Source organism: Streptomyces sp. NPDC048291 (assembly GCF_043201715.1).
Classification (GTDB): Bacteria; Actinomycetota; Actinomycetes; order Streptomycetales; family Streptomycetaceae; genus Streptomyces.
Genome location: NZ_JBICZC010000017.1, coordinates 1 through 56,082, shown reverse-complemented (window position 1 = coordinate 56,082; position 56,082 = coordinate 1). Strand labels below are relative to the sequence as shown.

The following is a 56,082-nucleotide window of genomic DNA, read 5'->3' as shown; positions in this document are numbered from 1 at the left end:
TGGCGCGTGACGCGGTCGGCGTCGCGGTCAAGGGCTCGGCCCTGGACACGCTGACCGCGGACCAGCTGCACGACATCTACTCGGGCACGCTCACCACGGTGAACGGCCAGACCGTGCACCCGAGGATCCCGCAGGCCGGCTCCGGCACGCGCAAGTTCTTCCTCGCGGCGATCGGCCTGACCGACGCCACGCTCTCCCCGAACGTCACCACCGTCCAGGAGAACCAGGCCAACGCGGCCCTGACCGAGGACGGCGCGCTCGTCCCGTTCTCCGTCGGCTCCTGGATCGCCCAGATCAACGGCGTCTCCCCCGACTACAGCAAGACGGCGGCCGCGGCCGGCGGCCACCTGGCCTCCATCCAGCTGCCCGGCGACACCGGTGGCGCCACCAGCCCGGTCACGACCGTCAACGGCAAGCTGTCCCCGGTCAGCGCCTACTACGAGAACTCGACCTTCGGCCGTGACGTCTACAACGTCGTCCCCAGCCGCGCGATCGACACCAACAGCATCTTCTTCGACAAGGACCTGTACGACGTCTTCGTCACCAGCGGCAGCCACACCGCCGAGCTGGCGTCGGACGCCGCCGAGTCGGTCATCGCCAAGTTCGGCTTCGTCAACGAGTCCTACAACGGCTCGATCTCCCAGGCCAAGCACGCCAAGGTCGGCGGCCTGGAGGAGTCCGGCGTCGACGCCTCGGTGCCCGGCGCCCCCACGGTGAAGGCCACCGTCGGCGACGCGAGCCTGAAGCTGTCCTGGACCGCCCCGGCCGCCACCGCGCTGCCGGTCACCGACTACCGGATCACGCTGACCGGCGCGGACGGCGGCGTCGTCGCCATCAAGGACGTCGCGGCCTCCACCACGTCGGCCTCCTTCACCGGCCTGACCAACGGCACCTACACCGCCACGGTCACCGCCAACAACCTCAACGGCACCGGCGCGGCCGCCACCTGGACCGGCGCGGTCAAGTACGCGAGCAAGACCACGGCCACCGCCGCCACCACCGCCTACGGCAAGACCCCGAAGGTCGTCGTCACCGTCACCGGCTCGCACAGCGTGAAGCCGACCGGCAAGGTCACCGTCAAGGACGGCACCACGGTCGTCGGCACCGGCACCCTGGACTCGTCCGGCAAGGTCACCATCGGCCTGTCGAACCACCTCAAGGTCGCCACGCACTCGCTGTCGGTGTCGTACCCGGGCACCTCCAAGCTGAACGCGTCCTCCACGACCGTCTCCCTGAAGATCACCAAGGCCACGGCGTCGGTCTCCACCTCCGCCCCGACCTCGGTGAGCCACACCGCCAAGGGCAAGGTCACCGTCAAGGTCACCGCGACCGGCACCACCCCGACCGGCACCGTCCGCATCTACCAGGGCTCCAAGGTCATCGCGACCGGCACCCTGAGCAGCGGCAAGGTCACCGTCACCCTGCCGAAGCTGGCCAAGGGCAAGCACACCCTGCACGCCTTCTACGTCGGTTCCACGACCGTGAACTCGAAGACCGGCGCCAACTTCACCATCACCAGCAAGTGACCGCCTGACGGGCCCGCCGGGAGCCTCCCACGGCTCCCGGCGGCCCCTCACTCATTCCCCGATAGGAGGCGGGCCGCCATGACCGTCGCCGTACCGACACCGAGAACCCTGGCTCCGGCCGTGCCCCGCAGGCCCGTCCGCAGCGTCACCTTCGTCCGCCACCTCTCGCGCGGCGGACTGCTCAGCCTCGCCGCCCTGCTGCTCGGCATCACCGCCCAGCTGCTCGTGTTCAGCAGCGCCCAGCAACACTCCGCCCAGCACGCCGACTTCGACCAGCTGCGCGAGCAACTCGCCCTCGGCACCGCCCCCGTGGCGCAGACCGACCAGGACGGCAAGCTGCTGGCGCCCGGCACGCCGGTCGCGCTCGTCGACATACCGAAGCTGGGCCTGAGCCAGGTCGTCCTGGAGGGCACCGACTCCTCCGTCATGACCGACGGCCCCGGCCACCGCCGGGACACCCCGATGCCGGGCCAGGCCGGCACCAGCGTGCTGATGGGCCGGGCGGCGGCGTACGGCGGCCCGTTCGGCAGGCTCTCCCGGCTCGCCACGGGCGACACGTTCACCGTCACCACCGGCCAGGGCAAGGCGAAGTTCCAGGTCATCGACGTACGGCGGGCCGGCGACCCGGCGCCGACGGCGCTGGCCTCGGGCAAGAGCCGGATCGTCCTCATCACCGCCACGGGCCCGAAGTTCATGCCCTCGGGCGTGCTGCGCGTCGACGCCGACCTGGTCTCCGCGCCGTTCCAGACCCCGTCGGCCGTGATCCGGGCCGGCACCCTCCCCGGCTCCGAGGAGCCGCTGGCCCGCCCCTCCGGGGTGCCGTGGCCGCTGGTGATGTGGCTGCAGGCGCTGCTCCTGACCGCCGTGGCCGCCGTCTGGACCTGGCACCGCTGGGGCCGCCACCAGACGTGGATCGTCTTCGCCCCGGTCGTCGCGGTGCTCGGCCTCCAGGTCGCGACGCGAACCACCGAACTGCTGCCGAACCTGCTGTGACCGAGGTGAGTGAAGTGTCCGAAACAACCCAGGCAACCGAAGTGACCGAAGTACCCGAGCCATCTGAAACGACCGAGACCGCCGAGACTGCCGAGATCGCCGTGACTGCTGTGACCACCGAGATGACCGACACCGCCGTGCTCCCCACCGCGACCGCCACCGCCGTGGTGGACGGACCCGCGCCCGCCACGCTGGAAGCCCGGGCCGTCTCCGCCTGGTTCGGCTCCCACCAGGTGCTCAGCCAGGTGTCGCTGACCATGCCCGCGGGCGAGGTGACCGCGCTGATCGGCCCGTCCGGCTGCGGCAAGTCGACGTTCCTGCGCACCCTGAACCGGATGCACGAGCTGATCCCGTCGGCGCAGTTCGGCGGCGAGGTGCTCTTCGAGGGCGAGGACATCTACGACCCGTCCTGGCGGCTGACCGACGCCCGCCGCAGGATCGGCATGGTCTTCCAGAAGCCGAACCCGTTCCCGGCGATGTCGATCTACGACAACGTGGTGGCCGGCCTGAAGCTGACCGGCGCGAAGGCGAACCGCCGGGAGAAGGACGTGCTGGTCGAGGAGTCCCTGACCCGCGCCGGCCTGTGGAAGGAGGTCCGCGACCGGCTCCGCCAGCCCGGCGGCGCCCTCTCCGGCGGCCAGCAGCAGCGCCTGTGCATCGCGCGGGCCCTGGCGGTCCGGCCCCGGGTCCTCCTCATGGACGAGCCCTGCTCGGCCCTTGACCCCACCTCCACGCGCCGCGTCGAGGAGACCATCCAGGACCTGGCCGGGCAGGTGACGATCGTGATCGTCACCCACAACATGCAGCAGGCGGCGCGCGTCTCCCAGCAGTGCGCGTTCTTCCTGGCGGAGCAGGGCACCCCGGGCGGCATCGTCGAGCACGGCGACACCGGGGCGGTCTTCAACTCCCCGCAGGACCAGCGCACGGCCGACTACGTGGCCGGCCGGTTCGGCTGAGCCCGCCGCGCGGGGTCAGCAGTACGGGGGCTGGTTGGTGAGCGAGGAGGCGACCCGCATCCAGACGCCGAACTGTCGGTAGAGGGCGGGCAGCGGACCACGGGCCTGGACGGTACGGCTGTCCACGGCCGTCACCCCGGGGATGCCGAGGAGGACGGCGGGCACGGAGGCGGACTGCCAGCGCACGGCGAGGACCGACTCGCCCCCGGGCGCGGCGGGCCGCTTCGGCACGGGCGTCAGGGCCGCGACGACCCCCTCCTCGATCGCCCGGCGGGCCTCCTCCGCCGGGCGCAGCTCGGCGGCGAACCGGTCCCGGGCGTACTTCACGGGCACGGTGAGCACCGTTTCGTCCCAGGCCGTCATCTCGGCGCACGCCGCGTCGTCACCCGTGAGGGCCACGACCGGAACGCCGACGGCCGCGGCGGTGGCGTGCGCGAGCCCGATCTCCCCGGCGGGCCTCCCGTCCAGCCAGATGTCCTCGATCTCGTGACCCATGAAGCTGTGACTGAGGACACCCAGGGCACCGGCCCGGGAGTGGTAACCGACACATATCGCCGCGTCGTACTCCGCCGTGAGCCCCTCCAGCATCATCATCTTCTTCGGCTTGCCGCGCACCAGGCGGGCGGCGGGGTGCAGGTGTTCCGGGAGCAGGTTCCGCATCGGCCCGTGCGCGTCGTTGACCAGCACCTCCGTGGCGCCGGCGGCCACCGCCCCGCGTACCGCCGCGTTCACGTCCTCGGCCATCATCGACCGGCCGCGCTCGTAGTCCCGGCCGCCGGGCTGCACATCGTCCCGGTCGACGAGCCCGGTGATGCCTTCCATGTCCACGCTGATGAAAATACGCACGTCCTGAGGCTATCCGGACCCTACGTATTGTAGGTTCCCCATCGGCCACGGCGGCTCGTCAGCTCACGGGGGTACTCATGCAGGGCACGGACACACAGGAGGCGCGGCGCAGCCTCGCCCCCACGGTGGCGGTGCTGGTGGCGAGCCTGCTGGTCGCGGCGGTGGGCGTGTACGAGCTGTCCGGCTTCGGCCTGCAGGCCCTCGACCGGCGCCCGCACCTGTTCAGCGACGGGCTGGCGACCGGCGGGGTGATCGTGGCCGCGGTGGCTGCCGGGGCGGCGGTCGGCAACCTGGCGTGGATGCTGGCGGCCCGGCGTCGGGCGGAGCGGGAACGGGCACAGACCCTCGCGCGTCCGTAAGAGGTGGGACGGCCTTTCACACCGTTTTCCCTACCGCTTCCGTACCGCGGCGGACACCTCCCCCGCCCCCCACAGTTACCCTACAGACTGTAGGGTCAGCCCTCCGTCAATCCGCTCCCCGTCCCCAAGGTGACCGGTCCCCATGCCCGCACAGCTGTCGACCCTGATCCCGCCCCGCGTCTCCGCCGCCTTCCGCGCCCCAAACGGCGCCTCCGGCGGGGCACTGCGCAGGCGGGCCGCCGACTTCACCGTCTGGTACCTGCGCGCGATCGCCGTACTGAACATAGTGGCGGTACTGTCGCTCCCCTTCCGCCAGGAGGTCGACGAGCACAACAACGGCCGCATCACCCTGCACCTCCACCGGCAGCACGCGCACCACACCGGCCAGTTCTTCACCCCGTACCTGGCCACGGCGGGCCTGGTCTCGGCCGCCCTCGCCATCTTCTTCGTGCTGGTGATGCGCCGCCGCAAGCGCGCGGCCTGGGTGGTCAACCTGGTCCTGTCCGCCCCGCTCTTCGCCCTCTACGTCCTCGCCCTCACCCAGCACGAGTACCGAGTCCACGCCTTCAACTGGGTCTCGGCGGCCCTCACCGGCCTCTTCGTGGCCGCGCTGCTGGTCAGCCGCCGGGAGTTCAACGCGGTGGGCGACCCGTCCAACCCGAAGACCGCGCTGGCCGTGGGCGCCGGCGGCCTCCTGGTGACCGGCGGCCTGGGCACGCTCCTCGTCCACGCCACGAACAAGCTGCCCGGCGCCACCCTGCCCGACGAGATCGCCTACACCCTCCTGCGGGGCGTCAGCGTCGGCCCGCTCGCCGACCACGTCACCGCGGTCCACGCCCCCCGCTGGACCGACATCGTCGTCAACGTCCTCCTCGCCGCCGCCTTCTGCCTGGTCCTCTACGCCGGCTTCCGCTCCCCGCGCGGCCGCCGCCTGCTCAGCCCCGAGGACGAGTCCCGGCTGCGCGGCCTGCTGGACAAGCACGGCGCCCGCGACTCCCTCGGCTACTTCGCGCTGCGCCGCGACAAGATGGCGATCTTCTCCCCCACCGGCAAGTCCGCGGTCACCTACCGCGTCGTCGGCGGTGTCAGCCTCGCCTCCGGTGACCCGATCGGCGACCCGGAGGCCTGGCCCGGCGCGATCGACGCCTGGCTGACCGAGGCACGGCAGCACGCCTGGACCCCGGCCGTCATGGGCGCGAGCGAGGAGGCGGGCACCGTCTACGCCCGGCACGGCCTGGACGCCCTGGAACTGGGCGACGAGGCGCTCGTCGACATCGCCGACTTCACCCTGGAGGGCCGTGCGATGCGCGTGGTGCGCCAGGCCCACAACCGGGTCCGCCGCGCCGGTTACACGGTCCGCATCCGCCGCCACGAGGACATCCCGCCGGACGAGATGGCGACCTTGATCGAACGGGCCGACAGCTGGCGCGACGGCGCCACGGAACGCGGCTTCTCCATGGCCCTGGGCCGCCTCGGCGACCCGGCCGACGGCCGCTGCGTGATGCTGGAGTGCCGGGACGCGGACGACACCCCCCGCGCCCTGCTCAGCTTCGTCCCCTGGGGCGAGCAGGGCCTCTCCCTGGACCTGATGCGCCGCGACCGCGACTCCGAGAACGGCCTGATGGAGTTCATGGTCGTCGAACTCCTCCTCCGCGCCGCCGAGTTGAAGGTCGACCGCGTCTCCCTCAACTTCGCGATGTTCCGCTCGGTCTTCGAACGCGGCTCCCGCCTCGGCGCGGGCCCGGTCCTGCGCCTCTGGCACACCACCCTGACCTTCTTCTCCCGCTGGTGGCAGATCGAGTCCCTGTACCGGGCGAACGCGAAGTACCGCCCGGTGTGGGAGCCCCGCTACATCCTCTTCACCAAGAGCAGCGACCTCCCCCGCATCGGCCTGGCCAGTGCCCGGGCGGAGGGGTTCCTGACGGTGCCCTGGGGGACCTGACCTGACCTGACCGGGCCGGGAGCCGGTGCAGACACGGACACGGGCACACGAGGGGCAGCGCGTCCGGTGGCTCGCCCGCCACGGCGATCCGGTCCCGCCTCCAGCCCGGACAGGACGGGGGCGGCCACGGCGGGCCACGGTGCCGTACCGGAAGACGCGGGCAGCCGGGGCGCGGGCCCAGGCCGGGCGGTTCACCCGCGCCGTACCTCGCCCGCGAACACCCCGCCCACCGTGAACCCGATCACCGCGCCGCCGCCCTCCCTGCGGAAGGCGAAGGGGGCGCCGCCGTGGGCCATGGCGACCTCGCGGACGATGGAGAGGCCGAGGCCGGAGCCGGGGAGGGAGCGGGCGTCGGCGGCGCGGTAGAAGCGGTCGAAGATGCGGATCAGGTCCCCCTCGGCGATACCGGGGCCGCGGTCGAGGACCTCGACGCGGACCGTGCCCGGCCGGGCGGGGCCGGTGACGCTGATCTCGATGGGGGCCTTGCCGTCCCGGTCGAACTTGGCGGCGTTCTCGACGAGGTTGGAGACGGCCCGCTGGAGCATGCCGGGCCGCCCGTCGGTCATCGTGTCACCGGCCGCGCGCAGCACGATCTCGCGTCCGGTACGGCGCCGGGCCAGCCCCGCCACGTCCTCCGCGATGTCGGCCAGGTCGACGTGCTGCGGCGGCTCGCTGTCGGACTGCCCGGCCGCCAGGTCGACCAGCTCGTTGACCAGGTCGGTCAGCTCGCGCGCCTCCTGGCCGAGGTCGGCGACGAGCTCGTCGCGGCTCGCGGGCGGGAGTTCGTCGATCCGGCGGAGCAGGGAGATGTTCGTACGGAGCGAGGTCAGCGGGGTGCGCAGCTCGTGGCCCGCGTCCTGGACCAGGCGCCGCTGGTCCTCCTCCGACTGGGCGAGCCGGCCCAGCATCCGGTCGAAGGCGCGGCCCAGCCGGCCCACCTCGTCCAGTCCCGTCACCGGCACCTGGATGCCGAGCTGCCGGGTGCGGGCCACGTTCTCCGCGGCCGAGGTCAGGATCACCAGCCGCCGGGTGATCCGCCTCGCCAGCCACCAGCCGAACAGCCCGGCGGCCACCACCACGGCCGACATCAGCAGCAGGGTCCGCTGCTGGAGCGCCTGCAGCAGGTCCTCGGTGTCGCTGAACTCCTGCGCCACCTGCACCGCGCCCCGCCCACCGCCGAGCGAGACCGTGGCGATCCGGAACAGGTCCTCGCCGGCCTGGACGTCCTTGTGCTGGACCGTCTTCCCGGCCTCCGCGGCTCCGGCGGCCGCCCGGTCCGCGGCGGTGACGGGCAGCACCGGGCTGCCGCGGTCGATGATCTCGCCCTGCGCGCCGAGCACCTGCACGTCGGTGCGCGCGGGCCGGACCAGGTCGTGGCCGGGCTGGGAGGAGGAGAAGTCCGTCGGCACCATCCGGTGCTGCTTGACCTCGTCCTGGACGTCGGAGACGACCTGCGTGAACACCGACTGCTGGTCGACGCGGACCAGCCGGGCGGCCGCGTTGTACGACAGGATGCCGACGACGATCGTGACGGCGGCCGTGACCGCCGCGAAGGAGACGACGAAGGTGGTCCGCAGGGAGACGAGCTTGGGCCGGCGCCGGGCCAGCATCCGCCTGAGCCGCGCGGGCAGCCCGGGACGGCGGGCCACTCAGTCCTCCCGCAGCACGTAACCCACGCCCCGGACGGTGTGGATCAGCTGCGGGGCACCCGGCTCGTCGAGCTTGCGGCGCAGGTAGCCGACGTAGACGGCGAGGTTCTTGGAGCCGGGGCCGAAGTCGTAGCCCCAGATGCGGTCGTAGATCGTGGAGTGGTCGAGGACGATCCCCGCGTTCCTGGCCAGCAGCTCAAGCAGCTCGAACTCGGTGCGGGTCAGCTCCAGCTCGCGCCGGCCGCGCCAGGCCCGGCGGGCCTGGAGGTCCATCCGCAGGCCGGCCGCCTCGACCTGCCGGTCGGAGATCTGCGGCTCCCGGCCGGACTCGGCGACGACACCGCCGCCACCGCTGCCGCTGCCGCCACCGCCGGTGGTCACGGGCAGGGTCCGGCGCAGCAGCGCCCGCAGCCGGGCGAAGACCTCTTCCACGTCGAAGGGCTTGACGACGTAGTCGTCGGCTCCGGCGTCCAGTCCCGCGATCCGGTCGGCGGTCTCCACCAGCGCGGTCAGCATGAGGATCGGGGTGCGGTCCCCTTCCGCCCGCAGGACGCGGCAGACCTGGAGGCCGTCGATGCCGGGCATCATCACATCGAGGACGAGGACGTCCGGGGCGATGCGGTGGGCGTGCGCCAAAGCCTCCACGCCGTCCGCGACCGCCGTCACCTCATAACCCTCCAGGGTGAGGGCCCGCTCCAGGGCGTGGCGGATGGCGCGGTCGTCTTCGGCGAGCAGCACAGTCTGGGGCACCTCACCAGTCTGCCAAGGCCTCCGGCGGTTCTGCCGTGGTGAGCGGGCCTACGATCACCCTTTTTACCTGCCTCTCACCGTCACAGCGGAACCCACGCCGAATCCCGGCCGCGGGTGGGTGGGGGTTGCTCGCGCAGTTCCCCGCGCCCCTCACAGGGCGCTGCCCAGCCGCGTACTGCATACATAGCTGCGGGCAGGCGTGCCGCAGGGCGGCACGGGTGGGCGCGGCGGCACCCGGCAAGCGCCGGGAAGCGTCCCCGCCTCCCGGCCCCAGCCCCCGGCCCCGGCCCCCTCAGCTCGCCGCCAGCCTCGCCAGCTGCTCCGCGAACGGCACGACCGGCAGCGCCTCCGGCTCCACGGGCCTGGTGGCGGCCAGGCCGGTCATCAGCCCCGCCAGCTCACCGGCCGCCCGCTCGACCCGGCCCTCCAGCCCCTCCGCTCCCCAGTCCTCCGACGCCGCGTACACGCCCGTCGGCACGACCACCGCCCGCAGGTACGTGAACATCGGCCGCAGCGCGTGGTCCAGCACCAGCGAGTGCCGTGCCGTACCGCCGGTCGCCGCGATCAGCACCGCCTTGCCCGCCAGCGCGTCCTTGTCGAGCACGTCGAAGAACGACTTGAACAGCCCGCTGTAGGACGCCGTGAACACCGGCGTGACCGCGATCAGGCCGTCCGCCTCGGCCACCGCCTCCTGCGCGGCGGCCAGCTTCCGCCCCGGGAACCCGTTGGTGAAGTTGTGTGCGATCTCGACCGCGAGGTCGCGCAGCTCCACCACCTCGACCTCCACCCCGGCCGCGGCCTGCCGGCCCACGGCCGCCGCCAGCCGGTCGGCCAGCAGCCGCGTGGACGACGGCACGCTCAGCCCCGCCGAGACGACGACGAGCTTCATGCCCCGACCTCCTTCTTCTCCGAAGCCTTCTCCGAGACCTTCTCAGCGGCCTTCTCCGAGGTCTTCTCCGAGGTCTTCTCCTCCGCGGCGGCGGCCAGCAGCGACGCGTGCGTCGGCGCCTCCGGGACGTCCGCCGGACGGCCCTTCGCGAACTCCTTGCGCAGCACCGGCACGACCTCCTCGCCGAGCATGTCGAGCTGCTCCAGGACCGTCTTCAGCGGCAGCCCCGCGTGGTCCATCAGGAACAGCTGGCGCTGGTAGTCGCCCGCGTACTCGCGGAAGCCCAGCGTCTTCTCGATCACCTGCTGCGGCGAGCCCACCGTCAGCGGGGTCTGCTCGGTGAAGTCCTCCAGGGACGGCCCGTGCCCGTAGACCGGCGCGTTGTCGAAGTACGGCCGGAACTCGCGCACCGCGTCCTGCGAGTTCTTCCGCATGAACACCTGGCCGCCGAGCCCGACGATCGCCTGCTCGGGCGTGCCGTGCCCGTAGTGGGCGTACCGCTTCCGGTAGAACTCGACCATCCGCTTGGTGTGGTCGGCGGGCCAGAAGATGTTGTTGTGGAAGAAGCCGTCACCGTAGTAGGCGGCCTGCTCGGCTATCTCGGGCGAGCGGATCGAGCCGTGCCAGACGAACGGCGGTACGTCGTCCATCGGCCGCGGGGTGGAGGTGAAGCCCTGTAGCGGCGTGCGGAACTTGCCCTCCCAGTCGACGACGTCCTCGCGCCACAGCCGGCGCAGCAGGGCGTAGTTCTCGATGGCGAGGTTGATGCCCTCGCGGATGTCCTGCCCGAACCAGGGGTAGACCGGCCCGGTGTTGCCGCGGCCCATCATCAGGTCCACCCGGCCGTCGGCCAGGTGCTGGAGCATCGCGAAGTCCTCGGCGATCTTGACCGGGTCGTTGGTGGTGATGAGGGTGGTGGAGGTGGAGAGGATCAGCTTCTCCGTCTGCGCGGCGACGTAACCGAGCATGGTGGTCGGCGACGACGGCACGAACGGCGGGTTGTGGTGCTCACCCGTCGCGAAGACGTCCAGGCCGACCTCCTCGGCCTTCAGCGCGATCGCGACCATCGCCTTGATGCGCTCCCGCTCGCTCGGCGTCCGCCCCGTGGTGGGGTCCGGCGTGACGTCGCCGACCGTGAAGATCCCGAACTGCATGCTCGCTCACCCTCCAAGTTGTTTACGATTCAACTATACCCACAGAACGAGACCCCACCGCCACCTATTCCCCACGCCCCGGCAGGCGCCCCCGAAGGGGCGCGGGGAACTGCGCGAGCAACCCCCACCGGCCCGCAGCCAAGGCACCAACACCACGCACCCCGTTTCCCACCCGGGGCGTGAGCCCCTCCGCTCAGCGCGCCGCCTGGAAGGCCCGGCCCGCCGCCGTGGCCGCCGTACCGCTCGTGAAGAGCCCGCTGCTCGGTTTCGCCGGGTCCGCGCCGAGCCCGAACCACGCGTACCGCTGCACGTACGGCAGCGCGTCGAGCGCCTTCGTGGACGCGGTGACGAAGTCCGCCTGCTGCTGCGCCGACGGGAACCGGGTCCCCTGCGAGAAGTCGATCAGCGCGTACTCGGTGAGCCAGATCGGCTTGTGGTAGCGCGCGTACACCGCCGCCAGGTACGAGGTCAGCTGCTGCACGGCCTGCGGGGTGCGGAAGTCACCGCCGTACCAGTGCAGCGTGATGAAGTCGACCCGGTACCCCTTCGCCTTCGCGCCGGACATGAACCGGTCCAGCCAGCCGCCGGCCGTGTCCCCGCCGTACGCGACCGCCGGGCTGCCCAGCACCTTGCCCGCCGCCATCAGCTCGGGCCACAGCCCCAGCGCCTGGTCGACGGTCATGTTCGACTGCTGCGCCATGTCGGGCTCGTTGAAGCCCAGCAGGTACGGCCCCTCCGTGCGCGCCTGCGCCAGCGCCGCGTCGGTGACGGACGCGGCGCCCCAGATCATCGGCACGAAGGAGGCCGAGGAAGGGGTCGTCACGCCCTGGTGCTGGGTGTTCCAGGTGTAGTACCAGCCGGCACCGCTCGCGGCGAGCGCCTGGCTCACCCCGTCGAACGTCCACACCCCGACGCCCTTCTTCGCACCGGAGGCCACCTGCACCGGGGCCGCGGTGTGCTTCGAGGGGGCCGGCTTGACGGACGGTTTCGGGGACGCGCTGCGGGTGGGGGAAGGGGAGGCCGAGTGCGTCGGGCTGGGGCTGGGGCTCGGGGACGCGACGGCCACCGGCGTCGGCGGCGGGACCGGGTCCGCGGCCGGCGCGGACGGGCCCGCCGTCATCCGGGCGGCGACCAGCGCGACCGCCGCGACGACCGCGACCGCCGCCGAACCACCCACGACCGCCTGCCTGCCCGCGAGCCGCCTGCCCACCCGCTTGCCCGCACGGCTGCCCACACGCCCGTGCCGCCCCCGCGGGGGCCTGCCCCCACCACCGGAACCACCGGAACCGGTGGCACCTGTGGGACCGGTGACCTGGGCCAGCACCCGCGCCGGGTCAAGTCCTGCCGGTACGGCCACCAGCGGCAGGCCGCTCAGCAGCCGGTCCATCGGCAGCAGGCCCCGGTCCAGGCCCGCGCAGACCCCGCAGCTCCGTATGTGACGCCCGAACCGCTTGCGCCACAGCGGACTCGGCGTGCCGTCCCAGGGCGCGGCGATCCCGTCCAGCTCGGCGCAGCGCGGGTCGGCCGCCAGCCCCCGCACCACGCACCGCGAGACCTCCATCTGCTTCTTCATCCGCTGCACCCGCACCGCCGCATGCCGGTCGGACAGCCCCAGCGCACCGGCGAGTTCGGCGCGCTCCAGGTCGCCGGTCTCCTCCAGCCACCACAGGGACAGCAGCTCCTGGTCGTCCGGGTCGAGCCAGCGCGTCGCCTCCGCAACCTCCCGGCGCTGCTCGGTCAGGCCCAGCCGCAGGATGGTCAGCCCGGCGAAGTCGAGCGCCGGATCGGTGATCGTCTCCGCGTCGTCGAGATGTGCCCTGCGGTCCCGGTCCGTGGCCCGCGACTGCTCCCGGTTGCGCACCTGCCGGATCGTGATGGCGACGAGCCACGACCGGAACGCGGACGGGTCCCGCAGCTTCTCCAGCCCCCGCACCATGCGCAACAGCGTCTCCTGTACGACGTCGTCGACGTCGGCATGACCGTTCAGGGCCCGGCCGACGATGTTGTAGACCAGCGGCAGGGACGCGGCCACCAGGTGCTCCAGGGCCGCTCCGTCCCCCGCGCGGGCGGCGGTCACCACGCCGGGGTCGGGTCCGCTCCGATGGTTCTCGGTCATGTGGGCTGTTCCTCCGCGCAGAGTCCGGCTGTCGGAACGGAGACCCCGTGCACGACGCGGGGACAACAGAAAAACCGGCGAGTGGGCTTCGCAATTTATGTTGTACGGCCCTCGTCGAGGAGGTCACCGAAAGGCAGGCACACGACAGGCAGACATCAGGCACCGCCCGAGGAAGGCATCAGGATGGCACGAGGACGCAGGAGACACGGCGCGAGACCACCGCGACGCCGCTGGTGGTACGCCGGCGCGGCCGCCCTCGCGACGACCGCCACCGTGATCGTCGCCTACGGCATGTGGACACCGTCCGGCACCCCCGCCGCGGACCCGGACCGGCAGACGGCCGCGGCCCTCCCGTCCGCGCCGTCCGGCACCCCGCTCGCCCCGTCCCCGAGCCCCAGCACCTCCCCGTCCCCCTCGGCCTCGGCCTCGGCGAGCGCCGGGACCTCGCCGTCGGCGTCGGCATCCGCGAAGACCACGCGCGAGCCGACGACCGCCGCGTCCCACCGGGCCGCCGAGGCCGCGCAGCCCACCACCGCGCCCGCCGGCAGACGTCTGATCACCGTCGTCAACAAGACCCCGAAGACGGTGTGGGCGGTCGTCACCGACACCTCCGTCTACCCGGCGGGCCGCAGACTCGCCCCCGGCCAGAGCCTCTCGGTGACCGTCGCGAACAACTGGGGCGGCCGCATCTGGGGCCGTACCGGCTGCACCGACGGCACGGCGGCCGGGCCCTGTTCCTCCGGCGACTGCACCAGCGTCTGCAGCGGCGGCAACCCGCCCACCACCCTCGGTGAGTTCACCTTCGACGCGTACGCGGGCCTGGACTTCTACGACGTGAGCATGGTCGACGGCGCCAACCTGCCCATGTACATCAACGTCTCCCACACCACGACCGCCGACCCGGTCAGCGCCGCCGGCTGCTACCGGGGCACCTGCACCACCGAGGTCGACTGCCCCAAGGCCATGCAGGCCCTCTCCGGCGGCCAGGAGATCGGCTGCAAACCGCCGTGCGCGGCGTTCGGCGGCGACACCTACTGCTGCCGGGGCGCCTGGGCGGGCCGCGACAACTGCGTCCCCTCGAAGTGGCCGGTCGACTACACCCAGGTCTTCAAGCGGGCCGAACCGTACGCCTACTCCTACGCCTTCGACGACGGCGCGACCATGCCCTGCAAGGGCGCCTGCTACTACCGGGTGACCTTCGGGACGACGGCCGGCTCCACCTGAGCAGGGCGGACAGCTGCGGAGCGCGGGCCCGTTCACCCGGACGGCCCGCGCTCGGGGGACACGCCGAGGGGTCTCCTCGACGCTGGAATCCCGGGCGTCGCCGACGCCTCGCACCGAAGGACCAGCATGCGAATACCGCGCGAGTCCCGCCGCACCGTGAACGCCGTCCGCTGGGGGGCCGCTCTCCTGGCACTGTCGGGAACCACCGCCGTCCTCGCCCCCACGGCGGCCCGAGCCGGTGGCCCGAGCGGCGATCCCGGCCGGGAGAAGCCCACCGTCGTGCTCGTGCACGGCGCCTTCGCCGACGCGTCGAGCTGGAACGGCGTCGTACAGCGGCTCCAGCAGAACGGCTACCCGGTGGCCGCACCGGCCAACCTGCTCCGCGGGATCCCCGAGGACTCGAACTACCTCGCGAGCTTCCTGAAGTCGATCACCGGGCCGATCGTCCTGGTCGGCCACTCCTACGGCGGTGAGGTGATCTCCCAGGCCGCCGTGGGGAACGACAACGTCAAGGCCCTCGTGTACATCAACGCGATCATGCCCGACACCGGGGAGTCGTTCACCAGCCTCTCCGCGAAGTTCGCGCCCGCCCCGCTCACCAAGGCGCTCAAGCAGGTGCCGTTCCGCAACGGCGACCGCGCCACCGGCACGGACGTGTACGTGCAGCCGGCCCTCCTGCGCCGGGTCTTCGCCGCGGACCTGCCCGCGAGCCAGACCGCGGTCCTGGCGGCCACCCAGCGCCCGATCGCGCTGTCGGCGTTCACGGACAAGGCGACCGGCGCCGCCTGGCGGAACAAGCCCGTGTACGTCCTCGTCGGCAAGCAGGACAAGGCGATCAACCCGGACCTGGAACGCTTCGAGGCGAAGCGCGCCAACGCCCGGAAGACGGTGGAGATCGACTCCTCGCACGTCTCCCTCGTCTCCCACCCGCAGGCGGTCAAGGACCTGATCGTCGACGCCGCCGAGGACTACACGTGGAAGAAGTAGGGCGCCCGCGCCCGGGGCTCCGCCGCGCCTGACACGCCCTAGGCGGCCCGCTCGTAGGTGCCGTACATCGTCGCCCGCGCGATCGCGTGGCTGAACAGCAGGAAGTCGAGGTAGGCGGGGGTCGTCGACTCCGACACCTCCAGTTCCTCGGCGTCCACGGCGTGCACCACGAGGAAGTAGCGGTCCGGGCCGTTGCCCGGCGGGGTCGCCGGGCCGAGGTATCTCCGGTATCCGGCGTCGTTGGCCAGCGTCACCGCCGTGCCGGGCAGCTGCCTGCCGTCTCCCGCCCCGGCCGGAAGGCCGGTCACGGAGGCGGGCAGGTTGGCCACGGCCCAGTGCCAGAATCCCGAGGCGGTGGGCACGTCGGGGTCGAACATGGCCACCGTGAAACTCCGCGTCTCCTCGGGGAAACCGGACCAGCTCAGCTGCGGCGAGACGTCCGCCCCGCCGGCCCCGAGAATGCCGCTCACCTGCTCGCGGGCCAGTTCCCCGCCATTGGCCACGGATTCCGAGGCCACTGAAAAGACCCTGATCGACGGCAGGAAATCATAAGGACCATAGGGTTTGATCATGGCAATCCCTCGACCCGTCGGAATGACGCGAACGGCGACACGCCCTTCGCGGACTACCGGCTGACGGGTTTCTGCAACGAGGAGGAGGCCGGGGTCGGATTCGCCGACAAGGCCAAGTGGCTGCTGGAGGACGAGCTGCGGAAGCTGCCCGCCGAGTATTCACGGGGCCCCGCCTGGGAGCCGTACACCGTCGTCGACCGCAACCTCTTCACCGGCCAGAACCCCGCCTCCTCGGGCCCGCTCGCCCGGGAACTCGTGGAGGCACTCGCCTGACCCGGGTCGCGGTCGCGGCCTGGTTCACTCGAAGACGATGACCTGACGCCCGACGACGTCGCCCCGGCCCAGGGCGTCCAGGTTCTCGTTGATGTCCGCCAGGGCCACCTTGGTCACGTTGTGCCTGACCAGGCCGGCCTCGGCGAGCGAGAGCACCTCGACGAGGTCCAGGTGGTTGCCCCAGAACGAGCCGAGGTAGGACAGCTCGGTGCCCACGAACGGGAACTGCCGGTGCTCGACGCGCTGGCTCATCAGGCCGACGGTCGCCAGCGCCCCCTCGGGGCCCAGCAGGTCGAAGCCCATGGAGATGGACGGCTCGCTGCCGACGCAGTCCAGGACGGCGTGGATCGTCCGGCGCCCGGTCAGCCGCTCCAGTTCGTCCTGGATGGCCTCCGTGGACCTGGTCCGGACGTTGATCCCGTGGTCCGCGCCGTTCTCCCTCGCCACCTCCAGCTTGCTGTCCGTCCGCGCCAGCGCCACCACGGTCGCGCCGCCGCCGAGCAGCTTCGCGTACTGGATCGCGTAGCTGCCCAGCCCGCCGATGCCGGTGACCGCGACGGTCCGGCCGGGGCCGAGCTTGCCGGCGTCGCGGAGCTTGCGCATGCCCCGGTACGGGGTCATGCCCGCGTCGGTCATCGGGGCGAGGAGCTCCGGCGCCCGCGCGGCCTCCTCCGAGACCGGGATCGCGTGGCGGCACTCCACGGCCGTGTACTCGGCGAAACCGCCCGGCGGACCAAAGCCCACCCACCGGCCGTCGCCGCTGCACAGCTGTTCGTTGCCCTCCCGGCACTGCCGGCACGTGCCGTCCCCCCAGCTGGGGTTGACGACGACCATGTCGCCCTCCGAGTAGCCCACCGTGGCGGGCACCTCGCTGCCGAGTCCCGCCACCCGGCCGGTGACCTCGTGACCGGGGATGTAGGGCAGGTCGACCGGGAACGGCCCCTCGAAGTAGCCGTTGAGGAGCTGGTAGTCGCTCCGGCACACGCCGGTCGCGGCGACCTTCAGGAGTATCTCGTCCGGCCCGGGCTCGGGCACCGGGACCTCTTCGATCCGCAGGGGTTCCTTGTATCCGTGCATCCGGGCTGCCTGCATCTGCTGCGTCATGGGCGTCTCACTCTCACCGACCGGCGGAAGGGCGGCCAGGGGCTGCGACGCGGGCAGGAAGCGGGTCCCGGCGCCGGTCACCACGGCCGCCGCTTCGGACCTCACCATGGTCGCGCGCCCACGCATGCCATGCATCCGGAGCCGGCGAGGACAACGGGCAGTCCTGCACCAACGGCAAACGCTTCTACGTGCACGAGGCCGACGCCTTGCGCGCCCCGCACGCCCCGCACGCCCCGCACGCCCCGCACGCCCCGCCTCAGAACGAGTACGGGTCCCCCGTCGCCAGCACCAGCACCCGCTGCCTGTCGTTCGTGCGGTCCTGGTCCACCGCGCCCCCGCCCCACGCCACGTCCACCGCCAGCGTCACCTCCGCCGGCCGCTCCCGCAGCCGTACCGGCACCACCAGCTGCTCGCCGGGCACCTCGACCGCGAGCGGCCCGGTGTCGCACACCACCTCCCGGTCACCGGTGCGCGTGCACCCGCCCGGCAGCTGCTGCGCGTCCGCCAGCGGCGCCGACGAGGTCAGCCGCACACTGGCCCCGGTCACCCCGTCCGGCCCGTGGTTGCGGGGGGTCACCCTGACCTCCATCAGGTCCCCGCTCAGCACCGCGGCCCCGTGCACCTCCAGATCGGCGCTCCCGGCCCAGGCGGTACCGCCACCTCCCACGACCAGCACACCCACCGCCACCGCACCGGCCACCGTCAGCCCACCACGACGCTTCGCCATGCCACCCGTCCCGTCCGTCCGTCGGTTCGCACTCGTACGGATGTATGCCACCCGGGCCCCGCCGCAGGCGCCCCCCATCAGGTGACACCCGCCGGGCGTGGCACGCTGCACGCATGCTCATCCTCCGCTCCGCCGCCCTGTTCGTCGTCGCCGCGTTCTTCGAGATCGGCGGCGCCTGGCTGGTCTGGCAGGGCGTGCGCGAACACCGCGGCTGGCTCTGGATCGCCGGCGGCATCCTCTCCCTCGGCGCCTACGGCTTCGTCGCCACCTTCCAGCCCGACGCCCACTTCGGCCGCATCCTCGCCGCGTACGGCGGCATCTTCGTCGCGGGCTCGATCCTGTGGGGCGTCGTCGCCGACGGCTACCGCCCGGACCGCTGGGACCTCACGGGCGCGGCGGTCTGCCTGGCGGGAATGGCCCTGATCATGTGGGCACCCAGAAACTGACGTGCGGGCAGCGCCCCGTAAGGGGCGCGGAGCTATATCCGACATGCGGCTCCGCCGCGTGGGCGCGACCAGCCCGCGCCGGCCCGCAGCCACCGAACAACCGAAACCACCCCCCACCTATCCTTGGCACAGACGAACCCGCACACCGAACCCCGCCGAGGAGCACACCCCCATGGCCCCCTCCCGCATCGCGGTAGTCACCGGCGCCAGCAGCGGCATCGGCGCCGCCACCGCCCGCCGGCTCGCCGAGGCCGGCTACCGCGTCGTCCTCACCGCCCGCCGGGAGGACCGTATCGAGGCCCTGGCCAAGGAGATCAACGACGCGGGCCACCAGGCCACCGCCTACCCCCTCGACGTGACGGACCGCGCGGCGGTCGACGAGTTCGCGACGGCCTTCAAGGCGATCTCCGTCCTCGTCAACAACGCCGGCGGAGCCCTCGGCGCCGATCCGGTCGCCACCGGCGACCCGGCCGACTGGCGCACGATGTACGAGACGAACGTCATCGGCACCCTGAACCTCACCCAGGCCCTGCTCCCCAGGCTGGAGGCGAGCGGCGACGGCACGGTGGTCGTGGTCTCCTCCACCGCCGGCCACGCCACCTACGAGGGCGGCGGCGGCTACGTCGCCGCCAAGCACGGCGCCCACGTCCTCGCCGAGACCCTCCGCCTGGAGATCGTCGGCAAGCCGGTCCGGGTCATCGAGATCGCCCCCGGCATGGTCAGGACCGACGAGTTCGCCCTGACCCGCTTCGGCGGCGACGAGGAGAAGGCCGCCAAGGTCTACCAGGGCGTCGCCGAACCCCTCACCGCGGACGACGTCGCCGACACCATCACCTGGACGGTCACCCGCCCCAGCCACGTCAACATCGACCTCCTCGTCGTCCGCCCCCGCGCCCAGGCCTCCAACACCAAGGTCCACCGGGAACTGTGATGCCGGACGAGGACGCGGCGGAGGCACTGGAAAACGACCTGGAGAAGGCCCGCCTGAAGCAGGAGACCAGGAACGAACGCCAGGTCTGGTACTTCCTGGCCTACTTCCTCTTCGGCATCCACATCATCGCCTTCGTGATGATCTACGCGGTCCGGCACGCGAAGTGACGGACCGCACGGTCAACCCTTCACGCAGACGACCTGCTTCAGCTTCGCCACGACCTCGACCAAGTCCCGCTGCTGGTCGATGACCTGGTCGATCGACTTGTAGGCGCCGGGGATCTCGTCCACGACCCCGGAGTCCTTGCGGCACTCCACGCCCCGCGTCTGCTCTTCCAGGTCCTTGGTCGAGAAGCGCCGCTTGGCCGCGTTCCGGCTCATGCGCCGACCCGCGCCGTGCGAGGCCGAGTTGAAGGACTTCTCGTTGCCGAGGCCCTTCACGATGTACGACCCGGTGCCCATGGAGCCGGGAATGATGCCGTACTGTCCGGCTCGGGCACTGATCGCACCCTTGCGGGTCACCAGCAGGTCAACGCCCTCGTACCGCTCGCGGCTCACGTAGTTGTGGTGGCAGCTCACTTCGGGTTCGAAGGTGACCTTGGCCTTCTTGAACTCCTTGCGGATCACGTCCTTGAGGAGGGCCATCATGATCGACCGGTTGTACTTCGCGTATTCCTGAGCCCAGTAGAGATCGTGCTCGTACGCCGTCATCTGCGGGGTGTCCGCGACGAAGACGGCGAGGTCGCGGTCGACCAGGCCCTGGTTGTGCGGGAGCTTCTGGGCCACGCCGATGTGGTGCTCGGCGAGTTCCTTGCCGATGTTCCGGGAACCGGAGTGCAGCATCAGCCACACCGTACCGGTCGTATCCGTGCAGACTTCGACGAAGTGGTTGCCCGATCCGAGCGTCCCCATCTGCTGATGCGCCCGCTCCTCACGGAACTTCACCGCATCCGCCACCCCGTCGAACCGCCCCCAGAACTCCCCCCACCCGGCCTCGGCCAGCCCGTGGAAGTCCCCCGGCTCCACCGGATCCGCGTGCATCCCCCGCCCCACCGGAATCGCCTGCTCGATCTTCGAGCGCAGTCGGGACAGGTCCCCCGGCAGGTCGTTCGCCGTCAGGGAGGTCTTCACCGCGGACATCCCGCAGCCGATGTCGACCCCCACCGCCGCCGGGCACACCGCGCCCCGCATGGCGATGACCGAGCCGACCGTCGCGCCCTTGCCGTAGTGGACGTCCGGCATGACCGCGAGGCCCTTGATCCACGGCAGGGTCGCGACGTTGCGCAGCTGCTGGAGCGCGACGTCCTCGACGGTCGCCGGGTCGGTCCACATCCGGATCGGTACCTTCGCGCCCAGCATCTCCACGTACGACATAACTTCCCCATTCCCCCGCGAACGGCACATCAAAAAGGACAAAAAGCTTTAAATCAAGCAAAACGCAAATGCGGCGTCATAGGTCCGGAAACCAGACAGGGGACCGGCGTTCACAGCAGTGCGTGCGATAGACATTGTCTCCAGGGGGCGCCCCGCTGCGGCAAGCGATTAACCAGCGGGGACACTGGAGCAGGACCGAGCGGACCAGTGAACGGAAGGAGCCTGACCGTGCAGCGGAAGGCGTACGTAACCGGCATCGCCGCTCTTCTCGCGGTCCTGCTGGCCGGCTGCACGAGCGGTTCCAGCGGTGGCGACGACGCCACCGACAAGAACGCGGACACCAGCACCGCCACCGTCGCCGCCCAGCCGGGCAAGTACCGCACCCTCCCGGAGGCCTGCGGCGCGGTCACTCACGGCACCCTCGACTCGCTGCTCCCGGGCATCGCCCAGATCACCGACGATGAGCAGCGCGAGAAGGCGTACGCGGGCGAGGCCGCGCTCACCTACGACACCGATCGCAAGGTCGGCTGCCGCTGGAAGATCGAGTCCACCGACGCCACGGACCGGCTGTCCGTCGACTTCGAGCGCGTGGTGTCGTACGACAACGCGGTCAGCGACGACAGCGAGGCGCAGACGATCTACACGCAGCTGGAGTCGGCGGCCGACATCCCGGAGCCCACGTCCCCGAGCCCGGCCGAGACGGAGTCGCCGTCGGCGTCGGACTCCCCGTCCGCGTCCCCGTCCGCGTCCGCCTCGTCCACCGGATCCGCGGACCCGTCCGCCTCGGGCTCCGGCTCCGCGTCCGCCTCGGGCTCCGGCTCCGCGTCCGCCTCGGGCTCCGGCTCCGCGTCCGCCTCGTCCTCCACCACCCCGGCCGCTCTCCAGCCGCGCACTCTCGCCGATCTCGGCGACGAGGCGTATCTCGACGATCAGCTCAGCGGCTCCGGTTCGACGGCCGAACAGCGGACGGTGACTGTGGTGTTCCGCACGTCCAACGTCGTCGTGACCATCGTGTACGAGGAGCAGCCGATGGCCACCGGGACGGTGCCTGACAGCAAGGAAATGCAGGACAGGGCGCAGAATCTGGCCGCGCAACTGGCCGAGGCGCTCAACGGCTGAGGCCGTCGGCACACCCTGCGCACCCCGTCCGCAAAGGGTGCGAACCAGAACCGCACAGCTTCCTCACCGCGTACCGTGGCCCCTCGGACCCGATCCGACCGCAGGAACCCCGAACGTATGAGTGAAGGAACCATGCAGCGAGTAGCAGTCCAGTCAGACGACCAGCGCGCCCGGAACGGGCGGAACGCACAGCGACGGGCAGGGCGCCTGCGCCGCGGCCTGGTCTGCGCGGCCGCCGTCCCCGCCGTGGCGCTGTTCGCGACGGCCTGCTCCTCGGACTCGGACACGGCGGCGCAGGGGACGGGCAGCGGCTCGAACTCGGCGGTCGGGTCGACCGGTTCCGGTGACTCGACGGCCGCTTCGCCGACCGTCCAGGCGGCGAAGTACGCGAAGCTGCCGGAGCCGTGTGCGGTGCTGTCGAAGAAGACGCTCACCTCGCTCGTGCCGAAGGGTGTGAAGTCGGGCAAGGAGGGCACCTCGGACGATGTGGCCACGCGGGGCAGCTGCTCGTGGAGCAGCCTGGACAGCAACGGCGTGAAGGGCTCGCAGTTCCGCTGGCTCAACATCTCCTTCCTGCGGTTCGACTCGGACGCCGGCCGCGGTTCGGGCGAGAAGCAGGCCGAGGCGTACTACGCGAGCCAGGTGCAGGGTGCGCAGTCGGTGACGGGTGCGAAGAACACCAAGACGGTGCCGGTGGCCGGGGCAGGTGACCAGGCGACGGCTGTGCGCTACGACCTGAAGAAGAAGGAAGGCGCGTTCAGGCAGCAGACGGTCGTGGCCCGGGTCGCGAACGTCGTCGTCACCCTCGACTACAACGGCGCGGGTCTGGCGGGTGCGAAGACGCCGGACGCGGACACTCTGACGAAGGTGGCGGAGAAGGCGGCCGGGGAGGCGGCGGCGTCGGTGGCGACGGCCAACGGGTCTGGTTCCGCGCCGAGTTCACCTGCGGCGACGCCCTCGAAGGAGGCCTCCAAGTCGGCCTCGCCGTCCGCGTCGCCTTCCAAGTCGTCAACCAAGAAGAGCTGACCGGCCATACGTGCGCCGCACTGATGTGCCACCCTGTTGCGCGCAACAACACGCAAGGGGAGGGGAGTACCGGTGGCCGCGCCAATGCAGCTGACTCGGATGCACCGCGTTCTCATCGGCGTGGTCGTGACCGGCGCGATGATCATCGCCGGCATCGGCTTCGCCGGCTCGTACGCGGCCGTCCGTGAGCTGGCCATCAAGAAGGGTTTCGGGAACTTCGCCTATGTGTTCCCGATCGGCATCGACGCGGGCATCTGCGTCCTGCTCGCCCTTGACCTGCTGCTGACCTGGATCCGCATCCCCTTCCCGCTGCTGCGGCAGACGGCCTGGCTGCTGACCATCGCGACGATCGCCTTCAACGGCGCGGCGGCCTGGCCGGACCCGCTGGGTGTGGGCATGCACGCGGTGATCCCGATCCTGTTCGTGGTGGCCGTCGAGGCGGCCCGGCACGCGATCGGCCGGATCGCCGACATCACGGCGGACAAGCACATGGAGGGGGTGCGCCTGACCCGCTGGCTGCTCTCCCCGGTGCCGACGTTCCTGCTGTGGCGGCGGATGAAGCTGTGGGAGCTGCGCTCCTACGACCAGGTGATCAAGCTGGAGCAGGAACGTCTCGTCTATCAGGCGCGGCTCCGCTCGCGCTTCGGCCGGGCCTGGCGCAGGAAGGCGCCTGTGGAGTCCCTGATGCCGCTGCGGCTGGCCAAGTACGGCGTTCCGCTGGCCAACACGGCTCCGGACGGCCTGGCGGCGGCGGGCATCGACCTCCCGGCGCTGCTGCCGGCGGCCCCGGACGCCGTGGCCGTGGGCGCTCGTGGCGGCCCCGACGCGGTGCCGGCCGGCGGCGAGCAGCGCGCGGTGCTGATCCCCGGCCCCCGGGCCGAGCAGCCGGAGTTCCCGCAGCAGGCGATGCCTGAGTCCGGGCAGGAGGTCAATCCCTGGCTGCAGTCCAGGGACCCCCAGCAGATCGACTACCAGGGCGGCTACGACCCGACGTACGACCCCCGGTACGCCGCCTGGCTGGCGCAACAGCAGCAGTACGAGCAGGAGCAGTACCAGCAACAGCAGTACCAGCAGGAGCGGTACCAGCAGGAGCAGTTCGCGCAGGAACAGTTCCCGCAGGAGCAGTTCCCGCAGGACCAGCAGCCGCTGCCCGTGGAATCCCCTTCGGAGACCACCGGCAGCTTCCCCATCCCGTCCGGTCCGGGCCGCACCCGTGAGCTGGGCGAGGGCGGCGGGCCCCCGGAGCCTCCGGCGCCGTCGGAGGAGGACTACTACCTGGTCTTCCGCGAGTCGATAAAGAGCGGCAACGGAGCACCCACCCCGCGCGGGTTCATCGCCGATGTCGAGGCGACCTACGGCGTCGCCCTCGACGAGGCCGAGTCCAAGCGCATGGTGACCCGCTTCTCCAACCGTCTCAACGCCGAGCTGGCGGACGAGCACATCGCCTGACGCGCACGCAGAAGGCAGGCAGAAGGCACACGGCAGGAACGCGGAAGGGGCCCTCCGGAGAACCGGAGGGCCCCTTCCGCACGTCGGCCTACGCGCCGAGCAGCAGCCGTACCCGCTCCTGTCCCACCGCGAGCAGCAGGGTGGGCAGCCGGGGCCCGGTGTCCCGCCCGACCAGCAGGTGGTAGAGCAGGGCGAAGAACGTCCGCTGGGCCGTCTTGATCTCCGGCGGCAGCTCCTTGGGCGTGGCGTCGGCGGAGAACCCGGCCTGGACCTTGGGCACGCCGTAGACGAGGTGGGTGAGCCCGTCCAGCGACCAGTGCTCGGCGAGTCCGTCGAGCAGGAGCCGTACCGACTGCTGGGAGGCCTCGTCGAGGGACTTCAGGAGTTCGGCGTCGGGCTCGCCGCGGACGATGGTGCGCTGGTCGGCCGGTACCTGGGTGATGATCCAGGCCTCGGCCTTGTCGTACCGCGGCCGGGCCTCGTCCACCGAGCCGAGCGGGTTCTCCGGGTCCAGCTCCTTGAGGATGCGCAGCGCCTGGTCCTCGTGGCCGGCGGTGATGTCGGCGACGGAGGCGAGGGTCCGGTACGGCAGCGGGCGCGGTGTCCGGGGCAGCTCGCCGCCGGCCGTACGGACGGCACGCGAGTGCGCGGCGATGTCACCGGGCAGCGCGGAACCTCCCCCAGAGCCGGAAGCCTGGGAGGTGCCCCCAGCGACCTTGGCGTCCAGCTTGTCCCACTCGTCGTAGAGCCGCTGGATCTCCTGGTCGAAGGCGATCTTGAAGGACTGGTTGGGGCGGCGCCGGGCGTAGAGCCAGCGCAGGATCTGCGGCTCCATGATCTTCAGCGCGTCGGCCGGGGTGGGCACCCCGCCCCGGGACGAGGACATCTTCGCCATCCCGCTGATGCCCACGAAGGCGTACATGGGCCCGATGGGCTGCTTACCGCCGAAGATCCCGACGATCTGCCCGCCGACCTGGAAGCTGGACCCGGGCGAGGAGTGGTCGACACCGCTGGGCTCGAAGATCACGCCCTCGTAGGCCCACCGCATGGGCCAGTCGACCTTCCAGACCAGCTTGCCCCGGTTGAACTCGCTGAGCCGGACGGTCTCGGCGAACCCGCACTCGGTGCAGGTGTAGGTCAGCTCGGTGGTGTCGTCGTCGTACGCCGTGACGGTGGTGAGGTCCTTGCCGCAGCCCCCGCAGTACGGCTTGTACGGGAAGTACCCGGCGGAGCCGGAGGACCCGTCGTCCTCGCTCGCCGCGCCCGAGCCCTCCTCGGCCTCCAGCTCGGCCTCGTCGAGGGCCTTCTGCTGCTGCTTCTTCGCGGGGGCCTTCTTGGTCCGGTACTGGTCGAGGATCGCGTCGATGTCCCCGCGGTGCTTCATGGCGTGCAGGACCTGCTCGCGGTACACGCCGGAGGTGTACTGGGCGGTCTGGCTGATCCCGTCGAACTCCACGCCCAGCTCGGCCAGCGACTCGACCATGGCGGCCCTGAAGTGCTCGGCCCAGTTCGGGTACGGGGAGCCCTGCGGGGCGGGCACCGAGGTGAGCGGCTTGCCGATGTGCTCGGCCCAGCTCTCGTCGACCCCGGCGATACCGGCGGGCACCTTGCGGTACCGGTCGTAGTCGTCCCAGGAGATCAGGTGCCGGACCTGGTAACCGCGCCGCCTGACCTCGTCCGCGACCAGGTGCGGGGTCATGACCTCACGCAGGTTGCCCAGGTGGATCGGCCCCGACGGCGAGAGCCCGGACGCGACGACGACCGGTTTGCCCGGGGCCCGACGCTCCGACTCCTCGATGACCTCATCCGCGAAACGGGAGACCCAGTCGGTGGTCTCGGTGCTCTGAGCCACGATCGGCACGTCCTTCTTTCCGGCACGGGACAGCCGGTACGGTCGCACGGCTGACCGCTCCATTCTCCCAGGCGCCGCCACATCTACGAAAACGGGTTCCCGAGCCGCCCCCTGCGAGGCGGCGCAGCCGCCCGTACAGGGGCGCGGGGCTGCATCCGATATGCGGCTCCGCCGCGCGGGCGCGACCAGCCCCCACCGGCCCGCACCCGGCAACGCACCGAGCCCCCCGACCCCTCGGCCGCAAAAACCCCTTTACCCCCCGTGAAATACTGGACCTGTCTACCGAACCCCACGAGGAGAACGGCTCCCACCCCATGGCCCCGGTATCGTCCCTCAGCGCCTCCGTCAACCAGCAGCTCACGAACGCCCTCTCGGCCACCCTGCCGGAGGCCTCCGTGGACCCCCTGCTGCGACGCAGCGACCGGGCCGACTACCAGGCGAACGGCATCCTCGCCGCCGCCAAGAAGGCCAAGGCGAACCCGCGGGAGCTGGCGACGCAGGTCGTCTCCCACCTCACCACCGGCGCGGACCTGATCCAGGACGTCGAGGTCTCCGGCCCCGGCTTCCTGAACATCACCCTCTCCGACCGGGCGATCACCGAGAACCTGAGCGCCCGGTACGCGGACGGCGACCGGCTCGGCGTCCCCGCGAAGGCGGACCCGGGCCTCACGGTCATCGACTACGCCCAGCCGAACGTGGCGAAGGAGATGCACGTCGGCCACCTCCGCTCCGCGGTGATCGGCGACGCCCTGCGCGGCATGCTCGACTTCACCGGCGAGCGGACGATCGGCCGGCACCACATCGGCGACTGGGGCACCCAGTTCGGCATGCTCATCCAGTACCTGATCGAGAACCCGGACCAGCTGTCCGCGGAGACCGACACGGACGGCGAGCAGGCCATGTCGAACCTGAACCGGGTCTACAAGGCGTCCCGGGCCGTCTTCGACGCGGACGAGGAGTTCAAGGAGCGGGCCCGGAAGCGGGTCGTCGCCCTCCAGTCCGGCGACAAGGAGACCCTGGACCTCTGGCAGCGGTTCGTGGACGAGTCGAAGGTCTACTTCTACTCGGTCTTCGAGAAGCTCGACATGGAGATCCAGGACGACGAGATCGTCGGCGAGTCGGCGTACAACGACGGCATGCCCGAGACCGCCCGGCTCCTGGAGGAGATGGGCGTCGCGGTCCGCTCCGAGGGCGCACTGGTCGTCTTCTTCGACGACATCCGGGGCAAGGACGACCAGCCGGTCCCGCTGATCGTGCAGAAGGCGGACGGCGGCTTCGGCTACGCGGCCTCCGACCTGACGGCGATCCGCAACCGGGTCCGGGACCTGCACGCCACGTCCCTGATCTACGTCGTGGACGTCCGCCAGTCGCTGCACTTCAAGATGGTCTTCGAGACGGCACGGCGGGCGGGCTGGCTCACCGACGACGTCACCGCGCACAACATGGGCTACGGCACGGTGCTGGGCGCGGACGGCAAGCCCTTCAAGACGCGTGCGGGTGAGACCGTACGGCTGGAGGACCTGCTGGACGAGGCCGTGCAGCGGGCCGCCGAGGTGGTCCGGGAGAAGGCGCAGGACCTCACCGAGGCGGAGATCCAGGAGCGGGCCGCGCAGGTCGGCATCGGTGCCGTGAAGTACGCGGACCTGTCGACGTCGCCGAACCGGGACTACAAGTTCGACCTGGACCAGATGGTCTCGCTGAACGGCGACACGAGCGTCTACCTCCAGTACGCGTACGCCCGTATCCGGTCGATCCTCCGCAAGGCCGGGGAGGTCCGGCCCGCCGCCCACCCGGAGCTGGAACTGCACGCGGCGGAGCGGGCGTTGGGCCTGCACCTGGACGCGTTCGGGGACACGGTCTTCGAGGCGGCGGCGGAGTACGCCCCGCACCGGCTGGCGGCGTACCTGTACCAGCTGGCGTCCCTGTACACGTCGTTCTACGACAAGTGCCCGGTCCTGAAGGCCGAGACCCCGGAGCAGGTGGAGAACCGCCTCCTGCTGTGCGACATCACGGCCCGCACCCTGCACCAGGGCATGGCCCTGCTGGGCATCAGGACGCCCGAGCGGCTCTGATGCCGTTGCGGCCCGTCCCTCACTGCGGGGGCGGGCCGGTGACGGACTCCAGGGCCAGCTCCCCCGCGAGGTGGTTCAGCGCTGCCAGTCGGGCCCCGGTGCGCCCCCACGCGATCAGGATCGCGGCGACGCGGGCGTCCACCTGCCGTCGGTCGTACCCCAGCCAGGCGGCCTCGCCGAGCGCGACGGTTTCGTACGGTGTCATGGGCTGCGCCTCCCGGTCGGCTCTCTCCCGGGCGTCGGCGACGCGCCGGGACGCTCCGGGGTAGCGCTCCGCGAGGAACCTCTCGATGGTGTCGAGGTGGGCCTGCGCGTTCTGCCACTCGCGTTTGAGGCCGGCTATGGACCGGTCCACCTGCGCACGGTCGTAGCCCTGCGCGACCAGGTCGAACTCGCCGCCCGAGAGGACCCCGGCGGGGGTGGCGGCGGAGGTGCCGACGGGGGTCGCGGGCGGCGGTTCCGCCGCGGGCCGGTGCGCCGCGGGCCGGGTCCGTGTCCCGGTCCCGCCGGGTCCGGCCGCCGCGGGCCGCGTCCGGGCGGCGGCGATGATCGCCTCGGCCTCCCGCCGGGCGCGCTCCACGGTCTCCCTGGCCGTCCGCTCGGCCTCGGCCCGTGCCGCGGCCATGGACTCCTCGGCGACGCGGCGGCCGTACCGCTCGGCCTCCTGCCGGATGGCCCACGCCTTCCGCAGCAGCCGCCGGGCGACGTCGTCGCCGTACCCGAGTGCGGTGACGTCCAGGTCGGGTGTGGCGACGGCATGCTCGTACAGCAGTGTGCTCAGCGCGTCGTGGACGGCGGCGGCGGTCTGGGGGCGGTCCTCGGGGCGTTTGGCGAGGAGACTCGTCAGGAGGGTGCCGAGGGCTTCGGGGAGGTTCGGTACGAGCGTCCGAGGCGGTGCCGGTACCTCGTCCATGTGCATGCGCAGCACGCTCAGGGGATGGTCGGCGATGAAGGGCGGGCGGCCGGTCACCGCGTGGTAGAGCAGGCAGCCCAGGGAGTAGAGGTCGCTGCGGTGGTCGATCTCCCGGGTGCCGAGGGCCTGTTCCGGGGACATGTACGGCGGGGAGCCGAGCAGCGCGCCGGTGACGGTGAGTTCGTGGACGCCGAGCGATTCGCCGATGAACTTCGCGACCCCGAAGTCGAGGACCTTGACGGTCCCTTCGGGGGTGAGCAGGACGTTGGCCGGCTTGATGTCGCGGTGGATCACCCCGTGCCGGTGGGCGGCCCCGAGGGCCTGGGCGATCTGTCCGGCCCAGCCGACGGCCAGCGGCCACGGCGGCGTGGACTGGCCGAGCCGCCTGCTCAGCGGGACTCCGGGGACGAGTTCCATGACGAGGTAGAGGACCCGGCGCTCGTCGAGGCGCACCTCGCCCCAGTCGTGCACGGTGACGACGTTCGGGTGCAGGACCCGTCCGGCCAGCTGTACCTCCCGCTCGAACCTGGCCTGGGTCTCCGCCTCGTCCGCCGACGGCAGCGCATGGACGATCTTGACGGCGACCGGGCGGCGCATCCGTTCGTCCTGCGCGGCCCACACCTCGCCCATGCCGCCCGCGCCGAGCCGGGCCCCGATCCGGAACCGCCCGGCGATCAGCACTGCGTCCACCGGTCGCCTCCCTCCTTCAGGACCCCGCCGAGTTGCCGGAGCTGCCGTAGGAGCCGCCCGCCACCCGGCGCAGCCGGCGGGCCTCCTCCTCCAGGCGGTGCGCGACCTGCGGCGCGCCCTCGGTGAGGCCGCTGGCGCTGAGCTGAGCGGCCAGTGCGGTGAAGTAGTGGCCGGTGGACAGGAGCAGGTCGTCCATGCCGATCGGAGCCGGGCCCTGGGGCAGGGCGTTGGCGTCGTCGAGCACGCGGTTGATCTCGGCCCGGATCTGGCTCTTGGCGTCCTCGGTGAGGGAGACGGCCCGGCCGAGCTGGGCCAGCAGGGAGTGGCAGGACCGGCGCAGTTCCGCCAGCAGCCGGTCGTCCCTGCCCACGAGGCTGATCCCGACCGTCTGGCCGGCGAAGACGTCGCCCCGCACCAGCCGGTCACCGGCCACCACGGGCTCGTAGCGGCGCAGGTCGATGGCGGCGGTCGCGCCCAGGGCCGCCCGGAAGCAGGGGTGGATGTGGAACTCGGTCTCGTGCGGCTGGACGGGCAGGTTGTTGCCCCCGGTGAAGACGATGTCGTTGCCGCGCCGTACGCCGAGGAAGCCGACGTCGTAGAGGACGTCGATGACGCCGGGGAGGGTCAGTGCCTGCGCGTAGGCGGGGAACAGCCGGTGCAGGGACCCCTCGGCCGCCTCGAACCGGCTGTGCAGCGCGGCGCGGGAGACGACGTAGCCCGCGTTCTGGAAGAGCGGGTACAGGTTCTTCAGGAACGGGTGGGCGACCAGGTACTCCAGGGACAGGTCCTTGAGCTTCCACGCGGAGAACTGGAAGCCCGCCTCCAGGACGTCCGCCTCGGTGATCCGGGCCCGGCCGTGCTTGAGGTGGGCGGTCTCCTGGCAGAGGTTGAGGAACTGGATGGCGTCCCGGGGGCGGGGCAGGCAGCGGCGGAAGAGGTGGGCCGGTGTCCACTCGCCCTCGACGGCCGGCGGGAAGAGTTCCTGCCACAGCTGGTCGGCGGTCAGGCCGGCGCCGGCGGAGGCCCGGGCGCGGGCCAGTGCGAGATCGCGCAGCGCCTCCTCGGTCCAGGCGATCCGCAGCTCCTCCAGGTGGAACTTGTCCAGCTCGCCGAAGGACAGCGAGTCGTAGATGTCCGCCCGCAGGAACAGCAGGAGCTGTACGACGCCCGTGTACCGGCTCGCCGCGTGCTTGGCGGCCAGCAGTAGCCCGATCACCATGGAGTTGCTGTCCGGCTCGGCGGACCACACCAGCTCCAGCTGGTCGACCATGAGCAGGAGCGGCGGGTGCGCGGCGGCGCAGCCGAGGTCGGCGAAGGCCCGTTCCACCCCGTGCTCCACGACCTTCAGCTGGCGCTGGGCGCGGGCCCCTTCCGACGGCGAACCCGCCAGGTCGATCGCCGCCTTGACGCCGAACGCCTCCAGGGAGAGGGAGGTCTGCAGCCCCTGGACGGTCTGTGCCAGGCGGTCCAGGCCGCCCTCCTCCAGTTCGCCGTTCTGTTTCAGGAACTTCAGCAGTGCCTTCACCGAGGGGGGTGTCTTTCCGTGCGCCCGTTTCGCGTGCGCGGCGAGGTGCCGGGCCGCGTGGACGGCGAACAGGTAGCGCCAGATCAGCGCCTTGGCCGAGTCGCCGGGCAGCCCCTGCAGCTCGAACCTGCGGATCTCCTCGCCCGCCACCTCGTCCGGGGTGACCAGCGTCTTCCCGGCGTACACGGGGCCCCGGTCCGCCATCAGCTGCATGCAGACGGCGCTCTTGCCAGACCCCTTGCGCCCGATGATCAGCATCTTCTGTCCGGAGACAGCGGCCCGGTAGGCCTCGTTGGGCAGAAAGCCGCCGCGCAGCAGCAGCCCGTCCTTGACATCCCGCTCCGCGTCCTCGCGCCCGAAGCGCAGACGCGCGAGCAGCCCCCCGTCGTCGCTCATGGCATCCACGGTATCCGCGAACGGCGCGGTCGCCGACGGATTCGGCACGGAGACCACCGGCAGGAGGCCGCCGCCCACCACCCGTTCGGGGCGACCGCGTCCGGCGTTGTCAGTGACGCCCCTTACAGTCACTGCCATGGCGACTCTTCCCAACCCGCTGCCCAAGCTGGCGACCGACCCGAGCGGTCGGTCCCTGGGGCTCCAACTCCCGCCCGGGACACTGCTCGACGACACGCTCGACGGCCCGTGGCACCAGCCGTTGCTGTGGTACGCAGGGCAGCCCGCCGGGCCCGGGACCTGGACCGCGCTGGGTGCGCCGGCCGCCCGTGCGGGGCTGCTGCCGGTGCTCATCGACGTGTCCGAGGTCGACGACTGGGACTTCGCACCCGGGGAGACGTCGTACCCGGGGGACCACGACGCCGACGAGGTGCTGGAGGACTACTGGGAGGAGGACCCGCCGGAGGGCGAGGAGTGGCCGGGGCTCGCTCCCTCTCCGGCGCTGGTCGCCGACCCGGACTCGCGGGCCGCGGACGTCGCCGACGCGCTCAGCCAGGGGCGGCCCTGGCTGAAGGAGCCGCACCTGGCACTGGTCTCCGCCCGACGCAGCGCGGACATACCGGCGGCCATCGGCTGGAGCGGCCCGGTGAACTACGAGGAGGACGTGGCCCGGCTCTGCGCGGTGCTGCGCTCCTGGGAGGACCGGTTCGGCGTCCGGGTGGTGGCGCTCGGCTTCGACCACCTCGCCCTGTCCGTCGCCGCCCCGCCCACCGACCTCGACGAGGCGGAGGCCATTGCCGCCGAACACTTCGCGTTCTGCCCGTACGCCGTCCTGCCAGACACCGACGACACCCTCTCCTCCTACGCCGAGCACCTGGTCGGCGAGCGGCTGTGGCACTTCTGGTGGGACTGAGCCGACCCCCGCGCCCGTAAGGGGCGCGGGGAACTGCGCGATCAGCCACGACGGCGCCGCGGTCGGCAGACGGCATGTCCCGGCACTTTCGGCGACCGCTCAGCCGCCCAGCCCCTTCGCCAGCCTCCGCAGCCCCTCCCCGATCTCCTCCGGCGTCTGCGTCACGAAGCACAGCCGCAGCGTCGAGCGGTCGGGGTCGGCGGCATGGAAGGGCTCGCCGGGAACGTAGGCCACGTTCTGCTCCACCACCCGGCGGAGCAGCGCGGTGGTGTCGTACGACGACGGGAGCCTGGCCCAGAGGAACATGCCGCCCTCGGGCCGCTGCCAGGTGGAGCCGGCCGGGAGGGCGTCGGCGAGGCCGGCGAGCATGGCGTCGCGGCGTTCGCCGTACACCGCGCGCACCTTGGCAACGTGGGCGTCCAGGACGTCCAGGTAGCGGGCGGCGGCGAGCTGGTTGAGGGTCGGGGTGTGCAGGTCGGCCGCCTGCTTGGCCACCGCGCAGGCGCGGCGCAGGGCGTCGGGGGCGCGGAGCCAGCCGAGGCGCAGGCCGGGGGCCATGACCTTGGAGAGGGAGCCGAGCAGGACCGTGCGGTCCTCGGCGCCGGGGAAGGACGCGATCCAGGGGGCGTGGTCGCCGTCGTAGCGGAGTTCGCCGTAGGGGTCGTCCTCTATGATCCACAGGCCGTGCCGGGCGGCGGCCGTGGCCAGGGCGGCGCGGCGGGCGGCGGGCATGGTGCGGCCGGTGGGGTTCTGGAAGGTCGGGACGAGGTAGAGGAGTTTGGGCCGTTCGGCGCGGATCAGCTCCGCGAGGGCGGCCGGGTCCACGCCGTCCGCGTCCCCGGGCACGGGCAGCACGCGTGCGCCGGCCAGCCCGAACACCTGAAGTGCCGCCAGGTAGCAGGGACTTTCGACCAGGATCGTGTCCCCGGGTTCGATCAGGGCGCTCGCGAGCAGGGAGAGCGCCTGCTGGGAGCCGGTGGTGACGAGGAGGTCGTCGGCCCCGGTGGGCAGGCCCCGCGCCGAGACGCGTGCCGCCAGCCGCTGCCGCAGCGCCGGTTCGCCCTCGGTCGTCGAGTACTGCAACGCCCGTTCCGGCGCCTGCTCCAGCACCGCGCGGAAGGCGGCGGCGATGCCCTCCCGGTCGAACAGTTCGGGGGCCGGCAGCCCGCCCGCGAAGTTGATCACCTCGGGCCGGGCGGTCACCGCGAGAATCTCCCGCACGGGTGACCCGCCGACGGTCCGGGCCCGGGCCGCGAGCGGCGGAAGCGGCGCGGGGACGGGGGCGGGGGCGTGGGCGGGGGCGGGGGCGGGGGCAGAAACGGGCGCAGGGGTGAGGGTCATGGACGGCTCCTTGGGCTGATCCTCGTCTTGGCGGGAGCGTAGAGAGGTGCGTGCCGCCTACACCCGTAATTCCGCGATCCGGACGGACCGGCCTCGGGCGTCCCGTACCGCCGTCCCACGGGACGGGATCCGTGCAGTTCACGGGGGTGGTCCGGGCCCGGGCGTCCCGAATCCCCCGTCGGCTCTGGCGGGCCGGGCGAGCCGCCCCGCAGGCTGAGGACACAGCGCAGCCCCCGCACCCCGAGCGCCGACCACGCCGAGATCGTCAAGGGAGCCCTCGCATGTCCGTCACGCACCGCACCCCGGCCTCCGGCCGCCGCCGTCTCCTGGCGGCGGCCGCCCTGGCGCTGGTCGCCGCGACCGCACTGAGCGGGTGCCGGGACGGCCAGGGCGTACGCGACGAGGGCCCGTCCTCCTCGGCGTCCCGCGTCCGGCAGTCCGACCGTCCGGCACACTCCCCGACGCCGGCGCCCGCGCCGACCTCACGGCAGACCTCATGAAAGTGCCCCGGCAGCACTGCTTCTGCCGGGGCGCGGTCGTCTGCGGTCAGCCCAGCATCCGGGCGGCCTCGACCGCCCAGTAGGTGAGGATGTTCTGCGCGCCGGCCCGCTTGATGCCGGTCAGGGTCTCCAGGATCGCGCGGTCGCGGTCGATCCAGCCCTTCTCGGCAGCGGCCTCGACCATCGAGTACTCGCCGGAGATCTGGTAGGCGGCGACCGGCACGTCCACCGAGCCGGCGACCCGCGCGAGGATGTCGAGGTAGGGCCCGGCCGGCTTGACCATCACCATGTCGGCCCCCTCCTCCAGGTCGAGGGCCAGCTCCCGCAGCGACTCCCGGACGTTGGCCGGGTCCTGCTGGTAGGTCTTGCGGTCACCCTTCAGCGAGGAGCCGACGGCCTCGCGGAAGGGGCCGTAGAAGGCGGAGGCGTACTTCGCGGTGTAGGCGAGGATCGCGACGTCCTCGCGGCCGATCTGGTCGAGCGCGTCGCGGACGACGCCGATCTGGCCGTCCATCATCCCGCTGGGCCCGACGACATGGGCGCCCGCGTCGGCCTGCACCTGGGCCATCTCGGCGTACCGCTCCAGGGTGGCGTCGTTGTCGACGCGCCCCTCGGTGTCGAGCACCCCGCAGTGGCCGTGGTCGGTCGTCTCGTCGAGGCACAGGTCGGACATCACGAGGAGCTCGTCGCCGACCTCGGCGCGCACGTCGCGCAGCGCGACCTGGAGGATGCCGTCCGGGTCGGTGCCGGGCGTGCCTAGGGCGTCCTTCTTGCTCTCCTCCGGTACCCCGAACAGCATGATCCCGGAGATGCCCGCCTCGACCGCCTCGGCCGCCGCCTTCTTCAGGCTGTCCCGGGTGTGCTGCACGACGCCGGGCATGGCGGCGATCGGCACCGGCTCGCTCACGCCCTCCCTGACGAACGCCGGGAGGATGAAGTCCGCGGGGTGCAGCCGGGTCTCGGCGACCATGCGCCGCATGACGGGGGTGGTCCGCAGCCGTCGCGGCCGCGTGCCGGGGAAGGAGCCGTACTTCGTCATGCCCTCTACGCTACGCCCGTCACATGAGCGCGCTTACCGACTCGGCGTCGGGCTCGGCACCGGTGTCCCGGCCCGCGTACGGGGGGGCCGGGACACCGCGGTGCCGGGAGGTCAGACCTCCAGCTCGGTCTCCAGCTTCTTGAGGCTGTGCCGGGCCAGCGCGAGGTTGCTGCGGCTGCGGTCCAGGGCGAGGTAGAGGAAGAGCGAGCCGCCGGCCTTGGTCAGGGGGCGGATCAGGTGGTACTGGCCGCCCAGCGTGATCAGTATGTCCTCGATCTCGTCGTCGAGGCCGATGGACTTCAGCGTGCGCTGCTTGGCGCGGACGACCTCGGTGTTCCCGGCCGCCGCCAGTTCCAGGTCCAGGTGCGGTCCGCCGCCCAGCACGCCGAGCGACATACCGCTTTCGTAGTCGACCAGGGCGACCCCGACGGCCCCGTCGATGCTCATGGCTTCCTTGAGCGCTGTCTCGATGTTCACGCTGGTGCCCTCGATTTCCTTACGTGGGTCGACTCGGACGCAAGCAGTTCGACGGAGGTTGCTTCCCGACCTGTCCGAGTCCGAATAAACGTCATCTTTGGCCAGTGTTGCAACAGTTGGCAATAAAGTACTGTGCGACCGAGGGGTCAGGAGGGGGAACTCATGGCTTTGCTCAACACCGTCCTGCGCGACGTCGGACGGACGCCCGGCGTGACCGCCGCCGCGCTCGTGGACGGCGTGACGGGCCTCTCCTACGCCGAGCACGGCGACCCGGGCCCGGCCCAGGACGCCCAGGAGACCGCGCACCTTGCCACCACGCAGCTCAACAGGGCCGGATTCACCGGCGAGTTGGAGAGTATCGTCGTCACCACCGCCACCCACCACCATGTGACGGTCCGCGTCGACCGGCAGGGCGACCCGCTCCTGCTGTTCGCCCTGGTGGACCGGGACCGTACGAACATCACGTGGGCACTGCGCGACCTCGCCGAGCACACGAGCCGACTCCTCGCATGAGCCAGGAGACACCGGCCGCCCGCAACGTCCCCGCCCTGCTGGCCGCCCTGCACGCCGAGAAGCGCTCCTGTGCCGTCCTGGTCGCCGGCACCCCGGGCGGTGTCATCCACGTCCGCGACGGCATGGTCACCGGCATGGAGACCCCCGGCGCCCCCGGCGTCGAGGTGCTCCTGCTCAAGTCGCGCCGGATCACCGAGGACGACTGGACCGCCGCCCGCGCCACCGGCACCGACCCCGCGCGGCTGGCCCTGGAACTGGTCGCCCAAGGCCTGCTGGGCGCCGCCGAACTGGAGATCACCGGCCGGGCAGCCCTGTTCGACGCGGCCTTCGCCCTGGCCCTGACCACCCCGGACGGCTGGGAGGTGACCGCGCCCCGCCCCCTGCTCGACACGGGCGCCGCGATACCGCCCGACCGCCTGGTCACCGAGAACACCCGCCGCATGCGCCTGCTGTCGAACGAACGCGGCGCCACCGCACGCTTCGCCCGCGACCGCCCGGAACCGGCCCCGGCCGCCCGCGACCCGCGGCAGACCGCCCGCCTCTCACCCCGCCACCAGGCCATCCTGACCGTCGCCGACGGCCGCAGGACCCCCCGGGACATCGCCTTCGCCCTCGGCCGCGGCCTGTTCGCCGTCATGCTGGACCTCCGCGACCTGCTGTCCCTGGGCCTCCTCCAGCCCCCGTCCACCACCCCGGCCGGCCGCCCGAGCACGGCCCCGCGCACACCGACCGCACCCCCCGCGGCAGCACCGCCCCCCTCACCGACCCCGCTCCCCCGCCGCAAACGCTAGTCCCGGGCAGCAGTGCCCCACGCACCACCAAGCACGACAGCACAGGAGGAAGCCACCATGAACGATCCCGTGCAGGACATCCTCGTCTCCTTGCGCGACCGGGTGATGGGCGTCCGCGAGACCACCCTGGCCACCGTCGACGGGCTGGTGGTGGCGAGCGACACGGACAAGACCCACCCGGAGTCCATGGCCGCCGTGGCCTCCGCCGCCCTCTCCCTCGGCCACCGCCTCGCCGACCAGGGCGACACCGGCACCCTCCGCCAACTCACGGCCCGCTGCAGCGCGGGCCACGTCATCGTCACAGCGGTAGGCACCCGGGCCCTCCTGGCCGTCATCACCGACGAGGGCGTGGACGGCCTGGCCTTCGACCGCGAGATCCCCACGATCGTCGAAGACCTGAAGAAGATCCTCGCCCATGACACGGCGTAGGTGACCGGTTCAGATGTGCGACCAAGGGCGTAACGGGCAGACGTCCCAGGAAAAGCGCCGCAGTCGGGCCTGTTCGACGTGGGCGGCCGTGCCCTCGTAGTCGCTGTTCAGGTGACGGCCGAGGACCACGACCGCCACGGTTCCCGCGCCTGCGGATTTCAGCGCGGACGCGGCGGACCGCACGTGGTTGCCGGTGGTCCAGGTGTCGTCCACGAGCAGCACGTGCTCGCCCCACAGGGGTGATGCCGTATAGCGCGCGGAAGACGCGGTGCGCCCGAGGTCTGCGGCCCTCGGGGTGGCTCGGAGCAGGTCGCGGTGGCGCTCACGGGTCGCGCCGATCAGGTCGGCGACCATGTCACGCAGCGGGTGGGTCTGCCTCCCGCTCGTACTGGGCACGGTGGTGACGACATCGAAGCCGGGTACAGCACACCGATGCGCGACGCATGCCTCGTGCGCTTCCAGAAACCGCCAGAGCACAGCAACTGCGCGACCAACCCCCACGCACCCGCAGACGACCGACGGCACAGGAAAGGGGGCCCGGGGCGCAGCCCCGGACCCCCTCTCATTGCGACAACTCACCTCACGTGGTGGTGCGCCTCCGTCGTGCCCCCGGTCGCCGCTCGCTCGGCCGGGTGACCGGATCGCCGGCCTCCAGCGCGCTCGCGCGCCTCCGCAGGCCGAACTCCGCCAACGCCTCCGCCAGCTTCGCGGCCGACGGCTCCGGGGCCATCACGTCGACCCGCAGCCCGTGCTCCTCGGCCGTCTTGGCCGTGGCGGGGCCGATGCACGCGATCACCGTCACGTTGTGCGGCTTCCCGGCGATGCCCACCAGGTTCCGCACGGTGGACGACGACGTGAAGAGCACCGCGTCGAAGCCGCCGCCCTTGATCGCCTCCCGTGTGTCGGCCGGCGGCGGCGACGCCCGCACGGTGCGGTAGGCGGTCACGTCGTCCACCTCCCAGCCGAGTTCGATGAGCCCGGCGACCAGCGTCTCGGTGGCGATGTCGGCCCGCGGCAGGAACACGCGGTCGATCGGGTCGAAGACCGGGTCGTAGGGCGGCCAGTCCTCCAGGAGCCCGGCGGCCGACTGCTCGCCGCTCGGCACCAGGTCCGGCTTCACGCCGAAGGCGACCAGCGCCTTCGCGGTCTGCTCGCCGACCGCCGCGACCTTGATCCCCGCGAAGGCCCGGGCATCGAGCCCGTACTCCTCGAACTTCTCCCGGACCGCCTTGACGGCGTTGACCGAGGTGAAGGCGATCCACTCGTACCGGCCGGTGACGAGCCCCTTGACGGCCCGCTCCATCTGCTGGGGCGTGCGCGGCGGCTCGACGGCGATCGTCGGCACCTCGTGCGGCACCGCACCGTAGGACCGCAGCTGGTCGGAGAGGGAGGCCGCCTGCTCCTTCGTGCGGGGCACGAGTACCTTCCAGCCGAACAGCGGCTTGGACTCGAACCACGACAACTGGTCGCGCTGGGCGGCGGCGGACCGCTCACCGACCACGGCTATCACCGGCCGGCCGCCGTCCGGCGAGGGCAGCACCTTCGCCTGCTTCAGCGTCTGCGCGATGGTGCCGAGGGTGGCGGTCCAGGTCCGCTGCCGGGTCGTCGTACCGGCGACGGTGACCGTCAGCGGGGTGTCCGGCTTGCGGCCGGCGGCGACCAGCTCCCCGGCCGCCGCGGCGACCGAGTCGAGGGTCGTCGACACGACCACCGTGCCGTCCGAGGCGCCGACCTCGGTCCAGCACCGGTCCGAGGCGGTACGGGCGTCCACGAAGCGGACGTCCGCGCCCTGCGCGTCCCGCAGCGGCACACCGGCGTACGCCGGCACCCCGACCGCGGCCGCGACACCCGGCACGACCTCGAAGGGCACACCCGCGGCCACGCAGGCGAGCATTTCCTCGGTCGCGTACGTATCAAGTCCCGGGTCCCCGGACACCGCACGGACGACCCGCCTGCCACCCCGCGCGGCCTCCATGACAAGATGAGCCGCATCCCGCACGGGCGGGAGGGAAGCGGTTGTTGACGCTCCGTCAACAACCGTGAGTTGAGGCGTGCCTGTGCCCGGATACGGGTCCGACGACGGATCCGGATCGGTGGCCACGACGGAGACGCCCTGTCTGGCGTGGGTTCTGATCACGTCGAGCACGTCGTGCTCGGCGACCAGGACGTCCGCGCTGGACAGTGCCTCCACGGCACGCAAGGTCAGCAGTCCCGGATCTCCGGGTCCGGCACCCAGGAAGGTGACGTGCCCGTGTTCCAGGCCGGCGGGAAGGTTGGTGGGGCTCACTGTGCTCGCTCCCCCATCAGACCGGCCGCGCCCTGGGCAAGCATCTCGGTGGCGAGTTCGCGACCGAGCGCCGTCGCCTGGTCGTATGTCTCGGGCACGGGACCGGTGGTGGACATCTGCACCGTCCGGGTGCCGTCGGTCGTGCCGACGACGGCCCGCAGGCGCATTTCCTTGACAATCTGCCCGTCGGCCAGAAGGTCGGCAAGCGCGCCCACAGGGGCGGAGCAGCCGGCCTCCAGGGCGGCGAGCAGTGAGCGCTCGGCGGTCACGGCGACCCGCGTGAACGGGTCGTCGAGTTCCCCGAGCAGGACGATGAGCTCCGCGTTGTCCGCGGCGCACTCGATCGCCAGTGCCCCCTGGCCGGGGGCGGGCAGAACCGTGTCGACCGACAGGAAGTCGGTCACCTCGTCGATGCGGCCGATGCGGCTCAGGCCGGCCGCCGCCAGCACCACGGCATCGAGCTCGCCGTCGTGTACGTATCCGATCCGGGTGTCGACGTTCCCCCGGATCGGCACGGTCTCGATGTCCAGGCCGTGCGAGCGCGCGTACGCGTTCAGCTGCGCCGCGCGGCGCGGCGAACCGGTGCCGATGCGCGCCCCGCGCGGCAGGTCGGTGAACTTCAGCGCGTCCCGGGCGACGATCACGTCCCGCGGGTCCTCGCGCACCGGTACGGCGGCCAGCACCAGCTCGTCGGGCTGGGTGGTCGGCAGGTCCTTGAGCGAGTGAACCGCGAAGTCGACCTCGCCGCGCAGCAGCGCGTCCCGCAGGGCGGTCACGAAGACGCCCGTGCCGCCGATCTGTGCGAGGTGCTCGCGGGAGGTGTCGCCGTACGTGGTGATCTCCACGAGTTCGACGGGCCGCCCGGTCACCCGGCTCACGGCCTCCGCCACCTGCCCGGACTGGGCCATGGCGAGTCTGGACCGCCTGGTGCCCAGCCGCAATGGCGTCAGTGGATTGTCACTCATGCCGGTCGGTCCTTCTTGTCTGTGCTGTCCACGGCCCGGGAGACGGCGGCCACCGTCTCGGGGTCGAGGTCGAACAGGGTCCGCAGCGCGTCCGCGTACCCGGCGCCGCCGGGTTCGGCCGCGAGCTGCTTGACCCGTACGGTCGGCGCGTGCAGGAGCTTGTCGACGACCCGGTGCACGGCCTGCCGGATCTCCCCGCGCTGGCGCTCGTCCAGGTCGGGCAGGCGGCCGTCGAGCCGTGCGATCTCGCCCGCGACGACGTCGGCGGCCATCGTCCGCAGGGCCACTACGGTGGGCGTGATGTGCGCCGCCCGCTGGGCCGCGCCGAAGGCGGCGACCTCGTCCGAAACGATCCGCCGCACCTGGTCCACGTCGGCCGCCATCGGCGCGTCCGCGGACGCCTCCGCCAGCGTCTCGATGTCCACAAGGCGCACCCCGGCCAGCCGGTGCGCGGCCGCGTCGATGTCGCGGGGCATGGCGAGGTCGAGGAGGAACAGCGCGGGAGCGGGCCGGGCGAACCCGGCGACCGGCTCCGGCCTGCGCCGCTCCGGGATCCGGCCGACCCGGGCGGCGGCCGCGGCCAGCGCCCCGATCAGCCCGGCCTCGGCCTCGGGGCTCTCGGGCGTACGACGGCCGGCTTCCCGGATGTCGACGGTCCCGTTGTCCACCCAGGCCGCGTGCTGCTCCAGCTCGGCCGCGGCCATCCCGGCGACGGCGGCCTCCCCCATCACGGAGAAACCGCTCTGCTCGGCGGTGAGGTCGAGCGGGCAGTTCTCGTCGGCGCCGAGTCCGCCACCGGGACCGCTGACGGCCAGCGGCTGCTTCGGCGTCGCAGGTACGTCGATCTCGGCGGCCGGCTCACCCGTACGGCCCTCGACCGCCGCCGCGACCGCGTCAGCGGTCAGCACCAGTCCGGTCGCGCCCGTACAGGAGACGGCGACGTCGGCACGTGTCAGCTCGTCCGGCACCGCATCCATCGGTACCGCGCGGGCCACCACGTACGTGTCGTCGGCGTCGTTGAGGATCTGCGCCAGCCGCTCCGCGCGGTCGAACGTGCGGTTCGCGACGACGATCTCCGCGACCCCCGCCCGCGCGAGCGTCGCGGCGGCCAGCGAGGACATCGATCCGGCTCCGATGACCAGCGCCTTCCTGCCCCTGGCCCAGTCACGCACCTCGCCGCCGGCGGCCAGCTGCTCGAGACCGAAGGTGACCAGGGACTGTCCGGCCCGGTCGATCCCGGTCTCGGAGTGGGCGCGTTTGCCGACCCGCAGCCCCTGCTGGAACAGGTCGTTCATCAGCCGCCCGGCGCTGTGCAGCTCCTGCGCGCGGGCCAGGGAGTCCTTGAGCTGGGCGAGGATCTGCCCCTCGCCGACGACCATGGAGTCGAGCCCGCAGGCCACCGAGAACAGGTGGTGGACGGCCCGGTCCTCGTAGTGCACGTAGAGATAGGGGGTGAGCTCGTCCAGCCCGACCCCGCTGTGCTGGGCGAGCAGCGTGGACAGCTCGGCGACCCCGGCGTGGAACTTGTCCACGTCGGCGTAGAGCTCGATGCGGTTGCAGGTGGCGAGGACCGCGGCCTCGGTGGCCGGCTCGGCGGCGACCGTGTCCTGGGCCAGCTTGACCTGGGCGTCCGTGCTGAGCGCGGCCCGCTCCAGAACGCTGACCGGGGCGCTGCGGTGGCTGAGCCCGACGACGAGGAGACTCATGCCGGCATCACGGCGGGTACGTCCCCGTCGGGTCCCTGCTCGCCGGCGTCCTGGTGCGCGGCGACCGGCGGGACCGCCGCCGCCTCGTGCTCCTCGCCGGCCTTGCGCTGCTCGTGGAAGGCGAGGATCTGCAGCTCGATGGAGAGGTCGACCTTGCGTACGTCGACGCCGTCCGGGACGGACAGCACGGTCGGCGCGAAGTTCAGGATGGAGGTGACCCCGGCGGCCACGAGCCGGTCGCAGACCTGCTGGGCGACGCCCGGCGGGGTGGTGATCACGCCGATGGAGACGCCGTTGCCGGAGATGATCTTCTCCAGGTCGTCGCTGTGCTGCACGGCGATCCCGGCGACCTGCCGTCCGGTCATCGCCGGATCGGCGTCGATCAGGGCGGCGACCCGGAAACCACGGGAGGCGAACCCGCCGTAGTTGGCGAGGGCGGCGCCCAGGTTTCCGATGCCGACGATCACAACCGGCCAGTCCTGGGTCAGGCCCAGCTCACGGGAGATCTGGTAGACGAGATACTCGACGTCGTAGCCGACACCGCGCGTTCCGTACGAACCCAGGTAGGAGAAGTCCTTGCGCAGCTTCGCGGAGTTGACCCCCGCGGCAGCGGCCAGCTCCTCCGAGGAGACCGTGGGGACCGAGCGCTCCGACAGTGCGGTCAGAGCGCGGAGGTACAGCGGAAGCCGGGCGACGGTGGCCTCGGGGATACCTCGGCTGCGGGTCGCCGGTCGGTGAGTTCGGCCAGTTGCCACGGTGCTCCAACGGGTTGAGCGGGGCTGCGGACGGTCACACGTACCCAGACCGCCCCGTCGACAGCAGGCTATGTCTTTGTGAACGCGTGCACAAAGATGGTGTCCGTTTTGCCCGGCCAACGTGACCGGGGTCACGCACCCCCGGCGCGCTCGCGCGGGACCAGCGTGGACGCGTCCACGCTCCCTCTCCAATGGGGGCAAAACCGTACACTCTCCTCACGAATCCCGCCCCCGAGACCAAGCCGCCGTCGATCCTAGGCGACTTTTCCAGCCGGTTTGGACTAGTCGGTCAGTGCCTTGCGGAGCCGTTCCTCGTTCACGCGCCAGAAGGTGTGCTGTTCGCCGTCGACGAGGACCACCGGGATCTGCTCCCAGTACAGATCGTGCAGTCGCGCATCCAGAGTGATGTCCTGCTGCTCCCAGGGCACTCCGAGATCGCCGCACACCTTCTCGACCACGACCTGTGCGTCATCACACAGATGGCAGCCGGGTTTACGGATGAGGGTGACCGATCGCGCACTCGGCGCGGGCGCCTTCCGGCCAAAGAGGGGACTCATGACGTCCATTGTCCCGCCCCCGGCAGGGCATGTCCGCCGCCTTCTGCACGGGTTCTTCGCCTTGTTTAACGGCCCGGTCGCGGAGAGTTCACACCGAGCCAACTCCCGTGACTCCGGAACACCCGAACAAACTGGCTATGCTCACGACATGGCCGCTCTCGGATGGCTCACTCCCCGTAGGCGCTCCGCCACGGCGCGGAGCGTGTTGGCAGGCGAGGCCTCGGCGGAGGCCGCGCGGAAGAACCAGGAAGCGACGGCGCCGCCCGCCGAGGAAGCCGCGGAGCCGGACTTCCCGGTGCTCGGCGACGACAAGGCCGCCGCGTTCTTCGACCTGGACAACACCGTCATGCAGGGCGCCGCCATCTTCCACTTCGGCCGTGGCCTGTACAAACGGAAGTTCTTCGAGACCCGCGACCTCGCCAGGTTCGCCTGGCAGCAGGCGTGGTTCCGGCTGGCCGGCGTCGAGGACCCCGAGCACATGCAGGACGCCCGCGACTCGGCTCTGTCCATCGTCAAGGGCCACCGCGTCGCCGAGCTCCAGACCATCGGCGAGGAGATCTACGACGAGTACATGGCCGAGCGCATCTGGCCCGGCACCCGCGCCCTCGCCCAGGCCCACCTGGACGCGGGCCAGAAGGTGTGGCTCGTCACAGCGGCCCCGGTGGAGATCGCCGGCGTGATCGCCCGCCGGCTGGGCCTGACGGGCGCGCTGGGCACGGTCGCCGAGTCGGTGGACGGCGTCTACACGGGCAAGCTGGTCGGCGAGCCCCTGCACGGGCCCGCCAAGGCGGAGGCGGTACGCGCCCTGGCCGCCGCGGAGGGCCTCGACCTCTCCCGCTGCGCCGCCTACAGCGACTCCCACAACGACATCCCGATGCTCTCCCTGGTCGGCCACCCCTACGCCATCAACCCGGACACGAAGCTGCGCAAACACGCCCGCGAGCTGGACTGGCGCCTGCGGGACTACCGCACGGGGCGCAAGGCCGCGAAGGTCGGCATCCCGGCGGCGGCCGGCGTCGGCGCGGTGGCCGGTGGCACCGCGGCGGCGATCGCGTTGAGCCGACGGCGGCGCTAGCACCGACGAGGCATCACTGCACAGCCGCGGCCGGTGGGGGCTGGTGGCACAGTTCCCCGCGCCCCCAAAAGACTGAAGACCCAGCTGCGGGCAGGCGTGCCGCAGGGCGGCACGGGTGGGCGCGGCGGCACCCGGCAAGCGCCGGTGAGTGTCCCCACCTCCGGCCCAGCCCCGCCGCGCGCCCCGAATTATCGCGCGGTCACCCCAACACGCCCCGCACATCGCCGAAACCCGCACGTTTTCGTTCAACAACCGGTCACTCTAGGGCTCTTGAGCCACCGCCAAACGGTTACAGAAGCGACGCAATCGATGATTTGAGCAACTCGGTGTAGCAGTGCCTGCACGAAGCGTTATTCTCCTCAGACGCAAACCGGTTCCCCTCCGTCGCTACGACGGGTGAAAGGTTCCGTACTGCACGTGATGGAAGCTCTGCCTCTGGGAGTCCCGTGTACCCACACGTCGGGGTTGACGCCTCGGGCCTGGCTACGCTGCGCGCAACAGTCGCGACGGTCAAAGAGACGCTGCGCGGCCTTGTCCCGACCGCGTACGCCGTCCCCGCCTTCGCCACCACCGCCCCCGTCGGCCCGTGCTACGCACTGGCCGACGGCATGGAACAGGTGCCGGCCCGCGGCGCCGTCGTCGAGGGCCGCCGGTCCGCCGACGGACGGGGCACCGGCAGACGCGGCCGCACCACCGGTGGCGGCAACGGTGCCACCACCGCCCGCCGCCCGGCCGCAGACAGCGACAGCGCCCGGATGATGGACCTCGTGGAGCGCGCCCAGGCCGGCGAGGCCGACGCCTTCGGCCGCCTCTACGACCAGTACAGCGACACCGTCTACCGCTACATCTACTACCGCGTCGGCGGCAAGGCGACCGCCGAGGACCTGACCAGCGAGACGTTCCTGCGCGCGCTGAGAAGGATCGGCACCTTCACCTGGCAGGGCCGCGACTTCGGCGCCTGGCTGGTCACGATCGCCCGCAACCTGGTCGCCGACCACTTCAAGTCCAGCCGCTTCCGGCTCGAGGTCACCACCGGCGAGATGCTCGACGCCAACGAGGTCGAGCGCTCTCCCGAGGACTCCGTCCTGGAGTCCCTCTCCAACGCGGCCCTGCTCGACGCCGTACGGCGCCTCAACCCCCAGCAGCAGGAGTGCGTGACGCTCCGCTTCCTCCAGGGCCTCTCGGTCGCCGAGACCGCCCGCGTGATGGGCAAGAACGAGGGCGCCATCAAGACCCTCCAGTACCGGGCCGTGCGCACCCTCGCCCGGCTCCTGCCGGACGACGCACGCTGAACACACCGAACCGGGCACCCTGGGCGACGCCCAACTCACGTTCGGTGACCGCGTGTTGACTTTCGCAGCCGATCACCGGCCGTCCGTAACCCAAGTGCCGAGCCGCTCGTTGTGCGGGATACAGGCTCCCTGTGGTCACGTCCGACCAGACCCCGATCACCCGATCGTGTGGACTGGTCGGGGGCGTGCAACCCTCAGGACCCCCTGGGGAGTCGACCGTCATGACGAGAGGAGGTGCCGCCAGTGATCGCGAACGTATCGGCCCACCGGCGGGCGAACGCCTTCGCCCAGGCCCTGGAGGATCAGCCCGACCGGGACCCGGCGGCCGAGCCGTCCGGAGGACCGACGGGCGATCCGCCGGCCGCCCCGGACCGGGCCGAACGGGCCGAGCAGGGCGAGCTGTTGGCCCTGGCGACCGGGCTCGCCGCGCTGCCCAAGCCGGAGCTCGACCCGGAGGTCAAGGTCGTCCAGCGGGCCCAATTGGTGGCCGCGATGGAGGCCATGCTGGCGGAGGGCACCCTGGGCGGGGCGGCAGGCGCTTCGGTACCGGAGCAGCGGGCGTCGCGTGCCAAGGGCGCGCATCGGGCCAGCCCGCTGGGCAGGTTGCGACCGCGTTCCCGGCTCACCAAGGGGCTCGCCGCGGGCGGCCTGAGCGTCGGTGTGGCCGCCGGAGCCTTCGGCGGGGTCGCCGCCGCCAGCTCCGACGCCCTGCCCGGCGACTCCCTGTACGGCCTCAAACGCGGCATCGAGGACTTCAAGCTCAACTATCTGTCCGACAGCGACGACCAGCGCGGCCAGACCTACCTCGACCAGGCCTCGACCCGGCTGATGGAGGCCCGCCGGCTCATGGAGCGGGGCCGCGGCGGCCACCTCGACCACGAGTCGATCGGCGAGATCCGCCGCACCCTGTCCGGGATGCAGCACGACGTCACCGAGGGCCACCGCCTGCTCCACGAGGCGTACGAGCGCGATCCGAAGTCGCTGGGCCCCATCCAGGCCCTGTCCGCCTTCGCCCAGTCCCACCGCGAGGCCTGGGGCGCCCTGCGCCAGAAGCTCCCGGTCCAGCTCGGGGACGTCAGCCAGCAGGTGTCGTCGGTCTTCGACGCCATAGACCAAGAGGTCGGCCCACTGCAGTCGCTGCTCCCCCAGCCGTCCCAGAACACCGGCGGCGGCACCGGCAGACAGGGCTCCGGCACGGCGTCCACCGGCTCCTCCGGCAGCCACCGGTCGACGGCCCCGTCCTCCTCCGGCAGCTCCGCCACGGGCCACGACACCGGCACCGGCAGCCCCAGCGGCTCGGCCTCCGGCAGCGCCGACAACGGCCTGATCGGCGGCACCACGGGCGGCCTCCTGGACCCGCCGAAGACCGGCTCCAGCACCCCGTCCCCGTCCAAGAGCGCCTCCAGCGCCCCGGACGTCACCCTGCCCCCGCTCCTCCCCGGCCTCCTACCCGGCCTGGGCATCGACAGCGAGGACACGAACAACTGACGGAGATGGGGTGCCTCTCGACCGAGGGGCACCCCCTCTCCCTAGGGGCGCGGGGCTGCATCTGATATGCGGCTCCGCCGCGTGGGCGCGACCAGCCCCCACGCACCCGCACGCAACACTCAACGCATCGCGACTCAGAAAAAAACCGACCGCCGCTGCACAAGCAGCTTGTACAGCGTGTGCTGAATCTGCTCCCGCACCTGATCCGTCAGATTGAACATCAGCATCGGATCCTCGGCCGCCTCCGGCGGATAGCCGTCCGTAGGAATCGGCTCCCCGAACTGAATCGTCCACTTCGTCGGCAACGGCACCGCCCCCAACGGCCCCAGCCACGGAAACGTCGGCGTCAGCGGGAAATACGGAATCCCCAGCACCCGCGCCAGCGTCTTCGCATTGCCGATCATCGGGTAGATCTCCTCTGCCCCCACGACCGAACAGGGAATGATCGGCACCCCCTGCCGCAGCGCCGTGGACACGAACCCACCCCGCCCGAACCGCTGGAGCTTGTACCGCTCGCTGAAGGGCTTCCCGATCCCCTTGAAGCCCTCCGGCATCACCCCCACCAGCTCGCCCTGGGCCAGCAGCCGTTCGGCGTCCTCCGCGCACGCGAGCGTGTGCCCGAGCTTCCGCGCCAGCTCGTTGACCACCGGCAGCACGAAGACCAGGTCCGCCGCGAGCAGTCTGAGGTGACGATTCGCCGGATGCCGGTCGTGCACGGCGACCTGCATCATCAGCCCGTCCAGCGGCAGCGTCCCGGAGTGGTTGGCGACGATCAGCGCACCGCCCTGGGCCGGGATGTTCTCCATGCCCTTCACCTCGACCCGGAAGTACTTCTCGTACACCGGCCGCAGCAAAGACATCAGGACCTGGTCGGTCAGCTCCTCGTCGTACCCGAAGTCGTCGACCTCGTACTCCCCGGTCAGCCGTCGCCGCAGGAACGCGAGTCCGCGCGCGACACGCTGTTCCAGGCCTGCCTCGTCATGCGGCGGCTGCTGCACGCCCGTCTCAGGGTTCTCCCGGGTCACATGGACATCTTCCTGCGCGGGGATCCGCCCGGCGAGAGGCTGGACCTCACGGACCACCGCGGACTCGCGCCCCGCCGCGGGCTCGCGCACCGCGGCCTGCTCGCCGCCCTTGCGCCGGCTCCCCGCACCCCGGCGCCGGGCGGCCGGCCGCTGCACGGCAGCCCCGCGGGACCGGTCGTCGTCGAACGGAATGACCTTGGCGTCCGCCATCGTTGCTGCGCTCCTCAGTTGGCGCTCTGGGTCGGGTTCTGCGTCGGGGCCCCCGCCGGCGTCCGCCCGCCGCTCAGCGCGGGCAGCGCGGCGATCCGGTCGACGGCCGCGGCCACGGCCTGGGGCGGCAGCAGCCCCGGGGCCTGGGCGCGCACGAAGTCCGCGAAGGTCTCCGCCGTCGAGTACTTCGGCCGGAACCCCAGCGTCTCGCGCATCTGGACGGTGTCCACCACCCGGCCGTGCGTCAGCAGCCGGATCTGCTCGGGCGAGAAGTCGCTCATGCCGAGCGTCCGCACCAGGGACCCGGCCCAGGTGACCGCCGGCAGCAGCAACGGCATGGTGGGCCGCCCGAGCCGCCGCGAGCACTGCGAGAGCAGCAGCACCCCGTCACCCGCGATGTTGAACGTGCCGCTGTTCAGGGTTCCCCGCTCCGGCTCGTGCGAGGCGATCCGCAGCACCTCGATCACGTCGTCCTCGTGCACGAACTGCAGCCGCGGGTCGTACCCGAGGACGGTGGGCAGCACGGGCAGCGCGAAATACGAGGCGAGCGGGGTGTCGGCCGTCGCCCCGAGGATGTTGGCGAACCGCAGCACGCACACCGCGACGTCGGGCCGTCTCCTGGCGAACCCCCGCACATACCCCTCGACCTCCACCGTGTCCTTCGCGAACCCCCCGCTGGGCAGGGATTTCGGCGGGGTGGTCTCGGTGAAGACGGCCGGGTCCTTCGGCGCGGATCCGTAGACGTTCGTACTGGACTTGATCACCAGCCGCTTGACGTTCGGCGACTTCTGGCAGGCGCCGAGCAGCTGCATGGTCCCGATGACATTGGTCTCCTTGACGGTGGCCCGGCTCCCGCTGCCCAGCGGCGTCCCGGTCACGTCCATGTGGACGACGGTGTCGGCACCGCTCTCGGCCAGCACCCGGGCGATGGTCGGCTGCCGGATGTCGGTCCGGATGAAGTCCGCCCCGCCCAGATGATGCTCCGGCGTCACCGCGTCCACGGCGACCACCCGGTCCACCCCGGGGTCACGCTGAATACGCCGTACGAACCGGCCCCCGAGTTGACGGGCCACTCCGGTCACGAGCACGACCTTCCCCAAGATCAGCGCCTTTCTTCCGTGTTCCCGTATGCGGGCCAACTTAGCGGGTCGATGTTGCGCAGGCATGACCCCCAGCAGGCCACGACAAGCCGCAACGGCCGGAAAATGCAGTGGCCCCCCACCGTACTGGTGGGGGGCCACACACAAGCTCTCGCGGCTCGGCGCCGTAATTACTTCTTGTTACGGCGCTGAACACGCGTGCGCTTGAGCAGCTTGCGGTGCTTCTTCTTGGCCATCCGCTTGCGCCGCTTCTTGATAACAGAGCCCACGACTACCCTCGCTCACTTCTCATCACTCGGTGCTGGGCATCATGGGCCCATACGACCTACGAGGGGCTAGCCTACCCGCCCGAGCGCTGAGGTCGTAATCGAGGTCCCCCGGGACGAATCCCGGAACGGCCGTCAGGCGGTCTCCACCCCCACATAGCTCTCGCGAAGGTACTCGTGTACCGCTTGTTCGGGGACGCGGAAGGACCGCCCCACCCGGATCGCGGGCAGATGACCGCTGTGCACCAGCCGGTACACGGTCATCTTCGACACTCGCATCACCGCGGCGACCTCCGCCACGGTCAGGAACACAACCTCGTTCAGAGGCCTCTCGCCAGCTGCCATGACACACCTGAACCTTCCGCACTCGACGGGCCACCGGCTTCCCCTTCCGGTGACTCTTCGTCGTTGCGTGCTCACTCCCCAATGTAGGGGCGGGTGATGCGAGTGGGGAAGAGGTGCACCCATCGGCGGCCTACTGTGACAGACACGCTCGATTGAGTACGTAGCGGGTAAGCGGCGTGTAGTAATCAGACCGCACGCCGTCATCAACCGGAACGGCGACGGACACCGCTCCCTCGGCCTCCCCCACGAAGAGCGCGGGGTCATCCGTATCCGCCAGACCAATGGCCTCAAACCCGAGCTGACCTGCACCGCAGACCCAGCCATGGTCTCCGACCACCAGCTCCGGCAAGGGCCCCCCGCTCCTCGCCGCCGCATCCAGCGCCACCCGAATCGGCAGCGGCGAATGCGTGTGCGCACCCGGCGCACAACCGGGGCGTTCACGGCCCACTTCTCTCATGAACCCGACGCCTCGTACGTAATCGAGGGAGCACGTACGTAGACCGAACCGGGTCGTTATGTCGACACAGTGACCCTGCGCGGGACTGAGGACCTCACACCCCGCCGCCGACAGCGCGTCCGCGAGACCGGCGTAGAACCCGATCAGCCGGTGCGGATGCCCGGTCCCGAACAACACGGCGGCCCGCCTCCGGGCCACCGCTCCCACCCGCTCGGCGAACGCGTCCAGCCTCGCGACCGTCAGCTCAGGATCGATCACATCATGCCCTGAAACACACCGCGGATCGTCTGAAACACCACACTTGGCAGCCATCAACCGAATCAACTCCGCCTCTCCCCACCCCCCTTGCGGATCAATCCCGATCAACACCCGAGGATCCCGAGCCGCGAACAACCGATAACTCCGCAGACTCCGCTCCCGCGAGGTCCCCACCACCCCCGCCAGCCCCGCAGCCACCAGGTACTCCCGAAGCCCACCACCACTCACCACACCAAAGATCCTGACGCCCCCACCCCCACCAGACCCCCAGAACAGACAAACACCGCACAGTCGGCGTAACGTGCCCGCAGACGAGGGCCGGCCGCACCCCCACTCTCCAGCCCGTCCGGCGTTTGAGGACGAGGCCGCAGGCCGAAGCGGGGGTCCGGGGGCGAGAAAACCCCTACGCCAGCAACCCCCGCAGCGGAAACACCGCCCGCCGCGTCGCCAGTACGGCCTGATCCAAGCGATCAGCGGGGTCGTACCCCGCCTCCCACCCGGCCCACCCCACCGGCCACCGCCCATCCGTCATCCGCCCGGGCCCCAACTGCCGAGTCCGCGCAAACACCTCCTGCCGCCACCCCTCCGGCACCAGCGCCTCAGGCGCAACCTCCCGCCCCGCCGCCACCCCCACCAGATGCGTCCACGACCGCGGCACGACATCCACCACCTCGTACCCGCCGCCCCCCAACGCGACCCACTTCCCCCCGGCGTACTCGTGCGCCAGCTCATGACACGCCACCTGCACCGCCCGCTGCGCATCCAGCGAAACCGCCAGATGAGCCAGCGGATCCTCGAAATGCGTGTCGGCACCGTGCTGCGTCACCAGCACCTGCGGCCGGAAGTCGGCGACCAGCTCCGGCACGACGGCGTGAAACGCCCGCACCCACCCCGCGTCCCCGGTCCCCGCCGGCAACGCCACGTTCACCGCGGAGCCCTCCCCCGCCCCGGCCCCGACCTCCTCCGGCCACCCGGTCTGCGGGAACAACGTGCGGGGATGCTCGTGCAGCGAGATCGTCAGAACCCGCGGATCCTCCCAGAACGCGGCCTGCACCCCGTCCCCGTGATGCACGTCCACATCCACGTACGCGACCCGCTCGGCCCCCAGCTCCAGCAACCGCGCGATGGCGAGCGAGGCGTCGTTGTAGATGCAGAACCCGGACGCGGCCCCCGGCATCGCGTGGTGCAACCCGCCCGCGAAGTTCACCGCGTGGTCGGCGTCCCCCCGCCACACCGCCTCCGCCGCCGCCACCGACTGCCCGGCGATCAGCGCCGACACCTCGTGCATCCCGGCGAAGGCGGGATCGTCCATCGTCCCCAGCCCGTACGACTGGTCGGCCGCCGCCGGATCCGCCGAGGCCGCCTTCACGGCCTCGATGTAGTCCTCCCGGTGCACCAGCCGCAGCGTCGAATCCCCGGCCGGCTTCGCCGCGACCACCTCCACCGCCCGGTCGAGCCCGAAGGCACCGACCAGACTCCGGGTCAACGCCAGCCGGACCGGATCCATCGGATGCCCCGGACCGAAGTCATAGCCCGTTACTGCCTCGTCCCACATCAGCTGTGCGCGGCCGCTCATGCCCGCCACCGTATCGGTCCGACCTGGTCGCGAACGAACGGGCGTACACCAACGTCACCAGCACCAACACCATCGGCACCAGCATCGCCCCGCGATAGCTCCACGCGTCGCCGAGCGCCCCCACCAACGGCGAACCGATCAGGAACCCGACGTAGTTGAAGATGTTCAGCCGTGCGATGGCCGCATCCGAAGCCCCCGGAAACAGCCGCCCCGCCGCCGCGAAGGTCTGCGGCACCAGTACACACAGCCCCAGCCCCAGCAGGGTGAACCCGACCATGCCGACCCACGCCCCCGGCGCAGCCGCCACCACCGCGAACCCGGCGGCCGCCACCACCGCCCCCAGCCGTACGACGGGCACGGCACCGAACCGCCGTACCCCGAAGTCCCCGATGCCCCGCCCGACCAACGTGGTCACCATGTACACGTTGTACGGCACGGTGGCGAGCTGCTCACTGCTCCCCAGCACGTCCTTCAGGTACTTCGCACTCCAGTTGGAGACGGTCGAGTCCCCGATATAGGCGAAGGTCATCACCAGGCACAACGGCAGCAGCAGCTTGAACACGACACCGCCCGTGCCCGCGCCCTCACCGGCAGCCCCGTCCTCCACCGGCGCGGGATCACCGTCCACATACCACCGGCTCCCGACCAGCGCGGCCGGCAGCAGCACCGCGACCACCGGCAGGTACGACACCCACAGCGCGAGATGCCAGTGCGCCCCCACCCAGGCCAGCGAGGCTCCGAGGATCCCGCCCAGGCTGTACACGGCATGGAAGCTGAGCATGATGCTGCGCCCGTAGGTCCGTTGCAGGCTCACCCCGAGCATGTTCATCGAGGCGTCCAGCGCGCCGACGGCCAGGCCGAACGCGGCCAGGGCCACCGCCAGCTCGGCCATCGCCCCGCCGGACCCGACCCCGAGCAGCGCCAGCATCACCACGGGCTGGGACCAGCGCAGCAGCCGGCTGGGCCGTATTCGCTTCACCAGCTGCTCGGTGGTGACGCTGCCGACGCCGGCCAGGATCGGCACGGCGGCGAGGAAGACCGGCAGCAGCGCGTCGGAGACGCCGTACCGGTCCTGGATGGCGGGGATGCGCGTCACCAGCAGCGCGAAGGTGGCACCCTGAGTGAAGAAGCTGAACGCCAGCGAGGCCCTACCGCGCCGCAGCACATCTGTCATGGCGGCGAGCGTAGGGCCCCGGCGTACTCGTGGGTAGATCCAGCCAAAGATGAATTTCCTTCACCTTTACTTTTGTGCCACTCAGGCGGCGACCGCGAGCTCCTGTGCCGGCCCCTGATCCTGCGTCTGCTTCCGCCCGGCTTCCCGGCGCTTCACCTCGTCGGTGATCAGGCACGCCATCGGCTCGGCGGCGGCACCTCCGCAGACCACCATCCCGAGGGTGATCGCGACGACCAGCATCAGCGAGCTCAGCCAGACCATGGTGTCCACGGGGATCGTGTAGGCGCCGACGACCCGGGCGACGCACTCCACCACCAGCACCAGACCCCAGATCACGGAGAAGACCCGCTCCTTCCTCAGGAACTCCGCCGACCGGGCCGCGGTCCCGGACGCCAGCCGCTCCCAGGCGGCCTCCCGCGCCGCGTCCCCCTTGAGCAGGAACGGCTTCAGCCCCGCCGTCATCATCGGCTTCCCCAGCGCCACCGACACCAGGATCCCGATCCCGACGGTGCTGCTGACCGCGCCGTCCTTGGCGAGCATCAGCCGCGGGTCGCCGGAGACGAAGCTGAGCGCCAGCCCGACCACGTTCACGACCAGGATCAGCGCCGCGAGCCCGTTGACCCGGCGCTCCTTCACCACACTCCAGACCGTCCGCACGGCCGGCACCACACTGCTCCAGGCGAGCGCCGCGAAGGTGCTCATCCCGAAGGCCCCCTTGAAGAAGTAGTACGACCCGAGGGGCACCGCCACATCCACGATCAGCGGCCGGAGGTTCTCCAGCACGCTGGGCTGCCGCTTGCTCTGGGACCCGGTGTTCGTCGTCTTCGTCATGCCCTCAGCTTCGCGTCCGGGCAGGGTCCCCCAGTAGAAACGAACGTCCGGAGCTCGGCATGACAATTGTCAGCGCCCACGTCATGCCCCAGGTCATTCCAGCAGGTCAGCCAAGTTCCCCAGGTCGGAGAAGAGTTGGGTGGCGCCCTTCAACCGGTCGGCCGGCGTCATGGCCGTGAACCCGTACACGTCCATCCCGGCCGCGACGGCCGCCTGCACCCCCAGCGGGCTGTCCTCCACGACAGCACACCGCCCCGGTGCGACCCCCATCCGCTCGGCCGCGTACAGAAACAGATCCGGGGCCGGCTTCCCCCGCCCCACATCCTGCGAACTGAAGATCCGCGTCTCGTCGAACCACCGGTCGAGCCCGGTCGTCCGATGCCCCACCCGGATCCGCTCATGACTCCCCGACGACGCCACGCAGTACGGCACCCCGTCCGCCGCCAGCTGCTCCAGCACCCCCGCGATCCCCGCCACGGGCTTCAACTCCTCCTCGAAGGCGGCGAACACCCGCGCATGGAAGACGTCGTCGAAGTCGTCCGGCAGCCGCTGCCCGGTGCGCTCCAGGACGAGGTCGTGGACACGGTGCATCGCGGACCCCATGTAGTCCCGTATGGAGTCCTCGTAGGAGGTCGGGTGCCCCAACTCGGTGAGATAGGCGGCCAGGAGCCGGTTGGAGATGGGCTCGCTGTCGACAAGAACACCGTCGTTGTCGAAGATAACCAGGTCGTAGCGCATACCCCGAGCCTAAACGACCCGGTAAACGCAGAAAGGCCCACGCCATACGGCGTGGGCCTTTCCCAAAAATTGTTCGGCGGTGTCCTACTCTCCCACAGGGTCCCCCCTGCAGTACCAT

General features: G+C 71.5%; 53 protein-coding genes (1 of these 53 only partly in view). 22 read left to right on the top strand and 31 right to left on the bottom strand.

Features of this window, described 5'->3' with window-relative positions:
* The 3 genes from ACGF5O_RS39575 to pstB all read left to right on the top strand — a co-directional run.
* On the top strand, positions 1–1,526 hold the 3' portion of the coding sequence (locus tag ACGF5O_RS39575; protein WP_393814775.1) for an Ig-like domain repeat protein. It extends 469 nt beyond the left edge of the window; the window shows 1,526 of its 1,995 coding nt (coding positions 470–1,995); its start codon lies off the left edge, out of view; its stop codon occupies positions 1,524–1,526.
* A gap of 78 nt (positions 1,527–1,604) precedes the next feature.
* Positions 1,605–2,519, top strand: coding sequence for a sortase (locus ACGF5O_RS39570; protein ID WP_393814774.1), 915 nt, complete (start codon positions 1,605–1,607; stop codon positions 2,517–2,519).
* 122 nt (positions 2,520–2,641) lie between these two features.
* Entirely contained in the window at positions 2,642–3,475 is an 834-nt protein-coding gene (gene pstB / locus ACGF5O_RS39565) for a phosphate ABC transporter ATP-binding protein PstB (protein WP_393814982.1), read from the top strand.
* A 15-nt stretch (positions 3,476–3,490) separates the two neighbouring features.
* On the opposite strand, the gene ACGF5O_RS39560 is transcribed toward pstB, so the two are convergent.
* On the bottom strand, positions 3,491–4,321 hold the full coding sequence (locus tag ACGF5O_RS39560) for a M55 family metallopeptidase (protein WP_393814773.1): 831 nt from the start codon (positions 4,319–4,321) through the stop codon (positions 3,491–3,493).
* 77 nt (positions 4,322–4,398) lie between these two features.
* Between ACGF5O_RS39560 and ACGF5O_RS39555 the strand changes: the two genes are divergently transcribed.
* On the top strand, positions 4,399–4,680 hold the full coding sequence (locus tag ACGF5O_RS39555) for a hypothetical protein (protein WP_393814772.1): 282 nt from the start codon (positions 4,399–4,401) through the stop codon (positions 4,678–4,680).
* A gap of 142 nt (positions 4,681–4,822) precedes the next feature.
* Complete coding sequence (locus tag ACGF5O_RS39550; protein ID WP_393814771.1) at positions 4,823–6,622, top strand: phosphatidylglycerol lysyltransferase domain-containing protein; 1,800 nt, start codon at positions 4,823–4,825, stop codon at positions 6,620–6,622.
* 191 nt (positions 6,623–6,813) lie between these two features.
* On the opposite strand, the gene ACGF5O_RS39545 is transcribed toward ACGF5O_RS39550, so the two are convergent.
* The 5 genes from ACGF5O_RS39545 to ACGF5O_RS39525 all read right to left on the bottom strand — a co-directional run bounded on the left by ACGF5O_RS39545 (position 6,814) and on the right by ACGF5O_RS39525 (position 13,180).
* Positions 6,814–8,232, bottom strand: coding sequence for an ATP-binding protein (locus ACGF5O_RS39545; protein WP_393814981.1), 1,419 nt, complete (start codon positions 8,230–8,232; stop codon positions 6,814–6,816).
* Between the two features lie 39 nt (positions 8,233–8,271).
* Positions 8,272–9,021, bottom strand: coding sequence for a response regulator transcription factor (locus ACGF5O_RS39540; protein ID WP_393814770.1), 750 nt, complete (start codon positions 9,019–9,021; stop codon positions 8,272–8,274).
* Positions 9,022–9,313: 292 nt separating this feature from the next.
* Positions 9,314–9,910, bottom strand: coding sequence for an FMN reductase (locus ACGF5O_RS39535; protein ID WP_393814769.1), 597 nt, complete (start codon positions 9,908–9,910; stop codon positions 9,314–9,316).
* Complete coding sequence (locus ACGF5O_RS39530; protein WP_393814768.1) at positions 9,907–11,064, bottom strand: LLM class flavin-dependent oxidoreductase; 1,158 nt, start codon at positions 11,062–11,064, stop codon at positions 9,907–9,909. Before ACGF5O_RS39530 ends, ACGF5O_RS39535 begins: the two co-directional genes overlap by 4 nt.
* A 193-nt stretch (positions 11,065–11,257) precedes the next feature.
* Positions 11,258–13,180 (bottom strand): sigma-70 family RNA polymerase sigma factor, encoded by a 1,923-nt coding sequence (locus tag ACGF5O_RS39525; RefSeq protein WP_393814767.1) that lies wholly within the window; start codon positions 13,178–13,180, stop codon positions 11,258–11,260.
* 183 nt (positions 13,181–13,363) lie between these two features.
* On the opposite strand from ACGF5O_RS39525, the gene ACGF5O_RS39520 reads away from it, so the two are divergent.
* Entirely contained in the window at positions 13,364–14,404 is a 1,041-nt protein-coding gene (locus tag ACGF5O_RS39520; RefSeq protein WP_393814766.1) for a thaumatin family protein, read from the top strand.
* A 126-nt stretch (positions 14,405–14,530) separates the two neighbouring features.
* On the top strand, positions 14,531–15,391 hold the full coding sequence (locus tag ACGF5O_RS39515; protein WP_393814765.1) for an alpha/beta fold hydrolase: 861 nt from the start codon (positions 14,531–14,533) through the stop codon (positions 15,389–15,391).
* A 38-nt stretch (positions 15,392–15,429) separates the two neighbouring features.
* On the opposite strand, the gene ACGF5O_RS39510 is transcribed toward ACGF5O_RS39515, so the two are convergent.
* The 3 genes from ACGF5O_RS39510 to ACGF5O_RS39500 all read right to left on the bottom strand — a co-directional run bounded on the left by ACGF5O_RS39510 (position 15,430) and on the right by ACGF5O_RS39500 (position 18,067).
* Complete coding sequence (locus tag ACGF5O_RS39510; protein ID WP_393814764.1) at positions 15,430–15,963, bottom strand: YbhB/YbcL family Raf kinase inhibitor-like protein; 534 nt, start codon at positions 15,961–15,963, stop codon at positions 15,430–15,432.
* Positions 15,964–16,260: 297 nt separating this feature from the next.
* A complete protein-coding gene (locus tag ACGF5O_RS39505; RefSeq protein ID WP_393814763.1) occupies positions 16,261–17,340 on the bottom strand; it encodes an NAD(P)-dependent alcohol dehydrogenase in 1,080 nt (359 codons plus the stop codon).
* A 256-nt stretch (positions 17,341–17,596) separates the two neighbouring features.
* Complete coding sequence (locus tag ACGF5O_RS39500) at positions 17,597–18,067, bottom strand: hypothetical protein (RefSeq protein ID WP_393814762.1); 471 nt, start codon at positions 18,065–18,067, stop codon at positions 17,597–17,599.
* A 113-nt stretch (positions 18,068–18,180) separates the two neighbouring features.
* On the opposite strand from ACGF5O_RS39500, the gene ACGF5O_RS39495 reads away from it, so the two are divergent.
* The 3 genes from ACGF5O_RS39495 to ACGF5O_RS39485 all read left to right on the top strand — a co-directional run bounded on the left by ACGF5O_RS39495 (position 18,181) and on the right by ACGF5O_RS39485 (position 19,611).
* Positions 18,181–18,513 (top strand): YnfA family protein, encoded by a 333-nt coding sequence (locus tag ACGF5O_RS39495; RefSeq protein WP_393814761.1) that lies wholly within the window; start codon positions 18,181–18,183, stop codon positions 18,511–18,513.
* Positions 18,514–18,685: 172 nt separating this feature from the next.
* Positions 18,686–19,444: an SDR family NAD(P)-dependent oxidoreductase gene (locus tag ACGF5O_RS39490; RefSeq protein WP_393814760.1), complete on the top strand. Its 759-nt coding sequence runs from the start codon at positions 18,686–18,688 to the stop codon at positions 19,442–19,444.
* Positions 19,444–19,611: a hypothetical protein gene (locus ACGF5O_RS39485; RefSeq protein ID WP_393814759.1), complete on the top strand. Its 168-nt coding sequence runs from the start codon at positions 19,444–19,446 to the stop codon at positions 19,609–19,611. Before ACGF5O_RS39490 ends, ACGF5O_RS39485 begins: the two co-directional genes overlap by 1 nt.
* Before the next feature lie 12 nt (positions 19,612–19,623).
* Here the strand turns inward: ACGF5O_RS39485 and ACGF5O_RS39480 are convergent, their stop codons facing one another.
* A complete protein-coding gene (locus ACGF5O_RS39480) occupies positions 19,624–20,817 on the bottom strand; it encodes an RtcB family protein (protein ID WP_393814758.1) in 1,194 nt (397 codons plus the stop codon).
* Between the two features lie 228 nt (positions 20,818–21,045).
* On the opposite strand from ACGF5O_RS39480, the gene ACGF5O_RS39475 reads away from it, so the two are divergent.
* The 3 genes from ACGF5O_RS39475 to ACGF5O_RS39465 all read left to right on the top strand — a co-directional run bounded on the left by ACGF5O_RS39475 (position 21,046) and on the right by ACGF5O_RS39465 (position 24,411).
* Positions 21,046–21,936 carry a DUF3558 domain-containing protein gene (locus tag ACGF5O_RS39475; RefSeq protein WP_393814757.1) on the top strand — a complete coding sequence of 297 codons (891 nt, stop codon included), beginning with the start codon at positions 21,046–21,048 and terminating at the stop codon, positions 21,934–21,936.
* A gap of 117 nt (positions 21,937–22,053) precedes the next feature.
* Entirely contained in the window at positions 22,054–22,962 is a 909-nt protein-coding gene (locus ACGF5O_RS39470; RefSeq protein ID WP_393814756.1) for a DUF3558 domain-containing protein, read from the top strand.
* Between the two features lie 99 nt (positions 22,963–23,061).
* Positions 23,062–24,411 (top strand): DUF2637 domain-containing protein, encoded by a 1,350-nt coding sequence (locus ACGF5O_RS39465; RefSeq protein ID WP_393814755.1) that lies wholly within the window; start codon positions 23,062–23,064, stop codon positions 24,409–24,411.
* A gap of 88 nt (positions 24,412–24,499) precedes the next feature.
* Here the strand turns inward: ACGF5O_RS39465 and lysS are convergent, their stop codons facing one another.
* Positions 24,500–26,272, bottom strand: a complete 1,773-nt coding sequence (lysS, locus tag ACGF5O_RS39460) for a lysine--tRNA ligase (protein WP_393814980.1) — start codon at positions 26,270–26,272, stop codon at positions 24,500–24,502.
* 305 nt (positions 26,273–26,577) lie between these two features.
* Here lysS and argS point away from each other — a divergent pair, with 305 nt between their 5' ends.
* Positions 26,578–28,335, top strand: coding sequence for an arginine--tRNA ligase (gene argS, locus ACGF5O_RS39455; protein WP_393814754.1), 1,758 nt, complete (start codon positions 26,578–26,580; stop codon positions 28,333–28,335).
* Positions 28,336–28,354: 19 nt separating this feature from the next.
* Here argS and ACGF5O_RS39450 read toward each other — a convergent pair whose 3' ends face one another.
* Together ACGF5O_RS39450 and ACGF5O_RS39445 are read right to left on the bottom strand one after the other, a co-directional pair.
* A complete protein-coding gene (locus tag ACGF5O_RS39450; RefSeq protein ID WP_393814753.1) occupies positions 28,355–29,938 on the bottom strand; it encodes a protein kinase in 1,584 nt (527 codons plus the stop codon).
* 16 nt (positions 29,939–29,954) lie between these two features.
* Positions 29,955–31,859: a P-loop ATPase, Sll1717 family gene (locus ACGF5O_RS39445; RefSeq protein ID WP_393814752.1), complete on the bottom strand. Its 1,905-nt coding sequence runs from the start codon at positions 31,857–31,859 to the stop codon at positions 29,955–29,957.
* A gap of 136 nt (positions 31,860–31,995) precedes the next feature.
* On the opposite strand from ACGF5O_RS39445, the gene ACGF5O_RS39440 reads away from it, so the two are divergent.
* Positions 31,996–32,769, top strand: coding sequence for a DUF4253 domain-containing protein (locus ACGF5O_RS39440; RefSeq protein WP_393814751.1), 774 nt, complete (start codon positions 31,996–31,998; stop codon positions 32,767–32,769).
* Positions 32,770–32,868: 99 nt separating this feature from the next.
* Here the strand turns inward: ACGF5O_RS39440 and ACGF5O_RS39435 are convergent, their stop codons facing one another.
* Positions 32,869–34,110, bottom strand: coding sequence for a PLP-dependent aminotransferase family protein (locus tag ACGF5O_RS39435; protein WP_393814750.1), 1,242 nt, complete (start codon positions 34,108–34,110; stop codon positions 32,869–32,871).
* 281 nt (positions 34,111–34,391) lie between these two features.
* Here ACGF5O_RS39435 and ACGF5O_RS39430 point away from each other — a divergent pair, with 281 nt between their 5' ends.
* Entirely contained in the window at positions 34,392–34,610 is a 219-nt protein-coding gene (locus ACGF5O_RS39430; RefSeq protein WP_393814749.1) for a hypothetical protein, read from the top strand.
* Between the two features lie 46 nt (positions 34,611–34,656).
* On the opposite strand, the gene hemB is transcribed toward ACGF5O_RS39430, so the two are convergent.
* Together hemB and ACGF5O_RS39420 are read right to left on the bottom strand one after the other, a co-directional pair.
* Complete coding sequence (gene hemB, locus ACGF5O_RS39425; protein ID WP_393814748.1) at positions 34,657–35,649, bottom strand: porphobilinogen synthase; 993 nt, start codon at positions 35,647–35,649, stop codon at positions 34,657–34,659.
* A gap of 111 nt (positions 35,650–35,760) precedes the next feature.
* Positions 35,761–36,126, bottom strand: a complete 366-nt coding sequence (locus ACGF5O_RS39420; protein ID WP_393814747.1) for a hypothetical protein — start codon at positions 36,124–36,126, stop codon at positions 35,761–35,763.
* 162 nt (positions 36,127–36,288) lie between these two features.
* Between ACGF5O_RS39420 and ACGF5O_RS39415 the strand changes: the two genes are divergently transcribed.
* The 3 genes from ACGF5O_RS39415 to ACGF5O_RS39405 are packed head-to-tail and all read left to right on the top strand — an operon-like array spanning position 36,289 to position 37,859.
* The gene (locus tag ACGF5O_RS39415; protein WP_393814746.1) at positions 36,289–36,639 is read left to right on the top strand and encodes a hypothetical protein; all 351 of its coding nucleotides are present in this window, start codon (positions 36,289–36,291) and stop codon (positions 36,637–36,639) included.
* Positions 36,636–37,430, top strand: a complete 795-nt coding sequence (locus ACGF5O_RS39410; RefSeq protein ID WP_393814745.1) for a hypothetical protein — start codon at positions 36,636–36,638, stop codon at positions 37,428–37,430. The genes ACGF5O_RS39415 and ACGF5O_RS39410 overlap by 4 nt, the downstream gene beginning before the upstream one ends.
* 57 nt (positions 37,431–37,487) lie before the next feature.
* Positions 37,488–37,859, top strand: coding sequence for a roadblock/LC7 domain-containing protein (locus ACGF5O_RS39405; protein WP_393814744.1), 372 nt, complete (start codon positions 37,488–37,490; stop codon positions 37,857–37,859).
* Between the two features lie 9 nt (positions 37,860–37,868).
* Here ACGF5O_RS39405 and ACGF5O_RS39400 read toward each other — a convergent pair whose 3' ends face one another.
* From ACGF5O_RS39400 to ACGF5O_RS39375, 6 genes are all read right to left on the bottom strand, one after another.
* The gene (locus ACGF5O_RS39400) at positions 37,869–38,255 is read right to left on the bottom strand and encodes a hypothetical protein (RefSeq protein WP_393814743.1); all 387 of its coding nucleotides are present in this window, start codon (positions 38,253–38,255) and stop codon (positions 37,869–37,871) included.
* 184 nt (positions 38,256–38,439) lie between these two features.
* The gene (locus ACGF5O_RS39395; protein ID WP_393814742.1) at positions 38,440–40,146 is read right to left on the bottom strand and encodes a uroporphyrinogen-III synthase; all 1,707 of its coding nucleotides are present in this window, start codon (positions 40,144–40,146) and stop codon (positions 38,440–38,442) included.
* On the bottom strand, positions 40,143–41,111 hold the full coding sequence (hemC, locus tag ACGF5O_RS39390; protein ID WP_393814741.1) for a hydroxymethylbilane synthase: 969 nt from the start codon (positions 41,109–41,111) through the stop codon (positions 40,143–40,145). The genes ACGF5O_RS39395 and hemC overlap by 4 nt, the downstream gene beginning before the upstream one ends.
* Positions 41,108–42,817, bottom strand: coding sequence for a glutamyl-tRNA reductase (locus ACGF5O_RS39385; protein ID WP_393814740.1), 1,710 nt, complete (start codon positions 42,815–42,817; stop codon positions 41,108–41,110). Before ACGF5O_RS39385 ends, hemC begins: the two co-directional genes overlap by 4 nt.
* On the bottom strand, positions 42,814–43,572 hold the full coding sequence (locus tag ACGF5O_RS39380; RefSeq protein WP_393814739.1) for a redox-sensing transcriptional repressor Rex: 759 nt from the start codon (positions 43,570–43,572) through the stop codon (positions 42,814–42,816). Before ACGF5O_RS39380 ends, ACGF5O_RS39385 begins: the two co-directional genes overlap by 4 nt.
* A 281-nt stretch (positions 43,573–43,853) precedes the next feature.
* On the bottom strand, positions 43,854–44,129 hold the full coding sequence (locus tag ACGF5O_RS39375) for a glutaredoxin family protein (protein WP_393814738.1): 276 nt from the start codon (positions 44,127–44,129) through the stop codon (positions 43,854–43,856).
* 148 nt (positions 44,130–44,277) lie between these two features.
* Between ACGF5O_RS39375 and ACGF5O_RS39370 the strand changes: the two genes are divergently transcribed.
* The 3 genes from ACGF5O_RS39370 (at position 44,278) to ACGF5O_RS39360 (ending at position 47,984) form a co-directional block, all read left to right on the top strand.
* Positions 44,278–45,204: an HAD family hydrolase gene (locus ACGF5O_RS39370; protein ID WP_393814737.1), complete on the top strand. Its 927-nt coding sequence runs from the start codon at positions 44,278–44,280 to the stop codon at positions 45,202–45,204.
* A 446-nt stretch (positions 45,205–45,650) separates the two neighbouring features.
* Positions 45,651–46,496 carry an ECF subfamily RNA polymerase sigma factor, BldN family gene (locus ACGF5O_RS39365; protein ID WP_393814736.1) on the top strand — a complete coding sequence of 282 codons (846 nt, stop codon included), beginning with the start codon at positions 45,651–45,653 and terminating at the stop codon, positions 46,494–46,496.
* 243 nt (positions 46,497–46,739) lie between these two features.
* A complete protein-coding gene (locus ACGF5O_RS39360; protein ID WP_393814735.1) occupies positions 46,740–47,984 on the top strand; it encodes a DUF5667 domain-containing protein in 1,245 nt (414 codons plus the stop codon).
* Positions 47,985–48,118: 134 nt separating this feature from the next.
* Here the strand turns inward: ACGF5O_RS39360 and ACGF5O_RS39355 are convergent, their stop codons facing one another.
* The 9 genes from ACGF5O_RS39355 to ACGF5O_RS39315 form a co-directional block, all read right to left on the bottom strand.
* Positions 48,119–49,219, bottom strand: a complete 1,101-nt coding sequence (locus tag ACGF5O_RS39355) for a lysophospholipid acyltransferase family protein (protein WP_393814734.1) — start codon at positions 49,217–49,219, stop codon at positions 48,119–48,121.
* Between the two features lie 14 nt (positions 49,220–49,233).
* Entirely contained in the window at positions 49,234–50,319 is a 1,086-nt protein-coding gene (locus ACGF5O_RS39350) for an NAD-dependent epimerase/dehydratase family protein (RefSeq protein ID WP_393814733.1), read from the bottom strand.
* A 170-nt stretch (positions 50,320–50,489) separates the two neighbouring features.
* On the bottom strand, positions 50,490–50,588 hold the full coding sequence (locus ACGF5O_RS39345) for a 30S ribosomal protein bS22 (protein WP_003948845.1): 99 nt from the start codon (positions 50,586–50,588) through the stop codon (positions 50,490–50,492).
* A gap of 132 nt (positions 50,589–50,720) precedes the next feature.
* Entirely contained in the window at positions 50,721–50,930 is a 210-nt protein-coding gene (locus ACGF5O_RS39340) for a helix-turn-helix domain-containing protein (protein ID WP_067299677.1), read from the bottom strand.
* 130 nt (positions 50,931–51,060) lie between these two features.
* The gene (locus tag ACGF5O_RS39335; RefSeq protein WP_393814732.1) at positions 51,061–51,876 is read right to left on the bottom strand and encodes a phosphatase; all 816 of its coding nucleotides are present in this window, start codon (positions 51,874–51,876) and stop codon (positions 51,061–51,063) included.
* Positions 51,877–52,048: 172 nt separating this feature from the next.
* Positions 52,049–53,221, bottom strand: coding sequence for an acetoin utilization protein AcuC (locus ACGF5O_RS39330; protein WP_393814731.1), 1,173 nt, complete (start codon positions 53,219–53,221; stop codon positions 52,049–52,051).
* On the bottom strand, positions 53,172–54,395 hold the full coding sequence (locus tag ACGF5O_RS39325; protein WP_393814730.1) for an MFS transporter: 1,224 nt from the start codon (positions 54,393–54,395) through the stop codon (positions 53,172–53,174). The genes ACGF5O_RS39330 and ACGF5O_RS39325 overlap by 50 nt, the downstream gene beginning before the upstream one ends.
* A gap of 81 nt (positions 54,396–54,476) precedes the next feature.
* Complete coding sequence (locus tag ACGF5O_RS39320; RefSeq protein WP_393814729.1) at positions 54,477–55,226, bottom strand: VC0807 family protein; 750 nt, start codon at positions 55,224–55,226, stop codon at positions 54,477–54,479.
* Positions 55,227–55,319: 93 nt separating this feature from the next.
* Positions 55,320–55,964 carry an HAD family hydrolase gene (locus tag ACGF5O_RS39315; protein WP_393814728.1) on the bottom strand — a complete coding sequence of 215 codons (645 nt, stop codon included), beginning with the start codon at positions 55,962–55,964 and terminating at the stop codon, positions 55,320–55,322.
* Positions 55,965–56,082 lie beyond the last annotated feature (118 nt).

Coding starts and splice junctions, on each gene's coding strand:
- ACGF5O_RS39570 (WP_393814774.1), top strand. CDS start 1,605: ATGACCGTCGCCGTACCGACACCGAGAACCCTGGCTCCGGCCGTGCCC.
- pstB (WP_393814982.1), top strand. CDS start 2,642: ATGACCGACACCGCCGTGCTCCCCACCGCGACCGCCACCGCCGTGGTG.
- ACGF5O_RS39555 (WP_393814772.1), top strand. CDS start 4,399: ATGCAGGGCACGGACACACAGGAGGCGCGGCGCAGCCTCGCCCCCACG.
- ACGF5O_RS39550 (WP_393814771.1), top strand. CDS start 4,823: ATGCCCGCACAGCTGTCGACCCTGATCCCGCCCCGCGTCTCCGCCGCC.
- ACGF5O_RS39545 (WP_393814981.1), bottom strand. CDS start 8,232: ATGCTGGCCCGGCGCCGGCCCAAGCTCGTCTCCCTGCGGACCACCTTC.
- ACGF5O_RS39535 (WP_393814769.1), bottom strand. CDS start 9,910: ATGAAGCTCGTCGTCGTCTCGGCGGGGCTGAGCGTGCCGTCGTCCACG.
- ACGF5O_RS39530 (WP_393814768.1), bottom strand. CDS start 11,064: ATGCAGTTCGGGATCTTCACGGTCGGCGACGTCACGCCGGACCCCACC.
- ACGF5O_RS39525 (WP_393814767.1), bottom strand. CDS start 13,180: ATGACCGAGAACCATCGGAGCGGACCCGACCCCGGCGTGGTGACCGCC.
- ACGF5O_RS39520 (WP_393814766.1), top strand. CDS start 13,364: ATGGCACGAGGACGCAGGAGACACGGCGCGAGACCACCGCGACGCCGC.
- ACGF5O_RS39515 (WP_393814765.1), top strand. CDS start 14,531: ATGCGAATACCGCGCGAGTCCCGCCGCACCGTGAACGCCGTCCGCTGG.
- ACGF5O_RS39510 (WP_393814764.1), bottom strand. CDS start 15,963: ATGATCAAACCCTATGGTCCTTATGATTTCCTGCCGTCGATCAGGGTC.
- ACGF5O_RS39505 (WP_393814763.1), bottom strand. CDS start 17,340: ATGACGCAGCAGATGCAGGCAGCCCGGATGCACGGATACAAGGAACCC.
- ACGF5O_RS39500 (WP_393814762.1), bottom strand. CDS start 18,067: ATGGCGAAGCGTCGTGGTGGGCTGACGGTGGCCGGTGCGGTGGCGGTG.
- ACGF5O_RS39495 (WP_393814761.1), top strand. CDS start 18,181: ATGCTCATCCTCCGCTCCGCCGCCCTGTTCGTCGTCGCCGCGTTCTTC.
- ACGF5O_RS39490 (WP_393814760.1), top strand. CDS start 18,686: ATGGCCCCCTCCCGCATCGCGGTAGTCACCGGCGCCAGCAGCGGCATC.
- ACGF5O_RS39485 (WP_393814759.1), top strand. CDS start 19,444: ATGCCGGACGAGGACGCGGCGGAGGCACTGGAAAACGACCTGGAGAAG.
- ACGF5O_RS39480 (WP_393814758.1), bottom strand. CDS start 20,817: ATGTCGTACGTGGAGATGCTGGGCGCGAAGGTACCGATCCGGATGTGG.
- ACGF5O_RS39470 (WP_393814756.1), top strand. CDS start 22,054: ATGAGTGAAGGAACCATGCAGCGAGTAGCAGTCCAGTCAGACGACCAG.
- ACGF5O_RS39465 (WP_393814755.1), top strand. CDS start 23,062: ATGCACCGCGTTCTCATCGGCGTGGTCGTGACCGGCGCGATGATCATC.
- argS (WP_393814754.1), top strand. CDS start 26,578: ATGGCCCCGGTATCGTCCCTCAGCGCCTCCGTCAACCAGCAGCTCACG.
- ACGF5O_RS39445 (WP_393814752.1), bottom strand. CDS start 31,859: ATGAGCGACGACGGGGGGCTGCTCGCGCGTCTGCGCTTCGGGCGCGAG.
- ACGF5O_RS39440 (WP_393814751.1), top strand. CDS start 31,996: ATGGCGACTCTTCCCAACCCGCTGCCCAAGCTGGCGACCGACCCGAGC.
- ACGF5O_RS39435 (WP_393814750.1), bottom strand. CDS start 34,110: ATGACCCTCACCCCTGCGCCCGTTTCTGCCCCCGCCCCCGCCCCCGCC.
- ACGF5O_RS39430 (WP_393814749.1), top strand. CDS start 34,392: ATGTCCGTCACGCACCGCACCCCGGCCTCCGGCCGCCGCCGTCTCCTG.
- hemB (WP_393814748.1), bottom strand. CDS start 35,649: ATGACGAAGTACGGCTCCTTCCCCGGCACGCGGCCGCGACGGCTGCGG.
- ACGF5O_RS39415 (WP_393814746.1), top strand. CDS start 36,289: ATGGCTTTGCTCAACACCGTCCTGCGCGACGTCGGACGGACGCCCGGC.
- ACGF5O_RS39410 (WP_393814745.1), top strand. CDS start 36,636: ATGAGCCAGGAGACACCGGCCGCCCGCAACGTCCCCGCCCTGCTGGCC.
- ACGF5O_RS39405 (WP_393814744.1), top strand. CDS start 37,488: ATGAACGATCCCGTGCAGGACATCCTCGTCTCCTTGCGCGACCGGGTG.
- hemC (WP_393814741.1), bottom strand. CDS start 41,111: ATGAGTGACAATCCACTGACGCCATTGCGGCTGGGCACCAGGCGGTCC.
- ACGF5O_RS39385 (WP_393814740.1), bottom strand. CDS start 42,817: ATGAGTCTCCTCGTCGTCGGGCTCAGCCACCGCAGCGCCCCGGTCAGC.
- ACGF5O_RS39375 (WP_393814738.1), bottom strand. CDS start 44,129: ATGAGTCCCCTCTTTGGCCGGAAGGCGCCCGCGCCGAGTGCGCGATCG.
- ACGF5O_RS39370 (WP_393814737.1), top strand. CDS start 44,278: ATGGCCGCTCTCGGATGGCTCACTCCCCGTAGGCGCTCCGCCACGGCG.
- ACGF5O_RS39355 (WP_393814734.1), bottom strand. CDS start 49,219: ATGGCGGACGCCAAGGTCATTCCGTTCGACGACGACCGGTCCCGCGGG.
- ACGF5O_RS39340 (WP_067299677.1), bottom strand. CDS start 50,930: ATGGCAGCTGGCGAGAGGCCTCTGAACGAGGTTGTGTTCCTGACCGTG.
- ACGF5O_RS39330 (WP_393814731.1), bottom strand. CDS start 53,221: ATGAGCGGCCGCGCACAGCTGATGTGGGACGAGGCAGTAACGGGCTAT.
- ACGF5O_RS39325 (WP_393814730.1), bottom strand. CDS start 54,395: ATGACAGATGTGCTGCGGCGCGGTAGGGCCTCGCTGGCGTTCAGCTTC.
- ACGF5O_RS39320 (WP_393814729.1), bottom strand. CDS start 55,226: ATGACGAAGACGACGAACACCGGGTCCCAGAGCAAGCGGCAGCCCAGC.
- ACGF5O_RS39315 (WP_393814728.1), bottom strand. CDS start 55,964: ATGCGCTACGACCTGGTTATCTTCGACAACGACGGTGTTCTTGTCGAC.